The following is a 57,671-nucleotide window of genomic DNA, read 5'->3' as shown; positions in this document are numbered from 1 at the left end:
AAATTGCCTGCACTTCGGTTGAAGCTAAAGCAGCATAAGACAACCAGATTATCCAAGAAAAAAGAAAGCTCACAATTGTACCGTGTGTATAATGTGGAATGCGAATGCTAGCACCAGTGATTGGTAATGTTGCACAAAGCTCAGCAAAAACAAAGGCGATGATAATAGAAGCTGCCCCCCCAATTATCCAGGAGAAGATTGCTGATGGACCTGCCAGTTTTGATGTATAATACGCAACAAACAACCATCCAGAGCCTAAAATCGCGCTAACAGATGCAAATAACAACGAGAGAGGCGATATAGATCTTTTTAGCATAACCTAAACAAGTCAAATATAAACACGAATATCTTAACGTTAGCGAACTATTCTATCAGTTTTGTATGTTTTTGAATAGTTACAGTGTTTTATTTTTCGGTCTCTAAAATCTAAATCTTTGAAGTACCTAGTAAAATTCTTATTTTCTTTAAATACAATAATTGTATTAGGCAACAATAATTACAGATTGATGTTTTATCACTTATGACTGGACATTTTATAATAGCAAATTATTATATAATCTATGGGAAATGCCATTAAGTTACTTATTCTGGTGGATGGTTCATCCTACCTCTTCCGGGCTTATTATGCACTACCTTCCTTATTCACTATAAAAAAGCAGCCAACAGGGGCGATCTATGGAGTGATCAATATGCTAAAGAAATTAGTAGTGCATTATAAATCAGAGTATGTCGCGGTAATATTTGATCCAAAGGGGAAAACATTTCGTCATAATCTTTATAACGATTATAAAATAAATCGACAAAAAATGCCTAGTGAATTATCTCAGCAAATAGAACCATTATTTGAAATTATTAAAGCATTAGGATTTCCTTTAATTGTGAAAGACGGCTATGAGGCTGATGATGTGATTGCCACTTTAGCTAAAAAAGCTGAAGCAGAAGGATTTACTGTTTTGGTTTCCACTGGCGACAAAGATTTAGCACAAATTGTTAATAATCATATTACTTTAGTTAATACAATGACAGGTTGCCTACTAAATCCCGCAAGAGTTGTAGAAAAATTTGGCGTACCTCCCGAAAAAATTGTTGATTACTTATGTTTAGCTGGTGATAATGTTGATAATATTCCTCATATTCCTAAAATAGGTCCAAAAACTGCCATTAAATGGTTAAATGAATATGGTTCCCTTGAAAATATTCAAAATCAAGCCAAAACAATAAAAGGAAAAGTAGGTGAAAGCCTTCGTGCTCATTTGCACAAGTTACCTTTAATACGCAAGTTGGTTACAGTAATCTCTGATGTATCTTTAGAAACAACCCCAATAGAACTAAAACTACAACCTAAAAAAAATAAAAAATTAATCGAACTCTTCACTAAATACGAATTTAGATCTTGGCTCTCAGAAACTATAACAGAAGTAACCACAAAATTTTCTACCACTTCTAATACTATTTCTACTACTAATTACATAAATATCTTTGAGGAAAAAATTTTTAAAACATGGAAAATAAAACTAAGAGACGCTAAAGAATTTGCCCTCAATATTAAAACTACTACTAAGTCTAATATAAAAACAAGTTCAATAATCGGAATTGCTTTTGCGATTCAACCTAATGAAGCGGCTTACATTCCCATAGGTCACGATTATATTGATGTTCCTACGCAACTGGAAAAGGGCTGGGTGCTACAACAATTAAGACCAATCATTGGTGATTCCAAAAAGAAAATTATAGGACAAAATTTGAAATACATCAGCCACATTCTGATGGAAAAAGGAGTGACCGTTAAAGCTAAAATGTATGATATTCAATTAGAATCTTATATTTTAAATAACAGCAATAACCAATATGATTTAAATACGTTAGCTTTACATTATTTAGGATATTCAACTAAAACTATCGATGTTTCTTTAAAAAATACTTCTAATACAATTTTTAGTGATAAAGTGGCATATAATGCTACTAAAGATGTAGATTTGACCTTACAGTTACATCATGTGTTAGTGCCATTGATTAAAAAGGAAAAACATTTAAAGAAGATTTTTTTTTCAATTGAGACACCGCTTTTACCTATTCTAATGCATATGGAGGTACACGGTGTGTTAATTGATACTCAAGTTCTGTATACACAAAATGATAAACTAAGGCAAGGCATTGATCAACTCAAACATAAATCTTATAAGACATTAGGAAAAACATGCAATATTAATTCACTAAAACAATTACGCAACATTTTATATAATGAATTAAGACTACCAATACTTAAAAAAACTTCTAAAGGGCAACCATCAACAGAAAATAATATATTGAAAAAATTAGCACTTTATCATTCTTTTCCAAAAATTATTTTGGAATATCGTAAACTAAACAAGTTGACATCAACTTATATTGATCATCTACTTAAACAGATCAATCCGTTAACAGGTCGAATTCACACATCTTATAACCAAACTGTCACTTTAACTGGACGTTTATCTTCAAGCAATCCCAATTTACAAAACATTCCTATACACACAAAAGAAGGTCGAAAAATTCGAAATGCTTTTATTGCGCCACAGGGTTCCTGTATAGTTGCAGCAGATTACTCACAAATGGAATTGCGTATTATAGCCCATATGTCAAAAGATCCAAACTTGATTATAGCATTCAAAAAAGAATTAGATATTCATAATATGACCGCTTCTGAAATTTTTGGAGTATCATTGACACAAGTAACAGCAGAACAACGTCATCTTGCTAAATCAATTAATTTTGGATTGTTATACGGCATGTCAAGTCTTGGCTTAAAACGTCAACTGGATATTAAGCATGGATTTGCTAAAAAATATATTAATACCTATTTTAAACATTATTCTACAGTCTACGAATATAGACAAGAAATACGCAACATTGCCTTTTCTCAAGGTTATGTGAAAACTCTCTTTGGCCGACGTATTTATTTTCCTAACATTAATACTGCTAATCCTCAACACCGCCGCGCTACTGAGCGTATTGCAATCAATGCAACCATACAAGGTACTGCATCAGATATCATTAAAATCGCTATGATTAAAATAAATGATTGGTTAAAGAATCATAATATTGTAAATTCCTATTTAACAATGCAAGTACATGACGAACTTGTTTTCGAAGTTTCAAAAAAAGATCTTGTCTATATAGTTCCTAAAATTAAGCAAATCATGGAGGCAATTGTCTCTCTTGCAGTACCATTAGTAGTCAATATTAAAGTAGGAAATAACTGGGGAGAGACACATTAAAACTATGGCGACATTAACTGCTATTAATATGCAGCGTTATGCTCGTAGCTTATTATTGATTGGTCAAAAAGGACAAACACTCCTTTTTAAGGCTCGAGTACTCTGTGTAGGCGCTGGGGGATTAGGTGCTCCTGTGTTGCAGTATTTAGCAGCAGCAGGGGTTGGAACTTTAGGTATTGTTGATGGTGATAAAGTAGAAATATCGAATCTTCAACGCCAAGTTATTTTTACGCCTGACGATATTGGTAAAAATAAAGCAATTCAAGCAAAGTATTATCTTGAAAGATTCAATCCTGCATTGAAAATCATCGCTTATTCTTATTTTATAAGAGAGTACAATATAAAAGAAACAGTAAATAATTTTGAAGTTATTATTGATTGTACTGACGACAGTCGTACGTGTTACTTACTAAACAACGCTTGTGTTCAGTACAAAAAACCGCTAATTTTTGCAGGTATTCATCAATTTTATGGTCAATGTAGTGTTTTTAATTATCAAGGTGGTCCTTGTTACTGTTGTCTGTACGAATCTAAATTAAAAGAAGAGCGTTTTTTCAATTGCACTTCAAGCGGTGTTCTGGGTATATTACCTGGAATACTAGGTTGTATTCAGGCTACTGAGACTATAAAAATCTTGCTAAGAAAAGAAAAAATATTATCTGGAAGACTGCTAACCATTAATATTTTATCAATGAGAATAAAAAAATTTTTTATATCTAAAAATCCACAATGTTCATGCTGTACTAAAGATAGGTTATCTAGAAAATTTTCCAATAAATCTTTTGTAAAAGTAAGAGACGAGAATAATAAAGCGCCAATTCGAGAAATAAAAGCTACAACGCTCTTTCAACAGTTAAGAAAATCTAATATAAATATTTTATTGATTGATGTACGCGAATCTTATGAAAGAGATATTTGTCATATTGGTGGTTTACATATCCCACTACATACTTTACACACATTTCTAAAAACGTTACCGAAAAATAAAACTATTGTTCTTTATTGCAAGTCTGGGCAGCGTAGTTTTGATGCAGCACAAATTTTACAAGACAATGGATTTAAAAAAGTATTTAGTCTACAAGGAGGTCTTCTTTCTTGGATTAAGAGTATTGATTCAACGCTAACATGTTACTAATTTACTCTTTTATTTCTTCGTACGTTATATTAGGTGCAACCCAATTTGTAGAACAAATAATCTGGTCATGTTCCTGCAAATTATTTACAATAGATATATTTTGATAATGGAAATTAGTTGCTTTTTACAAATAAATCATTTCTTGTACTTAGTATTAACTTATTGAGGAAGATCCTCTCTAAGTGCACTACCGCAAAATTTTTAATTAAAGATTTTTCCTTGAAAGAAATAGTGTATTAACCACGCTAATACGTTTTTCTCAAGTCGTCGTAAAAAGATAGATAAAACACAATAAACACGGATTTCAAAGCAATACTCTTTATCAAAAATATTCTTATTTCTATTCCACTGTAACAGACTTTGCTAAATTGCGCGGCTGATCAACATCAGTCCCTTTTAATATAGCTACGTAATAGGCTAGCAATTGTAGAGGTATAACATAAGCAATTGGAGAAATAACATCAGCTACACTGGGCATTTGCATAACTAAACAGTTATTACCTTCACAATCATTAGCTTCTTGAAATTTCGAAGAAATTTGTTCATCCATAAAAATATATAACTCGCCTCCTCGTGCTTTTACTTCTTGTATATTTAACTCTAGCTTTTTTATTAAATAATTATTAGAAGCAACAATAATAATCGGCATACTTTTGTCAATTAGAGCTAACGGACCGTGTTTTAATTCTCCTGCAGGAAAGCCTTCTGCGTGTATATAGGAAACTTCTTTTAATTTTAAAGCACCCTCTAAAGCAATAGGGAATAATATACCACGACCGAGAAACAAAGCATGTTGTTTATTAACAAAGCGTTTCGATAGACTCTTGATTGGAGCTTCCAAATCAAGAAGCACTTTCTTCAGGAGTTTTGGTAAATTTCGTAGATGATCGATAATACTCCCTTGTTTACCATTATTTCTTCTTTGAAACAAGAAACTTAGTAATAACAAAACCACTAATTGCGCGGTAAATGTTTTTGTAGCTGCAACACCAACTTCTATTCCTGCTCTAGTAAGGAAAACTAAATCAGCTTCACGAGCTATAGAACTATTTGAGACATTACAAATTCCTAATGTCGCTATATATCCTACTTTTTTAGCTTGACGAAGTGCTGCTAATGTATCAGCTGTTTCTCCTGATTGAGATATGGCAATATATAAAGTATTGTGCTCAACTGCTGATGCACGATATCTATTTTCACTTGCAATTTCTACCTGACAAGGAATACCTGCCAAAGATTCTACCCAATAACGACCAACTAAGGCAGCATGAAAACTAGTACCACACGCAACAATTTGAAGGCGTTTTGTTTTTTTAAAGATAGACAAAGCTTTTTGATCAAAATTCTTTACATTTACTGCATTATGTACTAGATATTCAGAAATTGTGTCTAGAACAACTTTTGGTTGTTCAAAAATTTCTTTTTGCATAAAATGACGAGATTTCCCTTTTGTCATTGCATCAGAATCAACTTGCGACGATTGTACAGGCCGTTTTACAGATTTTCCAAATTGATCGTAAATAGAGACAGCGTCAATTTTAATTTTTGCAATATCTCCTTCTTCCAAATATATAAATTTCTGAGTTACTGAAAGTAATGCACTGATATCTGAAGCAATAAAATTTTCGCTAACACCTAGACCAACGACCAGAGGGCTCCTATAACGAACTGCGTATAGCACTTCTGGTGTTATAGTGGAAATAATAGCTAACGCATAAGATCCCCGTAATTCTCGAGTAACTTGTTGAATAGCTTGCAATAATTCTTTTTTCATTTTTATATGATAATTAAGCAAATGTAAAATTACCTCTGTATCAGTTTCCGTATTAAATATATAGCCTAATTTTTTTAATTTTTGTCGAAGCAATACGTGATTTTCAATGACACCATTGTGAACAATAGAAACAATATTTTCTGAACACAGCGGATGAGCATTTTTTTCTGTTGGCGCTCCATGCGTTGCCCAACGGGTATGAGCAATTCCTATATATCCTTGCAAGGACCGGCCTTCCAATTTTTTAGCAAGCATATGAACCTTTCCTTTGGTACGAACTATTTGAATTTTATATTTTGCTTTGTTGAGAACAGCTATCCCGGCAGAATCATAACCGCGATATTCTAAACAGAATAACCCTTGTAATAAAATATTTATCACTGGACGTTGAGCAATAGCTCCTATGATACCACACATATAGCTTCCTTAATGGCTAAAAAGGAACGATTATACCTTTATTTTGTTAAAGATTAATGAGAAAAAGATGTAAAGACGAGGTATATAAAGTTTATTTAAATTTTAATAAAACATTCTAAAAAATTAATCACGATATTCTATCAAAAAATTGTTTCTTTTCTAAAAGAATATCGGACTATACAGAAAAACTGGAACAACTTTATAAAATTACATTAGTATAAACTTAAAAGTTCCAAGGAAAATATTTAATTAATTGTTTGGCTTCCTGAGATACGTTATCATGCATTACATTTCAATCATAAGCTAAGCGAATAAGTGGGATTTTATGCCGTCGCGTCAAGAATGTGCCAATGCAATTCGCATATTAACAGTAGATGCTATAGAGAAGGCCGGTTCAGGTCATCCGGGAATGCCCATGGGAATGGCAGACATCGCCGAAGTATTGTGGCGTGATTTTTTAAAATTTAATCCTTCTAATCCTAATTGGATTAATCGTGATCGATTTATTTTATCTAATGGACATGGAGCTATGTTACAGTATGCACTTTTACATTTGACTGGATTCGATGTGACAATCGAAGATTTGAAAAATTTTCGTCAGTTTCGTTCACGTACTCCAGGACATCCAGAATTCAAAAATACACCAGGTGTCGAAACAACAACGGGTCCATTGGGACAGGGTTTGGCCAATGGTGTTGGAATGGCAATTGCTGAACAAATTATGGCAAGCACTTTTAATCGCAAACATTTTTCGATTATAAACCATTATACGTATGTTTTTATAAGTGATGGTGATCTCATGGAAGGTATTTCTCATGAAGCCTGCTCATTAGCAGGCACTTTAGGTTTAGGAAAATTAATTGTTTTTTATGACGATAACGGTATTTCCATCGATGGAGATGTAAACGGGTGGTTTACCGATAATACAGAAAAACGTTTTAAAGCCTATAAGTGGCAAGTAATTCCGTGTATAGATGGACATAATTCCAATACCATTTCTCAAGCTATTACTGTGGCAAAAAGTGAACTTACTAAACCAACTCTGATTTGTTGTAAAACGATTATTGGCTATGGTGCTCCTACTTTATCGGGGAAAGCGATAATACACGGCACTCCTTTAGGGACAGAAGAAGTGTATGGTGTTCGCAAAATCTTACGTTGGCCCTATCCACCATTTAAAATTCCTAAAGAAATTTACGCTGCATGGGACGCAAAAAAAAGAGGAAAAGAACACGAAGTACAGTGGAATCAATTGTTTGCGCATTATAAAAAAAACTACCCAGAATTAGGGAAAGAATTATTACGGCGAAAAAAGAAAATGCTACCAGAAGCTTATGTTGAAGCAATGGAACAGTATATTTTAAACGAAGAGAAATTAAAGAGAAATGATGCCACACGAAAATTATCCTTAAAATGCTTAAATGCCATTTCACCTTTTTTGCCTGAACTAATTGGTGGATCGGCTGATTTATCGGAATCTAATTGCACAAAATGGTTAAATGCAACTGTCTTTAGCAAAGAAAATCGTAAAGGAAATTATATTGAATATGGTGTGCGAGAGTTTGCTATGACAGCTATAGTAAACGGTATTTCGTTATATGGGGGTTTTATTCCTTTTGCTGGCACTTTTTTAACTTTTTCTGATTATTCACGAAATGCTGTGCGTCTAGCAGCACTTAATCAAACGCATGCAATTTTTATTTATTCGCATGATTCAATCGGTGTAGGAGAAGACGGACCTACACATCAGCCGATTGAACAATTGCCCGCCTTACGCATGATTCCAAATTTGTATATATGGCGTCCTTGTGATGGAATTGAAACAGCGGTTGCTTGGAAAGAGATGATTGCACACCACAGGCCTAGCTGTCTTTTATTAACTCGTCAAAAGGTGATACATCAACATCATGACGCGAAGCAAATGAAGTTGATGGCAAAGGGTGGATATGTATTATGGGAAGCAAAAGAAGAACCAGCTCAAGTTATTCTAATAGCTACGGGTTCTGAAGTAATGCTTGCTGTAGAGGCCGCTATGACTTTAGAAAGTAATATTCCAGTACGCGTTATTTCTATGCCTTGTTGCGAAATTTTTAAAAAACAAAGTATCAAGTATCAAGAATCCGTTTTACCTGAATGTATTACTAAACGCATTGCCATTGAAGCAGCTTATCCAGATTATTGGTATCAATTTGTTGGACGTAAAGGTAAAGTAATTGGAATCGATCGATTTGGTACTTCAGCGTCGTATAAAGTATTGTATCGTGAATATGGTTTCACTCTAAAACGCGTTATTGATACAATCAAATGGGTGTTTAAAAAAAATAAACGGGAGGAAAAATAAAGTATGTCATATAAAATCGCTATTAATGGTTGCGGTCGTATCGGTCGGAATATATTACGAGCTTTTTACGAATCAAAAAAACAATATGATTTTAAAATCATTGCTATTAATGACTTAGGAGATATTAATACCAATGTTCATTTAATCAAATACGACTCAGTACATGGAAAATTTCCAGCTAACATTGGCGTTGATAGAGAAGAACTGATTGTTATCAACGGAGATAAAATTAGATTATTTTCAATAAAAAATCCTGAATTTTTACCATGGAAAGCTCTCGGCATAGATGTAGTGCTAGAATGCACAGGAGTTTTTGCGAGTAAAGAAAAATCTAAAGCACATCTAGCAGCTGGAGCAGAAAAAGTATTAATTTCTGCCCCAGCTGGGAATAATGTCAAGACTATTGTATTTGGTGTTAACGAACATCTCCTGAATCAAAAAGATAAAATTGTTTCTAACGCTTCATGTACTACAAACTGTTTAGCACCATTAATAAAAGTGTTGGATGATGCAATTGGGATTAAACGCGGATTAATGGTAACTATTCACGCTTACACTAACGATCAAAATCTTACTGATAGTTATCATAAGGACTTACATCGAGCGCGTGCGGCTACACAGTCAATGATACCTACTAGTACCGGAGCTACTGCTGCTGTTGAATTAGTATTACCACAATTAAAAGGAAAACTAGATGGATATGCTGTTCGTGTACCTACGGTTAATGTTTCTATGGTAGATTTTACTTTTGACGCCAAAAAAACAGTAAAAGTTTTAGAAATGCATTCTGTGATAAAAGAAACAGCCGACAGTAAAATGCAAGGTATTTTAGGTTATAATGAAGATCCACTGGTTTCCATTGATTTTAATCATGATCCGCGTTCATCTATTTTTGATGCAGGACAAACAAGAATAATTGACAAATTAGTAAAGATTATCGCTTGGTATGACAATGAATGGGGGTTTTCCAATCGTATGCTAGATGTGACAGATGCTCTTTTGAAATGTTAAAATTACCATGTTTATCAATGTTTGATATTAATATTAGTAATAAACGCGTTCTCATTCGAGAAGACTTTAATACGCCTGTAATAAATGGAAAAATTGTTAACGATGAAAAAGTTGTTCGAGCAATACCTACTATCGAAAAAGCACTAAAAGAAAATGCACAAGTGATAATCTTATCTCATTTCGGTAGACCAAAAGAAGGAAAGTTTGATATTACTTTTTCATTAGCACCCATAGCAAATATTTTAAGTAAGAAATTAAAGCGAAAAATACCACTTATTGTAAATTGGCTACAAGGCATTCCTTTAGCGTTAGGCACTGTGGTGTTGTGCGAAAATGTTAGATTTAATATTGGTGAAAATAGTAACGATTGTAATTTAGCTCAGAACATGGCAAAACTGTGTGATGTTTTTGTTATGGATGCCTTTGCAACAGCACATCGTGTGCAAGCTTCTACGGTAGGAATTGCAAAGTATGCTCCGATAGCTTGCGCAGGACCTCTTCTTATTTCTGAAATCGAAACATTGTCTCACGTAATGCATAATTTAAAAAAACCTTTAGTAGCCATTGTTGGGGGCGCTAAAGTTTCTTCTAAACTCCATTTACTAGAAAGTCTATTATACAAAGTTGATCAATTAATTGTTGGAGGTGGAATTGCCAATACCTTGTTAAAAGCACGAGGTTATTGCGTTGGACAATCTTTGTGTGACAACAGTTGGCTGGATTGTGCACACCAGTTTTTAGCAAAAGCAAAGAAAAAGAATGTCTCTATTCTGCTTCCAAGTGATGTTGTTGTTGCAAGGCAACTGTCTAAGAACACAAATACAAAAGCAAAAATAAAAAAAATTGACGCAATTAGAGGTAATGAATCTATTTTTGATGTAGGACCAAGAACCTTAGTGGATTATGTGCATCTAATAGCTAAAGCCGGCTCTATATTTTGGAATGGCCCTATCGGTGTTTTTGAAATTAGGGCTTTTAGTCGGGGAACCAGAGTGTTGGCACAAGCGATAGCTGACAGCAGTTCCTTTTCTATTGCTGGAGGCGGAGATACTCTGGCCGCTTTGCATCAATTACATCTTACTCATCAGATTTCTTACATCAGTACTGGCGGCGGAGCTTTTCTAAAATTTTTAGATGGAAAAGTATTGCCTATAATTGCAACGTTAACTCAACGAGCACAAATCTCATGAAGGAAAACAACAACCAACAACAACATATGTTGCGTCGTACGAAAATTATTGCGACTTTAGGTCCTACGACGGATGATAACTTAACTTTAAAAGAAATGATTCATGAAGGTGTCGATATTGTTCGTCTGAACTTCTCTCATAATTCCTATAAGTATCATGAAAGAAGAATTGCAATGGTACGCGAAGCTGCTAAACAAGAAAAACGAGTAATTGGAATCTTAGTAGATTTACAAGGACCAAAAATTCGTATATCCAGTTTTAAATCAGGAAAAATACGATTAAATGAAGGAGAGCAGTTTATTTTAGATGCAGATTTGCCTTCTGAAGAAGGAACAGAAGAAAAAGTAGGCATTGACTATAAAGACTTACCAAAAGATGTAAAAACTGGTGACATATTGTTGTTAGACGATGGACGTCTTAAATTGATAGTTCAACGCATTAAAGAAAATAGCATTATTTGTCAAGTAGCAATAGGAGGTGAGTTATCTAATTATAAAGGGATTAATCGTTTGGGTGGAGGGCTTTCTGCAAAGTCAATCACTACAAAAGATATCGACGATTTAAAATTCGCAATTAATCTTAATGTGGATTACGTAGCAGTTTCGTTTCCGCGAGATTCAGAAGATATTATGAAAGCTAAATGCTTAATTCAACGTTACAAAGGGAAAGTGGGTATTATAGCAAAAATCGAACGTGCTGAAGCTGTGAAAAATATTAAAACTATTATCGAGGCGAGTGACGGTGTCATGGTTGCTCGAGGCGATTTAGCTATCGAAATTGGTGATGCGCAAGTGCCATTAGTGCAAAAAGATATTATTCGTCGAGCTCGTTCTCTTGACAAGCCGGTCATCATTGCAACTCAAATGATGGAATCGATGATTCATACTTCAGTGCCTAATCGCGCTGAAGTATCTGATGTAGCTAATGCTGTTTTAGATAATGTTGATGCTGTTATGTTATCGGCTGAAACAGCTATAGGCGATTATCCAACATTAGCGGTGAGGGCGATGGCTAGAGTGTGCGTGGCTTCCGAATTACAACCTCGTTCACATATTTCGCGTCATCGAATAGAATGCCGATTTAAACGCACTGATGAAGCTATTGCTATGGCAACTATGTATACAGCGAACCATTTGGATATTAAGGCGATTGTAGCTTTAACAGAATCAGGAAGTACTCCTTTATGGATGTCACGGATTCGAACGGCAATTCCTGTTTACGGTTTGAGTCGTTTTGATAAATCCCTAGGGCGAATGACATTATATCGCGGAGTTTATCCTATTAAATTTGATCCTACCAAATATAATCGAGAAGAAGTTAATGTCAGAGCTATAGCAGTTATGGAGAAACAAGGTTTATTGAATCGTGGAGATTTAGTAATATTAACCAAGGGTGATTATATGGGAATAGGTGGCGGATCAAACGCCATGAAGATTTTGACCGTCGGAAAAGTCATTTAAAAGTAAAGTTGAGAAATTGCAAAGGAGATTTTATGGCACTTATTACATTACGACAATTATTAGATCATGCTGCTGAATATGGATACGGTGTTCCTGCATTTAATATCAATAACTTAGAACAAATTCGTGCAATTATGGAAACAGCTAATGAAACACGAAGTCCTGTCATTATCCAGGTTTCATTAGGTGCGCATCGATACGCCGGTCATCGATTTATTCGTGCACTTATTTTCGCTGCAACTGAAGAATGGCCACACATACCGATTTGTATGCATCAAGACCATGGTGCTTCACCGGCAGTGTGTCAACGATCTATTCAAATGGGATTCACATCAGTAATGATGGATGGTTCTCTTTTAGAAGATCAAAAAACTCCTTCAAATTATGAATACAATGTCTCAGTAACATCATTGACGGTACGTATGGCACACGCTTGTGGAGTTTCAGTAGAAGGAGAATTAGGCTGTTTAGGTTCTTTAGAAACGTTGAAATCAAGTAAAGAGGATGGATCAGGTGCTGAAGGAAGACTATCACGTGAACAGATACTTACCGATCCTAAACAAGCCGTTGACTTTGTTGAAAAAACTAAGGTAGACGCCTTAGCTATTGCTATTGGTACTAGTCATGGTGCCTATAAATTCTCCCAACCTCCTGAAGAAACAGTGTTAGTAATTGACAGAATTAAAGCTATTCACGAACGACTGCCTAATACTCATCTAGTGATGCATGGTTCTTCTTCAGTACCACAAGAATGGCTCAGGATGATTAATAAATACGGGGGGAATATCCCTGGAACCTATGGAGTACCTATTACAGAAATTCAAGAAGGAATTCGCTACGGTGTTCGGAAAATTAATATTGATACGGACTTAAGATTAGCTTCCACAGGAGCGATTCGTCGCTATCTGGCTAAAAATCCATCTCAATTCGATCCAAGAAAATACCTTGGTGAAACACTTAACGCGATGAAAACTATATGCAAAATGCGTTATGAAGCGTTCGGCACTGCAGGAAAAGCTGACAAGATAAAGGTAATACCACTTGAGCAAATGACAGAACGATATAAAAACAATGAACTTGCTATGAAAATTCAAAGTGTATAAAAACGTTTAATGCACAAGCATAATTCTTTAGTATGTTTGTTAACACGATTCGTTCATTATTCTATAGCTACCGCCTGATTTATTCTGTCTTATAATGAACAGATACAACTCTCATATTATGAAAGATTGATTACAGTTTTTGTTGTCTTTAACGTTTTGTGATTTTCTAGCAGTCATGTAAATTTTTAAGGAGAATTAGGTACAGCAGTAGAAGTTCACTTTCTGTGTCAAACGATGTTATACTTATTTTCTGAATAACTATTTAATTTTATAATCGAATTTATGCCGTCCCCTACCTATCGAGAGGCAAAATATTTAACTAGCGCAGCTAAACTTAGTGATTTACCACCGGATAAGGGTGGTGAAGTCGCTTTTATCGGAAGATCTAATGCTGGAAAATCAAGCGCTTTAAATGTAATTACTGGTATTAAGGGTTTAGCACGTATTAGCAAAACGCCTGGTCGCACTCAAATGATTAATTTTTTTTCTTTAAATGAAAAGCAATGTTTGGTAGATCTACCAGGCTATGGTTATGCTAAAGTGCCTCGTATAATACAAGAACGATGGGAAAAGTTAGTTGATAGCTATTTAAAAAATAGGTGCTGTTTAAAGGGATTGGTAGTGGTTATGGATATACGACATCCTTTAAAAGAAATGGACGAAGATGTGATTGAATGGGCCATAGGATATGATATACCATTGCATGTACTGCTTACAAAATCAGACAAACTTAGCCAAAGTACTTCAAAAAGAATTTTTAATAAAGTGCAAGCGCGATTGGTTATATACGGTGAAAAAACATCCGTACAGCTGTTTTCTTCTCATAATCGTACTGGTTTGAACGAAGTAAAATTAGTGTTAAATAACTGGTATCGATAAAAATCGACAGTTTTCCTTTGGAGTTATAAAAGCGTATCAACAATATCTGCCTAAATTTTCTATATTTTCTTTCTTTGAAGCTAGAGATTCAGTAAACATGGTGTTAGATACTAAGATGAAGATATATGAATTAATTTAGTTAATAATAGCATCAGAATTACTCTATAGAAATATGGGAGAGCCATTATGTTGTCATTTTCGAAAAGAACGTATATAAAAAGTGAAATTACTTCATGGCCAATTCCAAATTATTGGGACGTAGTCGCTCTTTTATTGGTTGCAGCTATTCTTATTTTGCTAGGATATGGTGCTAATACGATGATGGAAAAATTTGACGTGGGAAAGCAACCTTTCCATATTTCACTAGATCCAATTATGTTACCGTATTATGCATTAAGGACTGTATTACGTATGTTAATTTCGATGTTTTTCTCCCTATTATTTACATTTACTTTTGGTACCTGGGCTGCCAAAAGTCGTCATGCTGAACGTATCATTATTCCTATGATTGATATTTTACAATCCGTTCCAGTATTGGGTTTTTTGACGATTACAGTATCTGCTTTTGTTGCTGTATTTCACGGTAGTTTATTAGGCCCTGAATGTGCGGCATTATTTGCGATTTTTACAGCACAAGTATGGAATATAGCATTGAGTTTTTATCAAAGCCTTAAAACTGTGCCAAATGATTTACAAGAAGCTGCTGTAATGTTGCAATTATCCGCATGGCAAAGATTTTGGAAAGTAGAAGTTCCTTTTGCTATTCCAGGATTATTGTGGAATGTTATGATGTCCATGTCGGGAAGTTGGATTTTTTTGGTAGCTTCAGAAGTAATTACCGTAGCGGGACATAGTATTATGCTACAAGGTATTGGCTCTTACATCAACTTGGCTATTAAATGCGCGGATAAAATGGCCGTAATTTATGTGATTATTGCGATGATCATTGTAATTGCATTATATGATCAATTGATATTTCGTCCGCTTATAGCTTGGGCTGAAAAATATAATATAGAAGTCACTGTAGGAGAGAACGAAGTACAGTCATGGATACTAAATCTATTTCATCGTACAAGATTCTTACGTTTTATTGGTGAGTACTTTTCTTTACTAGGAAATACTGTGATTAACTCCCAATTCTTTCGTTATTCTTCTGTAAAAAAATCGAATGGAAGTCAGCATTTGTTACGTAGATTTTTTATTGCAAGTTGGTATATATCTTTAATTTTAGTATCAATAATCTCTTTTTATTTATTGACACGATTTATTTTATCTGAAGCACATTGGGCAGAAATATTTCATGTTTTGTGTTTAGGTTTTATCACTGGACTACGTGTTAGTATTTTGCTTATTCTTAGTTCATTTATTTGGGTACCTGTCGGTGTATGGATTGGCTTACGACCAAATGTATCTCAGGTAATTCAACCTATTGTGCAATTTTTAGCAGCGTTTCCTGCTAATTTACTTTTCCCTATTATGGTAATGCTTATTATTCGATTTACTTTAAATGTAAATATCTGGACTTCTCCGCTGATGATTTTAGGCGCACAGTGGTATATTTTATTTAACGTTATTGCTGGGACAATGGCATTGCCAAAAAATTTACACCATGTTATCGATATTTTAAATGTTAAAGGATGGCTCTGGTGGAAACGATTTATACTACCAGGAATATTTCCATATTATATCACAGGAGCTATTACAACAGCAGGTAGTGCTTGGAATACGAGCATTATTGCCGAATCAGTGAATTGGGGAAGGGAATGTTTACACGCAACTGGATTAGGTACTTACATTGTATCAATTTCTCAACAGGGCGATTTTCCTAGACTTGTTTTAGCAATTATGGTGATGTCTTTATATGTATTAATATTTAATTATGGTTTGTGGAGACCTCTATATCGACTGGCAGAAGAGCGTTTTCAAGTTAAATAAGGAAAGCAAAAGTCTATATGACAAGCAGTTGTTCTATTATTAAAGTTAAAAATGTGAGTAAATTTTTTAAGAAAAAAGGTTTACAAGATTTATTAGTATTAAATCATATAAATTTTAATTTAAATAAGGGAGAAATTATTACGATTTTAGGGAAATCTGGATCTGGAAAATCTACATTATTGCGAATTATTGCAGGCTTAATTAAACCTTCATCGGGAGTAGTTCTTTATCACGATCAGCCCATTGTTACACCTGTCCCTGGACTAAGTATGGTGTTTCAACATTTTGCACTGATGCCGTGGCTTACCGTATTAGAAAATGTCGAACTAGGTTTAGAAGCAAGGGGTGTGCCTCGTGAGGAGCGTCGAACTCGTGCTCTTAAGGCTATTGATATTGTTGGTCTTGATGGTTTTGAATCTGCTTATCCCAAGGAATTATCCGGTGGTATGGCGCAAAGAGTTGGATTGGCAAGAGCTTTAGTTGTGGATCCAGAAGTGTTATTAATGGATGAGCCTTTTTCAGCCTTAGATGTTTTAACAGCTGAAAATTTACGAAGTGATTTAATTAATATATGGCGTTCTGGAAAAACTAATATTAGTAATGTTATTATCGTGACTCATAACATCGAAGAAGCTGCGTTTTTGGCAGATCGCATTTTGGTGTTTTCGATTAATCCGGGAATCGTTCGTGCAGAAATAAAAGTAGATTTACCGCATCCACGAAATGATCAAGATCCACAATTTCATCAAATTGTGGATAATATTTATAGTTTAATGACAAAATCAACAGTAGAAACTATTCCAGAAGCAATTAAATTCAGGGCAATCGATATCGGTTATCGATTGCCGCAAGTGCCTATTTCTGAGATGATGGGTTTTATAGAAACATTAGCTTCTTATAAGCAAAAAAAAGTAGATTTACCTAAATTGACGGAAGAACTACATTATGAAATTAATGAGTTATTTCCTATTATAGAAGCACTTGAGATTTTAAATTTCGCTCAAGTCTCCGGAGGAGACATCGAATTGACAATAGCAGGACGACAGTTAGTAGAAGCAAATATTTTAGAACGTAAAAAGATATTTGCAAGACATTTAATTGAACATATTCCACTGGCAAATCGCATTCATCAAGAATTAAACGAACATCCAAATCATGAAATTTCCGAGGAGTATTTTCTAGATAATCTTGAAAACTACTTAAGTGAACAAGCAGCCGATGCAGTTTTGACTACCATTATTGACTGGGGTCGATATGCGGAAATTTTCGCCTATGACTACAATTCTGGTATTCTTAGTTTGGAAAATCCCTAATTATTCGCAATTTTATTATGACAAATCCTTAGAAAAATCATGTAACACTTCTTTCCAAAAGAAATAAAGCACATAGATTGTTTTCAAGTTCTTTAATTATATAAAGACAGACAATTCTTTAAATTTTAATTTCTTTCTTCTTTTCTCTACAAATTTTCATAATTAAAGGTAGTTTTTAAAAAATGAATAATTTCTCTAACGAGAATCATTCTCAATTATGTTGACACTGGTTTAAAGTTATGGAGATAATAAGTGTTCTTTCATTTTTTTAAAATTCTTATTTGTGAGAGAAAAGGTGTTAATTCTTTCTGATCTGCGTGCTGGTGATATTGGTAGGGTTTGTGGATATTATACAGGTAATATATTTTACCGACAAAAATTGCTTGCCATGGGCCTCGTCCCAAATACTCAATTTTTAGTAATTCGAAAAGCTCCTCTTGGAGATCCAATTCAAATACAAGTGCGTAATTTTTACCTTATTCTTCGAAAAGATGAAGCTATGCAGTTGATAATTGAACAGGTATTTGGATGAATAATCATTTCGTTGTGTCTTTGGTTGGTAATCCAAATTGTGGAAAAACCGCTGTATTTAATGCATTAACGGATAGTTATCAGCGTGTAGGCAATTGGCCAGGAGTAACAATTGACGTGAAACATGGATTTTTTCAACACCAGAATTTGTTGGTTCAGGTAGTGGATTTGCCCGGAATTTATTCAACTAATATAACATCAGATGCGATCGACGAAAAAATCACTTGTCAATATTTATTGTCTAATAGGTTTGACATCATTGTAAATGTTATCGATGGAAGCAATCTTGAACGTAATTTATATCTTACTTTGCAGTTATTAGAAATGAATGTTCCAGTAATTCTGGCCGTAAATATGATGGATGTTGTAAAAAAACGTGGTTTAAAACTAGATCTCAAACAGTTCAGTGTATTATTAGATTCTCCAGTTATCAATTTAGTTGCCCGAAAACATCAAGGGATTAATTTTTTAAAGAAAACTATTTTGAGATTAAAAAAAAATCCTTATCTTTCTAAATTTCGTTTACCACTACCAGATGCAATTCATAAATCAGTGGATTTGATTACACGAAACATATCCTTCGATAATAATAATCAAACTTTTTTAATAGAGACGATAGCGCTACGTTTATTAGAGGGTGATTGTCTAGTTAAAAAGCTATTTAGAGCATCATCTTCTGTTTTAAGATTGATTAAACACGAAATTGATCGTATTAAAACTACATTTCATGAAGAACCCGATATTCTAATTGCTGATACGCGTTATATAGTCATTAATCAAATAATAAAAGAAGTAATACAATTTACAAAAACACCGCAAAAGTCGATAACACAACGGATAGATCGTATTGTGTTAAATCGATTTTTAAGTGTTCCAATTTTTTTTGGAATCGTATACTTAATGTTTGTATTTTCCATTAATATCGGCGGTGCTTTTCAAGAATTCTTCGATATTGGTAGTAAAACTATTTTTGTCGATGGACTAGTGCATATATTAACACTTTTGAAATGTCCAATTTGGGCAATCAAATTTTTAGCTATCGGGGTTGGAAAAGGAATAAATACTACTGTTACATTTACTCCTATTGTTGGAGGAATGTTTTTATTTCTTACTTTTTTAGAAGATTGTGGCTATATGGCGCGCATCGTTTTTGTGATGGATCGTTTTATGCGAATGTTAGGGTTACCTGGAAAATCATTTATTCTAATGATTATAGGTTTTGGCTGTAATGTACCAGCAGTGATAGGATCTCGTATATTAGAAAACCGATATGATCGAATATTAACAGTTATCATGACACCGTTCATGTCTTGTGGAGCTCGAATGGCTATTTTTTCTGTTTTTGCTAGTGCTTTCTTTCCAAAGAATGGTGCCTTTATTATTTTCGTTTTATATTTAACAGGTGTTTTAATAGCTATTTTCTCTGGTTTAATTTTACGAAGTACGCTTCTTCCTGGAAAGCCTGCATCTTTAGTAATGGAACTGCCTATGTATCACATACCTCAATTAAGTTCTTTGAGTTATCACACGTGGCAACGATTAAAAAATTTTCTATTCCGAGCCGGACAATGTATTATTCCAGTTTGTGTGATTATTAGTATTCTGAATTCGTTTACCATAACAGGAACGTTAGTAAAAAATGTTACTCAAGAAGAAACGTTATTGTCGACTATCGGTCGTGTAATTACACCTGTATTTTCCCCTTTAGGAATAAAAAAAGATAATTGGCCAGCTACAGTAGGTTTAACAACAGGTATATTAGCAAAAGAAGTTGTAATAGGAACTTTAAACGCTCTGTACAGCAAACAAAATCATTTAGACACGCAACAAATACTCTTATCTGATTTTAATTTTTTAAAAGAATTACATAACGCTATTTTATCTATACCCAAAAATTTAGTTCAATTAAACAATATTTTTACAAATCCTATGTTGATACAGTCGTCACATAAAATGAACAAGATAGTGTATAATACCATGTATAAACAGTTTGGTGGGAATACTGCCGCATTTACTTATCTTTTGTTTATTTTATTATATTTTCCATGTGTCTCAACGGTAGCAGTAATGTATCGTGAAGTGGGTAAGAATTGGGCTTTATTTTCAATAATGTGGAGTACAAGTATAGCTTATATATTGTCTGTGATGTGTTATCAATTATTAACAATTTTTCAACATCCGTGGGCTACTTTATCATGGGTTTCTGGTTTAATTACCGTATTAATAATTATTATCATTGGATTAAGATATTGTGACTTTATAGACAGAAAATAAAAACGATATTAATGGATTAAGACTAAAATAACTCCCATTTTAGAAACTAAGACATTAAGAACACGAGGAAAATATAAATTGCTTCTATCTTTGAAGGATTTCTTAAAAAAACGTAAAACCATTAGCTTACAAGAATTAACCTCATATTTTTGTAAAAATCCTCAAATAATACGTTGTATGTTAGAACATTGGATACGAAAAGGAAAGGTAAGTCGACTGATAATAAAATCAGTAAGTTGTAATAATAATAAAAGATGCCAATCTTGCCTTTCTCAAATTTCTGAAACTTATCAGTGGATTGATAAGCAAACCTAACTTATTATACCTTTGGTGAATTTTGCATTACTTATTTTAATTGATTATTAGCGTTATGTATTTAACGAGCTCATAAGAGCAACAACTGCTATGCTATAGAATCTAACTTTTCTAAAATAAAATTAACTCAAAATACAGTTGATGCTTATTTTTTTAACTTCACACCATATGAATTACTACATATCTTTTTTTACAGAGATAAGTAATTGTCTTATAGGATTGTTGAGAAAATAAGATTGATATTTTTGTAGAGAGAGTAAACGCTAGTTTTAAAATTATTTATTTATATCATTTTGTTCAGATCATAAAATATGGGAAGAGGTCCATGCATAGTTGGCAATATCTGTTAAAAGGAGCTATTACTGATGTTGGCGAGTTATATCGAGAAGTGACTCTCAACGCAAACAATTTGAAATTGCTTTCACAACAAACTCAAAAAAAAATAACAGATCAATTTCCATTACTAGTTCCTAAGGCATTTGTTACCAGAATGGAAAAGGGGAATCCAAAAGATCCGCTATTGTTACAAGTATTGCCTCAAAAAAAAGAATTGGTGAATTTCCCTGATTATCAGATAGATCCTCTTAATGAGAAGCAATCCAACATAATGCCTGGTCTTTTACACAAGTATTACGGACGTGTGTTACTTACTCTCAGTGGAGCTTGTGCGATTCATTGCCGTTATTGCTTTCGTCGGTATTTTCCATATAAAGAAAATACACCAGGAAAACGCGGATGGAGTCAGGTTTTTAATTATTTAAGGTCAAACACTTCTGTCACTGAGGTTATTTTAAGTGGTGGAGATCCTTTGATGATAAAAGATGACACACTAATTGAATTTATCTCTTCTCTCGAGAAAATAACACATCTTAGACGTCTTCGTATTCATACACGTTTGCCTATCGTTATTCCTGAAAGAATTACGGACACTTTTCTTAACTTGTTAAATTGTACGCGATTATTACCTATCATTGTTGTGCATTGTAATCATCCCAATGAAATTGACAAATCGGTTATAAAATCTTTGTCTTCTTTACAGAAGACGAGGGCAACTTTACTTAATCAATCTGTTTTGTTAAAAGATATTAACAATAAATCGGAAGTTTTAATTCGTTTAAGCGAGGATTTATTTGAAATCGGAGTCTTACCTTATTATTTACACTCTCTCGATCGAGTACATGGAGCCGCACACTTTGAAGTAAGTGAAATAGAAGCAAGATGTCTGATTAAAAAAATGATGAAACGCCTTCCAGGTTATCTCGTTCCTAAATTAGTACGGGAAAGCACATCTGCTCCGGCAAAAGTACCTATCTCTATACTATAATCATCTACATTACTTTTATCTTAGTATTTTATAAAAATCACGTTAAGTAGAGAATATGGATTTATAAGAAACTAATAAGTGAAAAGAGTAGACTTACTCAGACAATTTCATGCTATAAATACTAAGAAAACGATTCTCTCACAATACAAAAAAACTACGTAAAATTAAAAACATAAAATCCCATGTGTTGAAACACGATAAAACTCGACAATATGCGAACATCTAAATTAATTGTCGAATAGCTTTTATTTCCCTTTGGTAGTTTAAAGAATGAAATAGTCCAGATCCTAACACAAAAAAATTAATTCCAGCTCGAGAAATTTCTGCAATATTATTTAATTTTATTCCACCATCAATACCAAGCATTGCTTTGCTCTTCGACTTTTTTAATAAACGTCTTGTAGATACAATTTTTCTCATACTACTGGTTATAAAAGACTGGCCGGAAAAACCAGGGTTTACAGACATTAGCAAAATCAAATCAACTTCCCTCAAGATAGACAGCTGTAATGATACTGATCGTTTTGGATTAAAAGCAAGACCTTTTTGCATTCCAGCCCGATCAATTAATGCCAGCGTTTCTTCTACATTTTTTACTGTTTCTGGATGAAAAGTAATTAAATTGGCTCCAGCACTTGCAAACGCCTTTATAAATTTATTGGGATTATCTACCATCAGATGTACATCAATAGGAATAGCAATTCCTGATTTTCTTAGTGCTTCACACACCACAGGACCAAAACTCAAGTTAGGTACAAAATGATTATCCATTACATCAAAATGAATATAGTCAACACCGGCTGCGATTACCTGTCTTACTTCTTCTCCTAAACGACTAAAATCAGCTGATAAAATTGACGTTGAAATAATTTTTTTTTCTAAAATCACTAGAGTCTCTACGCGTTAAATATGCTGAAAATTTTGCTTTTAATATACTTTAAAAAGACAAAAAGAGGGATACGATTACACTACTGGATTATTATGACATATTTAACTAAGTTATTAATAATAATAAGCAAAATAATCAGCAAGTGCTTAATCAACAACTATTGAGCAATATTATTTTGCTTATACCTTGCCAACATTAAAACTATGTGACCTCTGCCTTAAATTAAAAAATAGACACAGAATAATGAATATTAAAGATAATGTTTCATGTGAAATTAAAGAAAATCGTTCAGACAAAAATTCTAGTCTTACGCTGTTTTTTATTATAATAAATACACTAAAGCAAGCGATAAAGGCAATAAACACACAAAAATTCTTCTGTTTAATTGATAGTCAGTGACCAATAATTAATATTTTTCTATTGATTTACCAATCGATTTTCTTAAAAGAAAGTAAAAAATCCAGTTCAACAGAACTAATAACATATTAAAGCTGTTAGAAATATGTTAGTAATGCTTTTTATAGCCTGGCTACACTGGTAACTCGCGCATATCAATGTCATTTGACATGCAACAAGATAAATTATAATAAAAATTATATTATAAAATCTATGCCTAACATTTATTTCTATAGAGACACAAGATCTAATATTTTGGAATTTTGAATGCGAAACATAAATCTCATATATTTGAAGCATTCGATATTTTATAAAACGCAAAAATTAATTCTCATGCGAGTAATAATACTTCTTAACGGTTTACATTGAATAATTATATATTTGATTTTTCAGTAATTTTGATATTTTTATGAGGAAAGATCTCGTGTGCTACATGTCTTATATTTATTGAACAACCTTGTTTACTAGAACTAGCTGAAAAGAAGTATTATACGAAGCATTCTCCTTTATCAAATAAAATACGATTTGATGGTGATAAGTAAAAAATAGTTTGCCTATCTCTCACGCTATCTTTAGTATACAAGTAAAATGGCTTTCGTAATGATTCAATCAGGAGCTTATTAACAAAAGGAAAGGCGAGAGTTTAAACTAAACGTGGAAATCAAGGTCTATTAACAAAAAGCTCTTTTTTAAGTAGTAGTTTGCCTTTGGTGTATTAAACTTTCATTTAAGAAATTTTTCTAAAATGTCAAATGTCGCTATTACTTGTTTAGACAAATCACAACAACAGCGTGCAATAGAACTTGCTGAAGAATTAAAATTATCACTAGTATTACCTACCACCAAGAATTTTCCTGTTTTATTAGCTGTAACATCTACTCGTCTTGAATTACATCTAGTTACTTCTAAATTACCTACTGCTGGTCCAGTATACGTAGATTTTCTTAATAAGGTGTTAACTAATCGTAGACTATGTAATAATGGCAGTTGTTGTCGACGAAATCAATTAATTGCTCGCGCTATTGGCTTAAAAACTCATTCTAATTTATCTGTCTTAGATTTAACAGCTGGATTAAGTCAAGACGCTTTTATACTTGCCGATCTTGGATGTAAAGTGACTATGCTCGAACGTAATCCAATCATCGCCGCATTGTTAAAAGAAGGTTTACATAACGCAATAACATCAACAGAATGGTTTAAATTATTACATTTAAAACTAATTGAAACAGAGGCATACAATTATCTTTTAGCGCCAAACACTCCTTTTTATGAAGTCATTTATTTAGATCCTATGTATCCAACTAAAAAAAAATCTGCCTTTTCTAAAAAAGAAATGCGAATTTTACGTCATGTTGTTGGAGAAGATAAAGACGCACATCAACTCCTAAAAACAGCTTTAAAGAAGGCAAAAAATCGTGTCGTTGTCAAAAGACCAAGAATTTCTCCTAAATTAGGAGACATATGTCCCACCTTCTCCTATAAAGGTAGAAGCAGTCGATTCGATATTTATTTAACTTGCTAAAACTACCTTATATCTAAATAAAATTTCTATGCTGAAAAAGAAGAACCACAACCACAAGTAGTTTTAGCATTTGGATTACGAATCACAAATTGGGAACCATTGACGTCCTCACGATAATCAATTTCAGCTCCGATAAGATATTGAAGGCTTACAGGATCAACCAAAAGCCTCACCAATTCCATTTGATGACAATATCCAGTATCTTTATTTTTCTCGTTTTCTTTTTCTGCAAATTTTCTAACGGTTTTTTCAATAATAAAATCATCAGGATTTACAGTCTCATCAAAAGCAAAATTATATTGAAATCCAGAACAACCTCCACCTTTGATAAAGACACGAAAATTAAGACCAGACTTACTTTCCTCATTAATTAACTCTTTTATTTTACGAACTGCAGCGTCAGTAAAGGACAAAGAAGACTTTTCAGATAATACTTGCGACGTGTTGCTATTCATAAACCGCATTATCTAATGTATAAAGCATAAACGTCAACTAATAATGGAAATTGCATACACATTAAAATAAATTTGCTCATCTTATTTTTTAAACAGCAGTTCATCTCTCAAGAGCATGCGTAAATTAATAATATACTACGTCTCCATCATTTGAAAATCTGCTTTCATTGCACCACATTCGGGGCATACCCAATTTCCCGGCACATCGCTCCACTTTGTACCAGGAGCAATGCCATCTTCAGGCCAACCTTTTTCCTCTTCATAGACAAAACCACATAATAAGCATACATATTTTTTAAACAAGACAAAAACCTCTCAATCAGAGAACAATTGAAGTCATCAAGCACTGTAAATTTTAACATCTAAATCTAGTCTATAATTGACAAATAATTTTTAGAACCATGCTTCATCATACTCCAAGAGTTATACAGAGAATCAAACATATCCTCGCGTCAATGACGATATTTTGTAGCTACTCCAGATTTACAGTAACAGTATATCGAACTCTCAGACTATTAAAATATATTTATTTTTTATTTTTAATACATTGCTTTTCTACGTGTTTTAAAAGATTATTTAATATTTCGCGCAGTCATTGTTTAAACAAGTAAGATTTTATTTTAATACTTCTACAAAGATCTATTTTCAAAGTTATTTGAATCATTGCAGAAATACAGATGGTACAAGTACAATTATAAGATCTGAATTTTCCGAGATATTGAAAGAAAACTTGTATGCATAAATTTTATCAGTACAATACGAAATATCTGTTGTGGATAGCAGAAAAATTTAACTTGTAATTTAAGTTATTATAGCTTTTCAATTTACTTCGAATATGACACTGAAAAGTATTCGTTATACAAATTTTAATAATATTTATCTTATTGGTCCTATGGGGTCTGGGAAAACTAGTGTAGGTAAACAGCTTGCTCATTTGACTAAAAAATTTTTTTATGATGTAGATGTCGAAGTTGAAAAGCACGTTGGAATAAATATCGCGGAAATTTTTAGGAGAGATGGAGAAAAAAGTTTTCGTAAGCAAGAAGTTAAAACGATTGCCTCTTTATGTAAACTTAACAATATTGTTCTATCTACTGGAGGTGGATCCGTATTGATTAACACTAATCGTCAGCATTTATTTAACAATGGAATTGTCATTTACCTAACGATCCCAGTAGAAGTACAATTAGAACGCATTTCCAAAAGAGCCGATACCCGTCCTCTTCTCGTTAAATACAGTTCAAAAGAAAAACTGTATCAGCTTAATAAAGAACGTGAACTTTTATACAAAATTCTTGCAGATTTTGCTTATTTAACAAGTGAAGTAAAACCTCATCAACTAGCCTTGAAAATTTTGATGGACATTCAAAAAGTTTACAAATCAACTTATGCACACTGATTGTATTTTTGTTAATGCAAAGCAATCCTCATATCCTATCTATATTGGGATAGATCTTTTAAAGAAAAAATCGCTTCTTTATCAATACATCAAGAGTCGTCAAATAATGATTGTAACTAATAATACAATCGCCTCATTATATCTCACATCATTAAAAATGATTTTTCACGATTTTCAATGTGATCAATATCTTTTACCAGATGGAGAGCAATTTAAAAACATCAGATATTGGCAAAAAATTCTAAATAAATTAATCACAAACAATCATCACCGAGACACTACTTTAATCGCACTAGGAGGAGGAATCGTAGGTGATTTAACTGGTTTTGTTGCAGCTTGTTATCAACGTGGTACAAATTTTATCCAATTGCCAACAACTCTCCTTGCCCAAGTTGATGCCGCTATTGGAGGTAAAACTGCTGTAAATCATCCAGCTGGAAAAAATCTTATTGGAGCGTTTCATCAACCTGAAGCAGTAATCATTGATTTGAATACACTATACACATTGCCTATACGAGAGTTTAATTCTGGAATTTCCGAAATTATTAAGGTTGCCCTTATTTGTGATAGAGAATTTTTTTTTGACCTTGAGAAAAACATTGCCTTTCTGTTAAAACGAGACCTTAATTATTTGCAAATTGTCATTAAACGAGCTTGTAAAATTAAAAGCAATATCATAAGCATTGACGAAAAAGAGAAAATTAGTGGCTACCGTACCCTATTAAATCTTGGTCACACCTTTGGTCACGCTATTGAGTATCTTTTGGGTTATGGATACTGTCTTCATGGAGAAGCTATAGCGGTTGGCTTAGTACTGTCAGCTCAACTATCTCATAGTTTAGGAATGATTAGTGCTTGTGAAGTAAATCGTATCAAAAACCTATTGCAACGAATTCCATTACCTACTCGATTACCAAGAACAATTATCAAAAATTCTTTAAATGTTTTGTTGTCAATTATGCATAGAGATAAAAAAGTAATCAATGGACGTTTACACTTAGTTCTTTTAGATCACATTGGCCATGCCATTGTCTCAGATGAAATCAATGATAGTACTTTAAAATTATTTTTTTCTAGTTTGTATAATGATTCTACTTAATGGTGCAAAAAGATGCGCATAATATTAAAAAGGTTCTTAATAAGACCTTATTTTCTGTTTTTTACATCCGTTTTCGCTCATTTTATTTGTCACAGGTGCATAAATTTCTGTAAAATATACTACTTTCGATAAGAAACCAATATTAGATACCGAATGTAGATTTGAGAGAGAATAAAAAGATAATGTATAAACTTACTATCTTTTTCTTTAATTGTTTTCCTTAAATATTAAGGACTTTTATTATAAGAAATAGACTGTCTTTATCACTATAAAATAGAAGTTTTCCATTCTCCTAAATAACTTCTCAAAAGCACACAATGACCAACATATTATTTTTTTACAGTCGCAGTTATTTAGGAGAAAAATAAATATGGAAAAATACGCGATTATCGGTAATCCTGTTGCTCACAGCTTATCACCCATTATTTTTCAAGCTTTCGGAGCACAAGTGCATAAGATATTTTGCTATATAAAAATAGAGACATCTTTAAATGGTTTTGCTAATGCATTGAAAAAATTTCAAAAAATCGGTGGCAAAGGGGTGAATATTACTGCTCCTTTTAAACACAAAGCTTATAACATTTCAAATAAAAGTAGCCAAGAAGCAAAAGAAGCACAAGCGGCAAGTGCTCTATTATTTCTCAATAACGGAGCAACTATCTACAGTGTAAATTATGACGGTCTAGGGTTAAAAAAGGATCTTGTACGTTGTAACATCAATCTCACTAGAAAATCGATTCTAATCGTGGGGGCAGGAGGAGCAGTATCTGGTATCTTAGGATCATTAACCAATGATGCGATATCGTCAAAGATTGTTATAGTCAATCGTACAATCTCTAAAGCATATAAACTAGTTTCATATTTTCGTTCACACAACCTATTGCAGTGTGTAGGTTATAATGATTTACAACCAACACCATATGACGTCATCATTCACGCCACTAGCTTAGGGCATCAAGGTAAGCTTCCCCCGTTGCCATCCGCTGTTATTGGACCGAAAACTTGTTGTTACGATCTTTCTTATGGAAGGGCTGCTTTACCATTTTTACAATGGGCCAAATCTAAAGGTGCTAGTAAATGTTTTGACGGTTTAGGTATGTTAGTAGAACATAACGCCGCCCTCTTTTATTTATGGTTCGGAATCTATCCAAATACATCGTCTGTTCTTAAAAAGTTGAACGATTTCTGCACTTTCTCGATCTAGATCCGAAACAATTTTTAAAAATAACACTTCCAGTTTGCACTTCCGTTCTATGCTATAAAGACCAATCCTAGAAGAACAAAAGAAACCACGCCAAGTCAAAATGAAACCCCTCTACCTTGCTTTATAGAAATATGCAAAGTTGTTTTTTATACAATCATTATTCTTCCTTAATTGTTTCAGTCTTTTTTGACGACGTTGTTATCTTTTCCTCACTTTGAATACGCTGGTAAATTTCCTCTCGATGTACTGGAATATACTTTGGCGCATCGATACCAATGCGCACTTGATTACCCCTAACTTCTAAAACTGTTATAATAATCTTTTCATTAGAGAGACTACCTTTCATGACAGTTGAAGATGAATGTATTAAAGTTTTAGCTGTTTCACTCTTTTCGGTTTTTTCATCGTTACCATTGTTACCGATGATTAAACGCTGACCCAATGTTCTCGTTAGAACTAACATGATGAACTCTTCCTTTATCTCACTTTATCTCAAAAAGCCGTTCTATTAGAACGACAGCAATTTCTCATTTTACAATTTTACTAAAATTTTACTAGTAAATACAAAAACATACATCCTAAATTAATTAATCTCTAGATGAATGCTAAAACAGCGAGCCATTATACCCAGGACAACAAGAAGTGCAAGAGTTTAATTTCACGATTATTTATAATCTTTTATAAATTTTAACATAAGAAGACGTTCCTACAAGAAGGATGTCCGCGGGACGATGGGTAAAAAGTCCGTTGCTAACTATACCAGGAATGTTATTTAGAGTTTTTTCTAATTCTACTGGATTAACGATATCTAAATTATAAACATCTAAAATAATATTACCATTATCAGTAATAAACCCTGAGCGATAAACAACACTCCCTTTCAGTTTAGCAATTTCACGCGCAACAAAGCTTCTAGCAATAGGAATTACTTCAAGAGGTAAAGGAAACTTACCTCCTAAAACATTAACTTTTTTGCTTTCACTAACCATGCAGATGAATTTTTTAGCAGCAGTAGCAATTATTTTTTCTTTAGTCAGTGCACCACCTCCGCCCTTTATAAGATAGAAATGCTCATTATATTCGTCTGCTCCATCCACATATACTTCTAAATCTGAAACGGAATTGAGATCGATTAAGGGAATACCTTTTTCTTTAAGAAATTTTTCTGTAGCAACAGAACTGGCTATCGCCCCCTCAATTTTCCGTTTCATACCAGCAAGCGCATCGATAAAATAACCAACTGTAGAACCAGTTCCGATGCCGATAATATCAACATTTTTAACATATTGAACAGCTTCTAGTGCTATCATTTTTTTGAGATTTTTTCTTAACATATTTGTCTATTTTAATTAGAAGTTCTGAATCTTACATGTCAACCAGTAGAATTATTACAGTTGATGATATCAATGTAGATTCTTAAATTTACTTACTGTGCATAAAAGCTGTTTATTTTGAAAAATAAAACTCATACACAATCAGTTAGAACAATACCTTTTTGTTTCAATAAAGATGCTATTTTTGGTTCGCGTCCACGAAAAGCTCTAAATAAACGCATAGTGTCTTCAGAACCACCAGATTCTAAAATGTAAGTTAAAAACTTCTTAGCACTATGAGAATCAAATATTCCTTTCTTCTTAAAAAGAGAGAATGCATCAGCAGCCATTGTTTCCGACCATTGATAACTATAATACCCTGCTGCATAACCACCTGAAAAGATATGAGAAAAACTATTTTGAAATCGATTAAAATCTGATATAGGTATGACACAAGTTTTTTTTCGTACTGCATTAAGAATTTTTTGTACTTGATTTTTTATAGCGGGATCAAATTCTACATGCAGGTACATGTCAAATAGCGCAAGTTCTAATTGGCGCGTCATTTGCATAGCTGCGTGAAAATTCCTAGCACTATATATGCTTTGAAGCAATGCATCAGGCAAAGCTTTACCGGTTTGATAATGTTTAGTGATCATAAGCAGTGATTCTTTTTGCCAAGCCCAGTACTCCAAAAATTGGCTTGCCAATTCTACAGAATCCCAAGGTACACCATTTATTCCAGAGACTTCCAAATAATTAATTTTAGTGAGCATATGCTGAAGAGCATGGCCAAATTCGTGAAATAACGTCACAATTTCATCGTGACTCAAGAGAGCAGAACACTTATCTATAGGTGGACGGAAATTACAAGTAATAAAAGCAACAGGAATTTGAATATCTCCATTAGGTAATTGACGCCTTGAACAAGGATCATCCATCCATGCACCATTTCGCTTATTTTCACGAGCATAAAGATCAAAATAAAAATAAGCACATAATTGATCTTTTGCGTCGTATACTGAGTAACAGTGTACATCAGGATGCCAAACATCCGCATCGGATATAGACCTTATTGAAATTTGAAATAATCGATTGACAATGTTGAACAATCCTTGAATAACTTGTGCTTCTGGGAAATATGGCCTTAAATCCTCTTGGGAAAAGGTGTATTTCTTCTGATATAATTTCTCAGATACATACGCAACATCCCATGGTTCTAATTTTTTAATGTTAAATTCTTTTTTTGCAAATACACAAAGTTCTGTAAATTCTTTTTTTGATACCGGAAGAACATCTTCTATCAATTGATGTAAAAATCCAATAACTTTTTTGGGGTCTTTAATCATCTTATTGAATAGAGAATACTGAGCAAAATTTTTAAAATTAAGCGATCGTGCCAATTCCAAACGCGCGTTAAGAATATTTTCTATTATGACTGTATTATCCCATCTTCCAGCATCCGGCCCCTGATCTGATGCACGAGTAACAAATGCTGTTGACATTTCTTTCCGTAACGCTCGAGAATCAGCATATTTCATAATAGACAAATAAGAAGAGCTTTCCAAATTAAATATCCAACCACATTTTAATGCTTTTTTTTCTGCTGTTTGACGAGCTAGCATTATTGTATGAGGCGGCATACCACACAAATCATTTTCATTTGTAATGTACTTATACCATCCTTGAGTAGCATGTAGAACATTTTCTTCAAATTTATCCTGAAGTTGTAATAACATTTCAGTTAATTTCACAACGTGTTGTTTTTCTCTATACGGTAAATTAATTCCTGATAATCTAAAGCTACGCATCTTATTATCGATGACTCTACGTTGTATTTTATTCAATTTTTGATGCTCTTTATCATCTGTCAATGACTGAATAGCTTGGTAAAGACCAAAATGGTGGCTAATTTCAGTAAAATATTTTGATAATTTAGCAAGACATAAACGATAGACTTCGTGTAAGGTCTGAGAGTGAGTTACTGAATTGATATGATTAATTGGTGCCCAATAGCGATGCAATTGATCGTCAATGTCTTCTAAAGGTTGTATTAAAGTTTTCCATGTATGATTGTTCCCAAACATCACAAGATAATTAATCCTATTTCGGCTATCACTGAGTAATTGACTTAGAAATGCTTCTACATTGCTTAGTATAATGGAATTAAACTGTGGTAAATGAGTTCTAATGTTCTTTCTGCTCATGCGCGACATTATACAACGTTTTTGAAGCGAATAAAACGCACGAACAAAATCTATAAAAAAGCATTTGATTACTCTAAGAAAAAGCGGAGCTGTACTTTATGAGCAATAACTTTACTTAACAATAAAGATTTATACTTATAAATCCTAATTACATATGCTCTATCCAACGTGTAAACCAATATTAAAAATTTAAAGATTGCTTAAGTAATAACACTAAATTTGTTTAGACACGCTCTTGCTAATACCATAGAAAATTTATATAATCTTGCGTGGTTTTGATCGTTTTTTATGGTGGGGTTTTGTACAAGAGGTACTTTTAACGAAAAGACCAAGGGTTTTTGTGTGATTGTTTATCAGTTGGCAGGACTACAAACGATTGCTGCTATCATCATAGTCCTAGGATGGTGGTGGATTCGAGGATTGATGGAAGGTCTGTCTGTGTTCCTAGGGGGTATAACTTGCCTTCTACCTAATCTCTGTTTTGCCTATCGTCTATTTGATATTATCAATACTAAAGTAGGAAAAAGGATTGCGATTAATTTCTTTTATATAGAAGGGTTAATTAAATTTGCGTTAAGTGCTAGTTTGGTAATTATGGCAATTTTGTGTACCCCGATCTCTATTAAACCGTTTATTATTGGGTATATTGGTAGCCAGCTTGGACTTTGGTTTGTACCATTAATGATAAAATCCGTACAGTACAATGTAAGAGATAGCAAATAAATAGATATGCTACAAATCAATGTGACATCAGCCGAATATATTCAGCACCATATGATTCATTGGAATTTGAATCTGCGCAATTTTACGTTTACAAATGGTGGGTTTTGGACGCTTAATCTTGATACTCTTATAGTCTCTGTAGTACTTGGCTTCTTTTTTCTTACTTTTTTTTATGCGATTGCACGAAGTGCAACAGACAGCGTGCCAGGAAGATGGCAAAATTTTGTGGAAATGGCCGTAGAAACGGTTGATAATACAGTTAAAGATTCTTTTCATGGTGATCGAAAATTGATAGCGCCCTTAGCGCTGACTACCTTCATTTGGGTATTTTTAATGAATTTCATGGATCTTATCCCTGTAGATTTGATACCACGTGTAATCAATTTTTTTAATATAAGGCATTTTAGAGCAGTGCCTACAGCAGATCCCGTTTTAACTTTTGCTATGTCAGTTACCGTTTTTATTTTAATTATTTTTTATAATTTTAAAATAAAAGGCGCTATTGGTTTAATCAAGGAAATTTTAACTAGACCTTTTGGTTGGTATTTTGCGCCAATTAATGTAATTTTTCGTTTAATTGATGAAGGAGTTAAACCAATTTCTTTAGCATTGCGACTTTTCGGAAATCTGTTTTCAGGAGAATTAATTTTTATATTAATTGCATTGCTACCTTGGTGGAGTCAGTTGACATTAGGCGTAATTTGGACGGTATTTCACTTATTGGTTATTATAGTTCAGGCATTTATCTTTATGATGCTAACAATTGTGTACATTAGTCTCGCAACAGAATTTCACTAAACATATCGAGAGGAAAAATTAATGAATATTGCTCAATTAATCTCAAATATACAAGGACTTTCAGCGATCGCAGCAGGATTGTTTATTGGGCTTTCAGCGATGGGGACAGCCATAGGATTCGGTATACTAGGAGGAAAATTTTTAGAAGGTGTAGCTCGACAACCAGAACTTTCAACTATGCTGATGATTCGCATGTTTTTGATGGCAGGATTAGTAGATGCATTTGCTGCTATTGCCTTAGTAATGGGTTTAATTTTGATTTTTGCTCGTAATCCATTTTTAGATGCCGCAATAAAAGCCATCAGCAAAACTACCATAAACTAATATAGCTTAAGTAAAAATAGAAGAGATTTAAAGAATTATTACAAAATGGATATTAATGCATCGTTGATTATTCAAATGCTAGTTTTTGCGATTTTTATTGTACTGACAATGAAATTCGTGTGGCCGTCGGTGATGCAAGCCCTTGAAAAACGCCGTAAGAACATTGCGGATGGATTAGCTGCCGCAGAAAAAGGATACAAGAAACTTAAGCTTTCAGAAAAAAAGGAAAAAGAATCTTTAACAAGAACTAAAGCACAAGCAATGAAAATAATTGAACAAGCACATCAACGCGCTAATTACATTATTTTAGTTGCTAAAAGTAAAGCACGTGAAGAAAGAACACAACTCTTACAATTAGCAAAAAATGATATCGATCAAGAATACAATACAGTAAAGATTAAATTACTTAAACAAGTTTCCGATATTGTAGTAGAAAGCACTCAAAAAATCTTACAACGTGAAGTAAATAAAGCAAGTCATGATCGTTTACTTGATGAATTAATTAGTGACATTTAACGTGGTCCAATATTTCACACTTTCAAGACCGTATGCTCAGGCTCTTTTTATAGAAGCCAAGGAGAGTCGCCAATTAAATTTCTGGTTAAAAACGCTTCATGTTCTTTCGATACTAATTGAGCACAGATCAATAATTGCAATAGTTAGAAATCCAAGCATTCCGAATGAAAAGGTAAAAAATATATTGCTTAAATTACTTAGTGAAATTAAGCTAGAAGCCGATTCTCTCTTAGAAGAAAAATTAGGAAATTTTCTTCGATTATTAATAAATAAGAGAAAATTAATTCTTCTACCTAGTATTACTCTGCTCTACAAAAATCTATTAAATAGTTCTAGAAAAATACTGGAAGCCACAGTCGTGTCAGCTATTCTCTTAAATAATAATCAGAAGAATAATATTAAGAAGAAACTAGAAAAACGTTTTAATACCAGAATTAAACTAAAAACTGCAATTGACGAATCTTTAGTAGGTGGCGGTGTTATTTACGTTGGTGATTGGGTCATGGATGGTTCAATTAAAGGAAAGATAGCTCGATTATCAGAAAATTTGAAAGAGGCTTGATTTTTATGGCAAATCTATTACGAGCAAATGAAATCAGTGAAATTATTAGATCACGCATTAAATCATTCAATATTAAGCCTGAAGAGCATACAGAAGGTATCATTATTAATCTTAAAGATGGCATCGTACAAATTTACGGATTATATAATGTTATGTTTGGAGAAACGGTCGAATTTCCAGAACACACTTTAGGTGTGGCGTTTAATCTTGAACGTGACTTTGTCAGTGTAGTCATAATGGGTTCATATAGACATTTAAAGGAAGGAATGAAAGTCCGTTGCACAGGACGAATTTTAGAAGTCCCTGTAGGAGAAGCTTTATTAGGACGAGTGGTAAATGCTTTAGGTAACCCTATTGATGGTAAAGGCCCCATCAACACCTTTCTTACTTCTCCAATAGAGAAAATTGCACCCGGAGTTATTACTCGAAAGTCTGTAAATACACCTTTACAAACTGGAATTAAAGCTATCGATGCGATGATTCCTATTGGTCGTGGTCAAAGAGAATTAATCATTGGTGATCGTCAAACTGGAAAAACCGCTATCGCTATCGATACGATCATTAATCAAAAGAATACTGACGTGAAATGTATTTATGTTGCAATTGGACAAAAGCAATCTTCGGTGGTATCTGTTGTCCGAAAATTGGAAGAGCACGGAGTTATGAGAAAAACTATTGTTGTCAATGCAAGTGCTGCAGAAGCACCTGCTTTACAGTATTTGGCTCCTTATGCAGGATGTTCGATGGGAGAATACTTTAGAGACCGTGGGCAGGATGCATTGATTATTTACGATGATTTAACTAAACAGGCATGGGCATATCGTCAAATATCTCTTTTATTGCGTCGTCCGCCCGGACGTGAAGCTTATCCTGGTGATATTTTTTATTTGCATTCAAGATTATTAGAAAGATCGGCTCACGTTAACGAACTTTATGTGGAAGAATTTACAGAGGGAAAAATAAAAGGAAAAACTGGTTCTCTCACAGCGTTACCTATTATTGAAACCCAAGCAGGTGATGTTTCTGCGTTTATTCCAACAAATGTGATATCAATTACAGATGGTCAAATTTATTTAGATGTTAATTTATTTAATTCTGGTATTCGTCCTGCTATTAATGTCGGTTTATCTGTTTCTCGAGTTGGTGGTGCTGCACAAACTAAGATTATTAAAGCATTGATTAGTGGTTTACGTATTGCTTTAGCACAATATCGAGAACTAGAAGCTTTTTCTCAGTTTGCATCCGATTTGGATGAAACTACTCGTAAACAATTAGCACATGGTCAGCGTGTAATAGAAATACTAAAGCAAGTTCAGTATCAACCCTTAAGTGTCGCAGAAATGGCCATTTTATGGTATTTTGTGAATAATGGCTATTTAAACGCCATAGAATTAAAAGAGATATCAAGTTTGGAAAGATCTTTATTAAATTTTCTTCGTAGTCAACACCAAAACTTATTAGATGAAATTAACAAACATCTACATTATTCTAATCAAATAGAAAAAAAGATCCAAACTGTTTTGGAAGAATTTAAAAAGATCCAAATATAACTATTGTAGTCGGAGTATTAGGTTTTTCACAGTTATGTCTAAAGAACAAGAGATACGCAGTAAGATTGTTAGCATCAAAAATACACAAAAAATCGCAAGAGCTATGGAACTTGTGTCAGTGAGTAAAATGCGAAAAGCGCAGAATCGTATGATTACGTCTCGTCCTTATAACGATAAGATTAGAAAAGTTATTAGTCATATTACTAAAGGTCATATTGAATATACACATCCTTATATGACGTACCGTGAAATAACACAGCGCATAGGTTATGTTATAATAAGTACTGATCGCGGTCTATGCGGTGGATTAAATATTAATTTGTTTCGTATGTCTTTAACAGAAATGTATCGATGGCAAAAAAAAAATGTTGAAATAGATTTGTGTATTATTGGACGAAAAGGTGAAAATTTTTTTCAACGCCGTACTGGAAATATTATAGCTATCTCTAATCGTCTAGGAGATACACCAAGAATGCAAGATATCATTGGGATAGTCAAAGTAATATTGGATCGATTTAACGAAAAAAAAATAGACGCTGTTTATATCGCTTGCAATACATTTGTAAGTTCATTAGTTCAAAAACCGATTATATATCAATTACTTCCTGTGATAACCAATGAGAAAATAAAAGAAACAGCAGATTATTGGGATTACATTTATGAACCAGACTCTTCTAAAGATTTACTGGAAACTTTATTAGTTCGATACATTGAATCACAAGTATATCAAGCTATTATTGAGAATATTGCTTGCGAGCACAGCGCTCGCAGAATAGCTATGAAAAATGCGACTGAGAATTCCAAACGATTAATCGACGAATTACAATTTATCCGCAACAAAGCACGTCAAGCTTATATAACACAAGAAATTATAGAAATTATCTCAGGAACTGAAGCAATAGTAGAATAGAGATGATTAGAAAAAAGGACAAGAACATGATAGCGACCGGTATTATTATCGAGATTATCGGCTCTGTAGTTGATGTAGAATTTCCAAGAAAATCTGTTCCTAGGATTTATGATGCTCTTCAAGTTAGAGATAATCAATTAATATTAGAAGTACAACAACAACTTGGTGACGGTGTAGTTCGTACTGTTGCTATGGGGGTCACAGAGAGGTTAAGAAGAGGAACTACTGTAATAAACACAGAAAAACCAATTGAAGTTTTTGTGGGGAAAGAAACATTGGGTCGCATTATGAATGTTTTAGGAGAACCAATCGACCATGCTGGTCCTATCAATGCACGAAAGCGGTTACCCATCCATCGTTCTGCTCCTACTTTTACTGAACAATCGAATATCACGGAATTGTTAGAAACCGGCATTAAAGTGATTGACCTTTTATGTCCATTTACCAAAGGAGGTAAAGTGGGTCTTTTCGGTAGTGCAGGTGTGGGGAAAACTGTTAATATGATGGAATTAATTCGAAACATCGCTATTGAACATAATGGTTATTCTGTTTTTTCTGGTGTAGGAGAAAGAACTCGAGAAGGAAATGATTTCTATTATGAGATGAAGGCATCTAAAGTTTTAGACAAAGTGGCTTTAGTATATGGACAAATGAATGAACCTCCAGGTAATCGGTTACGTGTCGGGTTAACTGGGCTTACCTTAGCAGAGGCCTTTCGAGATGAGGGTCGTGATGTATTATTCTTTATAGACAATATTTTTCGTTATACATTAGCTGGTATGGAAATTTCCGCTCTTCTTGGACGTATGCCATCCGCCGTTGGCTATCAACCAACTTTGGCTGAAGAAATGGGTGTATTGCAAGAACGAATTACCTCTACTAAGACAGGATCTATCACTTCTATTCAAGCAGTATATGTACCCGCTGATGATTTAACAGATCCTTCGTCAGCAACTACTTTTGCTCACTTAGATTCCACGGTAGTGCTTTCGCGTCAGATAGCTGCACGAGGTATTTATCCAGCAATCGATCCGCTCGATTCCACTAGCAGCCAACTGGATCCAACAATTATTGGTGAAGAACATTATCGGGTCTCTCGAAACGTGCAAAAGATACTACAGAAATACGAAGAATTAAAGGATATTATAACTATTTTAGGAATGGATGAGCTTTCTGAAGAAGATAAACTTTCTGTTCACAGAGCTAGGAAAATTCAACATTTTTTATCTCAACCGTTTTTTGTTGCTGAGGTATTTACAGGAATCCAAGGCAAATATGTTGCGTTAAAAGATACAATTCGTGGATTCAGTGGTATTCTTAATGGGGAATACGATGCACTGCCAGAACAAGCCTTTCATATGGTAGGTACTATTGAAGATGCGATTGCAAAAGCTGAATATCTCAATCAATGATTATTGGATTAGTTTTTATGTTTATCCTAAAGTAGGCAAGGAGGAAATTTAGTGAGTTCTTCATCTAAAATAAGAAGTGATAGAAACACATGACTAAGACGATGCAATTGGAAATAGTTTCACCTAAAGAAGCTATATTTAGTGGAAGCATTAAGAAAATTATCGTTACAGGCAGTATGGGTGAGCTAGGCATTTATCCGGGCCATTGTCAACTCCTAACCTCTTTAAAGCCTGGACAAATTAGCATAACTATGGAAAATAATAAAGAAGAAATGTTTTATATATCTGGTGGGATCTTGGAAGTTCAGCCTAAAATGGCAACTGTTTTAGCAGATACTATTTTTCGGGCTAATGATCTTGATGAAGCCATAGCAATTGCTGTTAAAGCGAAAGCGGAACAAAAATTACGTGAAAGAAAATCAGATATTGAATATTCACTTGCAATAAAAGAATTAGTAGAAGTCTCTGCTCAATTGCGTGTTATTCAAATGATGCGTCACAAATATATGAAAAATAAAAAAATATAAGAATATTGTTCTATTATGAAATTAGATGTCGTTATTTTGGCAGCAGGGAAAGGTGATCGCATGATGTCGAGCGTTCCTAAGGTTTTACATCGTTTAGGAGGGATTGCACTGTTGGAGCGTGTAGTGAGAACTGCACGAACTTTAAATGCCGATGCAATTTATGTCGTTTACAGTGATGACATTAATGGTGCATTGGTCCGAGAACAATTAGACTATCTGTCTGTTAATTGGATTAAACAAAAAGAACAATTAGGAACAGGTCACGCTTTATTACAGGCTATCCCTTTTTGTTGTAGAGAAAATCAACTTCTTGTTCTATATGGAGATGTTCCACTCGTTGCTTCACAAACACTTATGGATTTATTGCGCAATACACCTTCCGACGGGTTAGGATTAGTCGTCGCTAAACTGCCAGACCCCCATGGTTTTGGTCGTATTATTCGTGATACAAATGGAAATATCACCAATGTTGTTGAACATAAAGACGCAAACGATCAACAACGAGAAATATGCGAAATTAATTCTGGTATTCTAACTGCTTCAACAAAGAATTTAACAAGCTGGCTATATAAGTTAACTAATGATAATTGTCAAAAAGAATACTATCTTACAGCTACAATAGCTTTAGCAGTAGCAATAGGTTGTGCTATAAAGGGTATCTATCCGTCTTCTTCTTACAAAGAAGTACAAGGAGTCAATAACCGTTGGGAACTGGTGCATTTAGAACGTTATTATCAATATTTAACAGCTAAGAAATTAGCTTTAACTGGAGTAACAATCGTTGATCCCAATCGAATTGATATTCGAGGAGAAAATGTTCATCTTAGTCAAGATGTTTTTATTGATATTAATGTTATTTTGGAAGGAGAGATTAGAGTAGGAACTAATGTCAAACTTGGTCCAAACGTTATTATAAAAAATACTACAATTGGCGATAATACAGAAATTTATGCAAATAGTGTTATAGAAGGTGCGTGTATTGCAGATCATTGTAGTATCGGTCCATTTGCTCGTATTCGGCCCTGCAGCGTTTTAAAAAGTGGATCTAGAGTGGGAAATTTTGTGGAAATGAAAAAAACAATTTTAGGCTCTAAAAGTAAAGCTAATCATTTAGCCTATCTCGGTAATGCCTTTGTCGGAAAAAATGTTAATATTGGCGCAGGAACTATTACTTGCAATTACGATGGAATAAGTAAGTGGGAAACAAAAATTGAAGATAATGCTTTTATTGGGTCAAATACTTCTCTTATCGCTCCATTAATCGTAGGAAAAGGAGCTACCATCGGAGCTGGGTCTACAATTACTAAAGATGTTCCATCTCACCAATTAATCTTAGCTCGTGAACGTCAACGCGCTATTAGAAGTTGGATTCGACCAAAAAAGAAAATTTCTATAACAAAAAAGACATAACCCAACCAACCATATGATTAAATAAAGAAATTAGGTATTTTTACAGGCTGCCTATTTTCTTTAGATAAATAAGCAATAAAGATACTGCTACTGGAGTAACACCAGGAATACGTTTTGCTTGTGCCACTGTCGAAGGCTGAACTTCTAATAGTTTTTGCCGTATCTCACTAGATAAACCAGAAATTTCATTGTAATCTACTGTGCTAGGGATTTTTGCTGCCTCGTTTTTTTTCTGACGAATAACTTCCTTGTGTTGTCGAGTTAGATACCCTGAGTATTTTGCTTGAATCTCAATTTGTTCAGCTGCCGTAATGTCTGAAACTCCTGGTCCTAGACTTTTGATATTCATCAATTGAGAATAAGTAACCTCCGATCGCTGTAAGAGATCCAATATACAACAGTCTTTTTCTATTAATGTTTTCTGAAAACGTGTATTAACAGCTTTTGCAACAACTGTATTTGGTCTAATCCAGTACTTCCTTAATCTTTCTTGTTCATTTACAATCATTGCTTTTTTAGATGCAAAAGATTGCCAACGGATGTCATCTACGCATCCCAGTGCTCTTCCTTTCTCAGTTAGTCGTAAGTCAGCATTATCTTGACGCAATAATAACCGGTATTCTGCACGGCTTGTAAACATGCGATATGGTTCTCTAGTACCTTGAGTGATAAGATCATCTATTAAAACTCCGATATACGCTTCGCTACGATCAGGTATCCAAGGCTTACGTCCTTGTATCCGTAAAGCAGCATTAATTCCGGCAACAATTCCCTGTGCTGCTGCTTCTTCATAACCTGTAGTACCATTTATTTGTCCTGCAAAATAAAGTCCAGCTAAGCATTTTGTCTCTAAAGAAGAAGTTAAATCACGTGGATCGAAATAATCATATTCTATAGCGTAACCTGGACGAGTAATATGACAGTTTTCTAATCCTCTTATACTGCGGATAAAATTCAATTGAACATCAAAATCAAGACTTGTAGAAATTCCATTAGGATAAATCTCCATGGTATTCAATCCTTCTGGCTCTAAAAAGACTTGATGTGAAAGGCGATTTTGAAAGAAAACTATTTTATCTTCAATAGAAGGACAATATCGCGGTCCTTTTCCCTGAATCGTTCCTAAAAAAACAGGCGAAGTTTTTAATCCAGAACGAATGATACTATGAGTCTTTTCATTAGTATGTGTAATGAAACAAGAAACTTGCTGTGGGTGATCATTTACTTTTCCACAATATGACATTACCGGTATAGGTCGATCACTAATTTGTTCTTCAAGTTGAGAAAAATTAATAGTTCGTCCATCTATTCTCGGAGGTGTTCCTGTTTTAAGTCGTGCCACTCGGAAGCCCATATTTCTTAATCTTTGAGCAAGAGTAATAGAAGAAAGATCACCTACACGACCTCCGCTGTAATTTTTCATGCCGATATGAATTTTCCCGCCTAAAAAAGTTCCTACAGTTAGTATAACCACCGGTGCATAAAAATGCTGACCCATTTGGGTAATAATACCGTGTATTTGATTACATTTTTCAATAAGATCAACTACTGTTTGTTGGAATAACCAAAGATTTTTTTGATTCTCTAATGTTTGGCGAATCACTGTTTTATAGAGTACTCGATCAACTTGTGCTCTCGTTGCACGAACAGCTGATCCCTTACTTGCATTAAGAGTATGAAAATGGATTCCAGATTTATCAGCTGCGTAACCCATGATCCCACCGAGGGCATCGATTTCTTTAACCAATTGTGTTTTCCCGATCCCTCCAATCGCAGGGTTACAGGACATTTGACCTAGTGTTTCGATGTTGTGAGTCAGTAAAAGAGTTTGAACGCCTATGCGGGCAGCTGCCAGAGCCGCTTCAGTGCCAGCATGCCCACCTCCAACTACGATCACGTCAAATTTTCGAATACCACTTTGCATCGGGAAATTGTAACACGGTTCGTTTAAAGCAATGAACATTTATTTTCCGATGCAAAATTCAGAAAATATTTTTCTAAGCAAATCATCAGACGAGAATTCACCAGTAATCTCTGCCAATGTTTTCTGAGCTTGTAAAAGTTCCTCTGCTATAAGTTCCACATTCTTCCGTGTCAATTGCTCATATGCATTTTTCAGATAGACAATACTTTTTCTAATAGAATCACAATGACGATTTCTAGCAATAAGACTATTTTCATTTGTCGTTTCGAATCCAGCAATTTCTTTTAAGTGTTCTTTCAAAATTTCGATACCAGAATTAGTTTTAACTGAAAGTTTAATTCGCGTATAATCGCTTTTTTCTTTAGAAGGTTGTTTTCCTATCAAATCAATTTTGTTTTCTACAATAGTAATTGGAATATGACTTTTCTCTTTTGAAAAAAGTTCAGTCATTATATCTCTAATACTTCCTTTCGTAACTTGTGTAATATCTACCATGAGCAAAATAAGATCTACTTGTTCAACGGCTTTTTTAGTTCGTCTAATACCTTCTTTTTCTACAATATTTTTAGTGATTTGTAGTCCAGCTGTATCTAGTAAGTGAATTGGCATTCCATCAATATGAATAAAAGCATGTAAGATATCTCGAGTAGTGCCTGGAATATTTGTAACAATTGCTATTTCTCTTCCACTTAGTAGATTTAAAAGACTAGATTTGCCTACGTTAGGTTTTCCAGCTATCATGACGGTAATACCTTCTTGTAAAAGTACTCCTTGTTGCACTATTTTGTGAATTTCCTGTATTTTTTTTAATAGTTTTTCTAAATTCTCTTTGAGAATACTATTTGTCAGAAAATCAATTTTTTCTTCCGGAAAGTCGATAGCTGTTTCGACATGCATGCGCATTTCAATCAAATCATTTACTACTGTTCGAATTTTCGAAGAAAATTCTCCTTGAAGAGATCGCATAGCTGAACGCGCTGCCTGCTTTGAGGTAGCATTAATTAAATCCGCAATAGCTTCAGCTTGAACTAAATCGATTTTTTTATTTAAAAATGCTCTTTCAGAAAACTCTCCAGGGTGTGCTAATCGAGCCCCTGATTTTATAATATTCTTTAATAGTTGATCCATGACTACCGATCCTCCGTGTCCATGTAATTCTAGTACATCCTCTCCAGTAAAAGAACGTGGTTTAGGAAAATATAAAGCTATCCCTTCGTCAATGATAGAGCCATTACAGTCCTTAAATGTGCTCAAAGTAGCATATCTTGGTTTTGGAATAAAACCTATTACTTTTTTAGCAATAAGAGGGGTATTCAATCCTGAAACTCGAATAATACCTATTCCACCTCGACCTACAGGAGTTGCCAATGCAACAATAGTTTCATTATGCAATACAATCATAACTAAAAGACAGTAATCCCTGTTGCACAATATTTTATTGAAATAACTCTATAGTTCTTACATTTTGAGATTAATATAGAAAAATGAGAAACCAGAATACAAAAAGTACGATTAAACTTATTACTTCTTTCGCTCACAACTAATTTTTAATTTTTCTCTGTTTTTTTGATTTAAATAAGTGCTATAAATAAACCATTGTTGTAAAGTTTGTATACAGTTGTTAACTAACCAATATAATACAAGTCCAGAAGGAAAATTTATAAAAAATAAAGTAAAAACTACAGGAAAAATCCATATTATTTTTTGTGGAGTAGGATCTGGAGAGACAAGTGAAAATCGTTGCTGTAATATCATACTTAATCCCATTAAGACAGGAAGAATGTAATAAGGATCTTTTATAGATAAATCGTGAATCCAAAAAATAAAAGGTGCTTGTCTTAACTCTATACTTTCCATAATTACATAATAAAAAGCAATGAAAACTGGAATCTGAATTAACATAGGCAGATAACCACCTAATGGATTAATTTTTTCTTTACGATACAGTTCTATAGTAGCTTGACTTAGTGATTTCCGATCATTGCCGTAACGCTCTTTTAGCGCTTGCAAACGAGGCCGAATTTCATGTATTCGGATCATTGATCGAAAACTTTTTGCAGAAAACCAATAGAAAGCAATTTTAATAAAGGTTGTCGTTAAAACGATGGTCCATCCCCAATTTTTAACTATGACATGTATAGCGTTCATAATGCGGAATAATAAGTCAGAAATTGGCCATAACCATCCATAATCGACAGTTCTGTCTAAACCTGGCGCCAATGTTTTTAGTCGTGACACCACCTCAGGACCAACATAAAACGTTATATGACTATTAACTATTTTGTTTGAAGCTATACACATTTGAGGACTGACAAAACCAATAACGTAAATATTATCAGTACCAACTAGAGGAATTACGTGACTATAATAACGATAAGCAAGACCTGAGTCATTAGGAATCCAAGCACTTAAGAAATAACGCTGTTGCATGGCAATCCAACCACCTTTTATAGCACAATTATAATCTTTTTTGTCCATCATTCTATAGGTAACTTTTTCGTAAAGCGTTTGTGGACTAGAGATGGCCGCGCCACTATAGTTCCTAACATAAAAATGATGATGTGTGATTTTTGGTTCTCGTCGAGAAATTTGAGTATATATATTTCCTTTCCAAGGCTTATTTGAGGAATTATATATTTGATAAGCAATTTGAGCTGCATAACTATTACGATAGAAAGTATAGGTTTTTATAATGTATAAGCCATCAAACGCTCGATTTGTTAATCGAATAACCAATCTATTCTGCTTATTAGTCAACTGATACAAGTTCCTTTTTACTGTATAGTGACAAGGAATCTTCCCTTTTAAATCCATTAAGTTACTTTGCGCAACATAAAGGCACCTAATATCACTGCTTAAAATTTGTATTGCCTTTTGTTTTTGCTTTTCTCTCGCTGATCCCAAATATTTAATTAGCTTAGCTGATACAATGTCTCCTCTCTGAGAATCAATCACTAGTTTTAAAACGTCTGTTTTAATAGTCACCAAGTCATCCTTTTTACTTTCCTTATAAGTTTTTCTTTTGGAAATATTACATACGTTATTCTTAATTAACTTTTTAGTACTGCTAGAAAAAGCTGATGGAATATAATCTATCGATGTTTTTTTATTCTTCAACTCTACTGCAACTTCTGATCTTAAGTTCTTTTTAAAAGTCACTGGATAATCACGCGTCCAAGAATCGAAAATTGCAATAGCCAAAAGAGCAATAATGACGTATAAAATTGCTCTCTTAATTTCCATGCATTTCGCTATTTGTAATTGTAAAATTAAACGCGGATACCCACGCTACACGAAACCAGAAAACGATGAAGATCACTTTAAAACCCTTATTTTGTCTGTATTTTTTAAAGAATTCTTTAAATTTCAGCGTATGTTTTTCGGATTTTGCATGTGATTAATCGTCGAAATAACTGACTTACACACGCGTGCAATACTTTTTTACTTGCTTTTTTTGATTGAGCCTTTGCTATAAAAACAATATCTAACGGAGGTAGGCAATACTTCAAAATACGAAAATTCTCTTTTACTATCCTTCTAACACAGCTTCGCGTTGTTGCTTTCTTTAAACTTTTTTTACCAGCCACAACTCCCAAACGTGGATAACCAAAATTGTTATTTTGATAATAAAACAAGTAATAATGTCCAGAAAAAAACTGATGTCCAGAGTACACATTCTGAAATTCAGTCGTAGTACGTATTCTATAATTTTTTGAGAAACCACTACTCAATTCTAATCAACTACTAAACGCTTTCTATTTTTTTTTCTACGCCGATTCAATATTTGTCTACCATTCTTAGTAGACATTCTTTTCCGAAACCCACTTGTCCTGCTTCGTTTCAGTTTACTAGGTTGATAAGTCCGTTTCATTGTACTCAATCAAGATAAAACCATGGAACTGCTTATTATAAATCTAGAGATAAATTTTGTCAATCATTAACCTGTTGAGTTATCAATGGTTTATAATTTTGTGTTTAAAATGAACTAAACTGTCACAACGCATTAACTAAATAAAATTTTAGGATAAATAGACAAGAAATTTTTTAAAAATTAAGACAATAAAGAAAAATCAGCTATTTTCATAAATAACTGCTTCAGAGCAATTAGTATTGCTAATCGATTATCACGTCTTTTTTTGTCGTCTATCATTATCATGACATTGTTAAAGAACGCATGGATAAGATCTTTTAGTTGTATTAATTCGAGTAGAGCTTTTTTATAGTGCGTTTCTTTATACAGATTATTCACTGATTGAATATGAATCTTTAATTCTTCGACTAATTTACGGTCTGCATCAGAGTCAAATGCAGACAAATCAATTTGATCAATTGTTATTCTAACCGATGTATTTTTTAAAATATTGCTTACTCGTTTGTGTATGGTTGTTAAGATATTTGCTCCAGGAAGGGTTTGAAAGTATTGTAAAGCCTTGATACGCAGATCAAAATCAAGTAGAGTCGTACAACGAATGGAAAGTACAGCTGACAAAATGTTTGAAGGTACATTCTTTTCAAGGTACCAAGAACGAAGGCGTTCAATAATAAAATTAAAAGACCAAATAGTTACATTCTTATTTGGTAGAAGATCATTGTAATTTTCTTCCGTTCTTCTTAATAACATTAATAAACTAAGTGGTAATCTTTTCTCAATTAAAAGACGTACAATGCCAAAAGCCACACGACGCAAGGCAAATGGATCTTTATTTCCCGCAGGACATTTATTAATACCAATTATACCAATAAGCGTGTCTAAACGATCTGCAAGAGCAATACAAGTACCTTCTAAATTTTTTGGGAGATTATCTTTAGAAGATCGGGGTAAATAATGGTCTCTAATAGCTTGAGCAACAGTTTTAGTTTCTTTATTATATAGGGCGTAGTAATACCCCATAACGCCTCGTAAATTTGGAAATTCACAGACTGTTTTGCTCACTAAATCGCATTTAGATAAAAGCGCTGCTCTTTTGGTTAGTTCTTCGTTAGCTGCAATTTTATTAGCAATAAGCACGGAAAGTTTAGATATACGGGTAGTTTTTTCTAACAGTGTTCCTAATTGTTTTTGGAAAATGATTCCCGACAGTTTAGATAAACGATCTTTAGGTAAGATTTTAAAGTCATTGTGATAAAAAAATGCAGCGTCTGATAATCTTGAATTTATAACTCGTTCATTTCCTGAAATAACGCATTTAGGATCCTTGCTTTCGATGTTACTAATGAGAACAAAATAAGGTAGTAAATTACCTTTCTCGTTCTTTATAGGAAAGCATCGTTGATAAACTTGCATTGTAGTAACTAATATCTCGGGAGGTAGTTTCAAAAATTCTATTTTAAAATGTCCTAATAACGCTGTAGGCCATTCGACCATTCCAGTTACCTCTTTTAGAAGTTTTTCATCAACTATGGCTTCTCCTTTTAAAGATGCCGATTTTTTAACTAGTTCACGGATTTTTTCACATCGCTTATTAAAATCAACGATAACCATTCTACGATTCAGTAATCTTTGATAATCACGAGGTTGAGTGATAGAAATAGCATGCGGATAATGAAAGCGATGTCCAAATGTATTACATGTTGCAACATGGCCAAAAATACTCACCGGTACGACTTCTCTACCTAAAAGCACCATTATCCAATGGACAGGACGTACAAAATATTCAGAATTTTTTCCCCAGCGCATTGTTCTAGAAATAGCAAGATTTTTTATAGTAGATTGAATAATTTTCGGTAATAATTCATAAGTAGTTTTATTTGGTTGTGCCATGTGCCAAACAACAAAAGTCCCTTGTTCTGTCTTTTTTGTTTGAAGCTGATTTATTGGAACACCACAAGAGCGCGCGAATCCTAAACAAGCTGTCGTAGGAGTACCATCTTTTTTAAAAGCTAATTTTACGTTTGGACCTATGCGTTCTACAGTGGAAGAGTTCTGTCTCGATGTTAGTTTATTTACTAAAATTGCTAGTCGTCTAGGAGTTGCATAATGATGTATAGACTCAAACGAGAGCATGAATTTTTCTATCTCTCTTTTAACATTTTGAGATAGGGAACGCGATAATACTTCCAAAATATGCGGAGGTAATTCTTCACAACCAATTTCTAATAAAAAATCTTTAGTGACCACTACGTGCTTCCACTTTTAACATCGGAAAATTCAGTCTTTTTCTTTCGGAGTAATACGCCTTAGCTACCGTATGTGATAGCTGTCTTATGCGTAAGATATAACGCCTACGTTCAACAGCTGAAATAGCTTGTCTAGCATCCAGAAGATTAAATGTATGGGAAGCTTTCAATACCATTTCATAGGCTACTAAGGGAATTTTAACATTAATTAATCGATTGGCCTCTCTTTCATAAAAATCAAAATGCTTAAAAAGCGTACCTATATCAGCATGTTCAAAATTATAAGCAGACATTTCAAATTCATTTTGATGAAAAATTTGACCATAAGTAATAGGCCCATAGGGCCCTTCCGTCCAAATCAAGTCAAACACGTTGTCTACTCCTTGAAGAAACGTAGACAATCGCTCCAATCCATAAGTTATTTCCCCAGTGACCGGATTGCATAGAAGACCGCCTACTTGTTGAAAATAAGTAAATTGGGTAATTTCCATACCATCTTGCCAAACCTCCCATCCCACTCCCCAAGAACCTAATGTTGGGGCTTCCCAATTATCTTCTATAAAACGAATGTCATGAATTAGAGGGTCGATACCTAAAGCTTTTAATGATTCAAGATAAAGTTCTTGTATATTATCTGGTGGTGGTTTTAAAATAACTTGATATTGATAGTAGTATTGGGTGCGATTAGGACTTTTTCCGTATCGACTGTCAACAGGTCTTCTAACAGGTTGCACATAAGCAGTTCTCCAGGGTTCAGGTCCGATTGCTCGCAAAAAAGTAGCGGGATGAAAGGTGCCTGCTCCTATTTCAAGATCGAAAGGTTGAAGTAAAATGCAACCTTGCCGGTCCCAATATTCATGCAAGATAAACATAGTTTTCTGGAAATTAATTCGTCGCGGTGACTTCATACAACTGAAATAAACAAAGACCAGCAACCACAGTAAACTGCCTTTTTAATTTTATGATACTGAAGAAGACAAAAAATAACACAACACTCGATTAGTTTCATCATCTGCTGCTTTTATCTTTAAATTATTACCCAGGAAGATACGGGAAAACTTGGACTCTAAATAACAAAAAACGACATAAAAAACGAAATTTTCATTAAATGTCCCCTTATTAAAAACAGTAAAAAAGAAGCTATAATTAAACAGTCATGGCTTCACGGATTTTTTGCATAGCATTTTTTTCCAGTTGACGAATACGTTCCGCCGAAATATTATATTTTTCCGCTAATACATTTAGAGTCAGTTTTTGTTCATTTAACCAACGTTGATGAAGAATATCTTGACTGCGTGCATCTAAAGTTTGTAGTGCTTTATGTAGCCGTTGTTCTTGATCTTCCGACCAATTACTTCGTTCTAATTGTAAAGCGGGATTATAGCGTTTGTCTTCTAAATAATGAGCTGGCGCTCCCCATCCTCCTGTATTTCCACTATAGCTTTCATCGTCAATACTATCAAAAGCAGTACCATCGAAAGCTTCATCATGACTATTAAGTCTTTCTTCCATTTGTCGTACATCCCTAGTATTCACATTAAGTTCTTCAGCTAAAACCGCTACTTCACGATCACTAAACCATCCGCGCTTTTTTGCGTGTTTTCTTAGATTAAAAAAGAGCTTTCTTTGCGCTTTAGTGGTAGCAATTTTAACAATACGCCAATTTTTAAGAATAAATTCATGAATTTCGGCACGAATCCAATGAATAGCAAAAGACACTAAGCGAACTCCCATTTTAGGATCAAATCGTCTTACTGCTTTCATTAATCCAATATTTCCTTCCTGGATCAAATCTGATTGAGATAGGCCATAACCTGTATATCTTCGAGCAATTCGAACTACAAATCGAAGATGAGACAGTATGAGCTCTCTGGCCGATGCCAAATCATGTTTTTTTTGGAACTGAATAGAAAGTCTACGTTCTTCTTCAACGCTTAACATTGGGATACGATTCACCCAACTAATATAACTACCTAAATTTCCAATTGCTAGTGACTGTTCTTCTACTTGTGTTAATAAATTATTCATAAAATATGACTTTTATTTAAACCGCGTGAATTCCAATTTTAACACTTTTTTTGAAAAAGTACCACATAATTCAAGTTCCTTCTATTCAAATTTTTTATTAGTTGAAAATTCTTATTGTCTAAAGCAGCATTAATTTATAAAGTTGTTTTAATATTTCTCACTGTGAATTTGATTAAAGAAACTACTAGGAAACAAACTAACTAGTTCAATTTTGTATATGTTTGTTTATTGTTTAAGAAGAATAAAGAAAAACTAAAAAAGATTTTTCTTTCATTGTACTCTCGGCAATTGATATATTTTAAGATTTTACTAATTTAATTCTAAATGATAACAATACTCTTATATCTAATTAATAATAAAAACTCCCTATTTTACGCGTTATAATCTCATTCACCTTTACCTTTTCAAAACTATTTATTGTATTATTACGTATAAAGTTACATATCAAAATTTAGATAATACGCTGTGGTTCAGTATTTACAAGGAAAAGTGAGGATTACCGGTGGAAAATGGAAAGGTAGAAAAGTTACTTTTTTTTCTCTTCCAGGACTGCGACCTACTACAAACCGTATTCGAGAAACTTTATTTAATTGGTTACTCCCTTATTTAAAAGACTCTTATTGTTTGGATTTATTTGCAGGTAGTGGAATATTAGGATTTGAAGCGCTTTCTCGAGGGTGTGCTCACAATACTTTCGTTGATCATTCAAAAATTGTCATTGATACTCTAAAGAAAAATGTTGAGGTTTTGAATACAACAAATGTTGCATTTGTTCATGGGAGATTTCCATATAATATCCAGAAAATAAGAAATTCTTATTTTAACATTGTTTTCCTTGACCCACCTTTTTACCGTGGATTTATTAATCAAGTTTTTCCATGGTTGGAAAAGAGTAATATTCTCACTTCTAGAGCTTATATTTACGTTGAAGTTGAAAAAAATATACCACTACTACTTCCAGACAATTGGGAAAGTTATCGCGAAAACAAAACCCACAATTTATTTTACGGATTGTTTTTTCGTTATAAAAAATAATTTATGATATTAAACGTCGTATTAGTTTGGTATTTTAAAATTCTTTATCGCAATCAAAAAAGTAATACTCACTAATTTTAGTGAGAGCAATTAGAAATTGATTAATATAGATGAAAAATAAAAAACGTGTAAGAAACTTTGCATAACAGCCAGATTTTTTAAAAGTTTTAGGTCTTATATATAAAACAACGTAATTGCTTTAGAATATTCTCATAAAAGGAAAGCATTAAAAATTCTTATTTAAGAAAACGCTCCTTGGTTTATATGTCTAAATTCTCGACAGACAGCGCGTGTTGCTCAATAAAAACTCGACGAGGCTCAACTTGATCTCCCATTAAAACAGTGAACATTTCATTCGCTATTACAGCATCTGTTATATTAATAGATAAAAGACGACGGGTTGCGGGATTCATAGTAGTGTCCCATAACTGTTCGGGATTCATTTCTCCTAAACCTTTATAACGCTGAATTGTTAACTCCTTTTTTCCTTCTTCAACAAGCCAATGTAATGCTTCTTTAAAAGAACCTACTTTTTGCTGTCTCTTATTGTGTTTCTTTACATAAGCTCCTGTTTTAATAAGATTAGACGTCACTTTATATAAATTTATAATATGACGATAATCAGAACATCTAAACAGACTTTGATCAAAAATATATTCTTTTGTAACGCCATGATTTGTAATAAAAAGGAGAGGAAAGTACAGCGCGTGTTTTTCATCTTTTGTTATAGAAAGATGATAGCAAACATCTGATTTCATTTTTTGTATAGAAAGTTTTTTTTCTAATTCTTCTATCCAAATATTCACTTGAGATTTATTATCAAGTTGTTCTATTGTTAGTGGAGGAATTTCTAGTAAATGCTCTAAAACAGCGGATGGATAACGTTTACTCAAACGTTGAATACCTTTCGCAGTAGTCCAATAACAAGAAGCTAATTTTTTTAATGTACGTTTCTTCATAGCAGGAGTATTAGGCCCTACATAAAGTTCAGCATCCTCTAAAGCTAATTGAAATAACAAAGCATCGAGTGTCAAACTATCTTTTACATACTGTTCTTTCGTGTTTTTCTTAACTTTGTATAAAGGGGGTTGAGCAATATAAATATGATTGCGTTCAATTAAAGCTGGCATTTGTCGATAAAAAAAAGTGAGCAAAAGAGTACGTATATGCGAACCATCAATATCTGCATCGGTCATCATGATGATGCGATGGTAACGCAATTTGTCGGGATTAAAATCTTCTTGCCCAATACCACAACCAAGTGCGGTGATTAACGCACTGATTTCAGTAGAAGACAGAATTTTATCAAATCGAGATTTTTCTACATTAAGAATTTTACCTTTCAAAGGTAAGATAGCCTGATAGCGGCGGTCTCGAGCTTGTTTAGCCGAGCCACCAGCTGAATCCCCTTCAACTAGAAATAATTCACATAGGGTTGGATCTTTTTCTTGACAATCGGCTAGCTTTCCAGGCAATCCTCCTAAATCAAGTATATTTTTTCGTCGCACTATATCACGTACTTTACGCGCCGCTTCCCTAGCCCGCGCTGCCTCGATAACTTTTAGAGAAATAGCGCGAGCTTGTTTTGGATGTTCTAATAGATAATCACGAAATTTTTTAGTCATTGCGCTTTCAACTGCGGATTTAACTTCAGAAGATACTAGTTTATCTTTTGTTTGCGATGAGAATTTTGGATCAGGCACTTTAACAGAGAGCACAGCTGTTAACCCTTCTCTAGCATCATCACCAGTTATAGACACTCTACTTTTTTTAATCATTCCCTTACTTTCAACATAATTGTTAAGTGCTCTGGTTAAAGCAGATCGAAATCCAGCTAAATGAGTCCCTCCATCGCCTTGAGGAATATTATTGGTAAAACAAAAAATATTTTCTTGAAATCCGTCATGCCATTGCATCGCTATTTCTACAGTAATATCTCTTTCTTCAGAAAGAGAATAGAAAATATCTGAGTGAATGAGGTTTTTTTTATTATTGAGATACGCAACGAAAGCCCTCAAACCTCCTTCATATTTAAATATATTTCTTTTTCCACTTCGCTCATCGAAAAGTTCGATATGTACTCCTAAATTTAAAAAAGAAAGTTCACGAAGCCGTTTTTCTAAGATTTCATAATGGAATCTGGTACTACTGAAAATAGCAGCACTTGGTTTAAAACGAATTTCTGTCCCAGTCTTATTAGTATTTCCTATTTTTTTTAATGGAGCTTGAGGATTGCCCATCTTATACAATTGATAATAAATATTACCGTTTTGACAGATGGTCATATGTAATTCTTCCGCAAGGGCATTTACTACTGAAACACCAACACCGTGAAGCCCTCCAGATACCTTATAAACATCCTTATCGAATTTTCCGCCTGCATGTAGAGTTGTCATAATAACTTCTGCAGCTGAAAGACCCTCTCCCATATGTACTCCCGTAGGAATTCCACGTCCGTTATCACGAACCGTAACAAATCCATCGGTGTGAATAATTACTAAAATACAAGTACAAAAACCGGCAAGGGCTTCATCAATAGAGTTATCAACGACTTCGAACACCATACGATGCAATCCAGAGCCATCATCTGTATCTCCAATATACATCCCTGGGCGTTTGCGAACTGCATCTAATCCCTTAAGAACTTTAATTGTTGAAGAATTATATTCTCGAAAAGTCATCGTATTCATTTTTGTTATAAACTCCAATTTAGATAGAATTAATTTCTTATTTTAAAAAGGAGCGATGATTTTATCATACAAAAATCAATAGTAGTTTTTATGTTTATTATTTTCAAGTAATGTGCCAATAAAGAAAAATATTTGTAAATCCATAAAAATAATAATATCAGATTCGGTATCGCTAAGTTGAACATACAAATTTTGCGGGATAAATAGATCCGTGTTTCACGTGAAATACTACGCTACTGTTCGGAATTATAATTTCCTGAGCGCTCGTGCCTGTAACGAACACTTGAGATTGTAATTGAGTTAATAAATCAATTACCCGACGGCGTTTCTTAATATCTAATTCAGCTACTAAGTCATCGATTAAATAGATCGGAGAAATCTTAGTTTTACCTTGAAAAAAAAGTCCTTTCGAAAGGTAAAGTGCATAAGTAACAAGTTTTTGTTGCCCTTGAGACAAAACATCTTGAGCCGGAAGTTCACGAATTAAAAGACGAAAATCAGCACGCTGTGGTCCAATCTGAGTATAACCACGTTGTAAATCCATTTTAAAATTAGACCGTAGTTGTTGTAATAAAGATTGTTTTGCTTGCCAACCTGGATAATAAGAAGGAAGAATAATTATATTAGGCAAAAAATGTTTTAGTACTCGAACAAAAATAATACTGAATTCCGAAATAATATCTTTTCGTAACATATGAATTTGTTGAGCATCTTCATATAACATTTGATCCCATTGAGTAATTTCATCAAAAGGCAGTCGTAACTTAAGAGCTGCATTGCGCTGTTTTAACAAGCGATGAAAGCGTTTCCAGATGGGAAAAAAATTAGGTTCTATGTGGAACAATAGCCAATCTAAAAATTGACGACGAATCTTTGGTCCATCCAAAAGAAAACGATGACTCGTTATTCCTAATAAACACAGCGGTAGCTGTTTTGCTAATATGGCCCAATGAAAAATTTCCTTACCATTAATTTTCAAACGACAATCTCCTGATCGATATTGTTCAATTCCAATGGAAGTGAGTTGTTTTTTTTCTTCAATAGTAGTAAATATAGTGAAAGAATCGGTAGTATGCTGAACGAGCCGTCGATTAAGATGAGTACGAAAAGACCGTTTAACTCCTAAAAAATAAATTGACTCCAGTAAACTGGTTTTTCCAGAACCATTCAAACCAAAGAAAAAATTAAACCCAGAAGAAGGTACAATGGCTATTTCCTGCAAATTTCTAAACTTATGAATTTTCAATAATGCAATTTTAGGCATACAACTAAAGTCGCATAGGCATAATGACAAAAGCGCTATCTATTTTATTTTCTGTACTATCAGTAATTAATACACCACTGTTTGAATTAGAAAAAGTTAATGTAATGTTTCCACGATTAACGACATGTAAAATATCGAGTAAATAATTCACATTAAATCCAATATCTAATGTTTCTTCTTGCATATAATTAATCTCAAGCTCCTCTTCAGACTTTTCCTGCTCAAGACTATGGGATAAAATACGCAACAATCCACGGTGAATTTCAAAACGTATACCTTTAAACTTTTCATTACATAGAATAGCCATTCGGCTAATAGCCTGCTTCAGGAGATCTCGATCAGCATCAAATTGTTTATTACCATTTTTTGGAATAACACATTCGTAATCCGGAAAACGACCTTCAATTAATTTAGAAGTAAAAGTAAAATCTGCAGTAGAAACACATATATGATTACTCCCAATCATTAATACAGCCAAATCTTTTTTATTTACAAGAAGACGCAATAACTCGACGACCCCTTTTCGAGGCAGGATAACTTGTAATCTCTGTTCAACAATGGCAGAGCCAACTTCTAAAGTGATTACTGCAAGACGATGACCATCGGTAGCTACTGCGCGTAGTTTAGTAGTATATACTTCAAGAAGCAAGCCATTTAAATAATACCGCACATCGTTATATGCTATAGCAAAGGAAGTTTTTCGTAATAAACAATACAATGCATACTGAGGTACAACTAATTGGAAACGATACTTTATCTTTTCCATAGTGGGAAAAACATCAGCCGGTAAAGTAGATAATACGAAACGACTTTGACCTGAACGCAATGTAATGCTCTCTTTATTTTGAAATAACTCAATAGATGCTCTTTCCGGGAGAGCTCGACATATATCCATTAATTTTTTCCCTGGTAACGTTAACCGACAAGATCCAAAGCTTTCACTATCTAACCTTATTTTTCCGCTTAATTCTACTTCTAGATCTGTACCTATAACAGAAAGTTGATTATTTTCAGCAGAGAGTAACACGTTAGAAAGAATAGACATTTTTTGCTGTTGTTTACGATCCACAACTCCAATGACTTGCTGTAAAAGCTTTAAAAGCGTTTCTCTTACTAAGTGTAGTTTCATAAACACCTC

Annotated in this window: 48 protein-coding genes (1 of these 48 running past the window's edge); 29 read left to right on the top strand and 19 right to left on the bottom strand. The window is 33.7% G+C overall.

Annotated features, from left to right (window positions below):
* Positions 1-316 carry the 5' portion of an APC family permease gene (locus tag Z664_RS00230; RefSeq protein ID WP_039669762.1) on the bottom strand. Its footprint begins 1,259 nt before the window's first position, so only the first 316 of its 1,575 coding nucleotides appear in the window; it begins with the start codon at positions 314-316; the stop codon falls past the left edge of the window.
* 244 nt (positions 317-560) lie between these two features.
* Here Z664_RS00230 and polA point away from each other — a divergent pair, with 244 nt between their 5' ends.
* Complete coding sequence (gene polA, locus Z664_RS00225; protein ID WP_039669761.1) at positions 561-3,257, top strand: DNA polymerase I; 2,697 nt, start codon at positions 561-563, stop codon at positions 3,255-3,257.
* A gap of 4 nt (positions 3,258-3,261) precedes the next feature.
* Complete coding sequence (locus Z664_RS00220; RefSeq protein ID WP_039669760.1) at positions 3,262-4,392, top strand: HesA/MoeB/ThiF family protein; 1,131 nt, start codon at positions 3,262-3,264, stop codon at positions 4,390-4,392.
* Between the two features lie 340 nt (positions 4,393-4,732).
* Here Z664_RS00220 and glmS read toward each other — a convergent pair whose 3' ends face one another.
* Positions 4,733-6,583, bottom strand: coding sequence for a glutamine--fructose-6-phosphate transaminase (isomerizing) (gene glmS / locus Z664_RS00215; RefSeq protein WP_039669759.1), 1,851 nt, complete (start codon positions 6,581-6,583; stop codon positions 4,733-4,735).
* A 325-nt stretch (positions 6,584-6,908) separates the two neighbouring features.
* Between glmS and tkt the strand changes: the two genes are divergently transcribed.
* The 12 genes from tkt (at position 6,909) to epmB (ending at position 22,259) form a co-directional block, all read left to right on the top strand.
* A complete protein-coding gene (tkt, locus tag Z664_RS00210) occupies positions 6,909-8,924 on the top strand; it encodes a transketolase (protein WP_039669758.1) in 2,016 nt (671 codons plus the stop codon).
* A gap of 3 nt (positions 8,925-8,927) precedes the next feature.
* Positions 8,928-9,935, top strand: coding sequence for a type I glyceraldehyde-3-phosphate dehydrogenase (gene gap / locus Z664_RS00205; RefSeq protein ID WP_039669757.1), 1,008 nt, complete (start codon positions 8,928-8,930; stop codon positions 9,933-9,935).
* Complete coding sequence (locus Z664_RS00200) at positions 9,929-11,125, top strand: phosphoglycerate kinase (protein WP_039669756.1); 1,197 nt, start codon at positions 9,929-9,931, stop codon at positions 11,123-11,125. The genes gap and Z664_RS00200 overlap by 7 nt, the downstream gene beginning before the upstream one ends.
* Positions 11,122-12,585 (top strand): pyruvate kinase, encoded by a 1,464-nt coding sequence (gene pyk / locus Z664_RS00195; RefSeq protein WP_084588720.1) that lies wholly within the window; start codon positions 11,122-11,124, stop codon positions 12,583-12,585. Before Z664_RS00200 ends, pyk begins: the two co-directional genes overlap by 4 nt.
* Positions 12,586-12,617: 32 nt before the next feature.
* Complete coding sequence (gene fba / locus Z664_RS00190) at positions 12,618-13,688, top strand: class II fructose-bisphosphate aldolase (RefSeq protein WP_039669755.1); 1,071 nt, start codon at positions 12,618-12,620, stop codon at positions 13,686-13,688.
* Positions 13,689-13,970: 282 nt separating this feature from the next.
* Positions 13,971-14,567 carry a ribosome biogenesis GTP-binding protein YihA/YsxC gene (gene yihA / locus Z664_RS00185; protein ID WP_407641455.1) on the top strand — a complete coding sequence of 199 codons (597 nt, stop codon included), beginning with the start codon at positions 13,971-13,973 and terminating at the stop codon, positions 14,565-14,567.
* Positions 14,568-14,753: 186 nt separating this feature from the next.
* The gene (locus Z664_RS00180; protein ID WP_052246298.1) at positions 14,754-16,502 is read left to right on the top strand and encodes an ABC transporter permease; all 1,749 of its coding nucleotides are present in this window, start codon (positions 14,754-14,756) and stop codon (positions 16,500-16,502) included.
* A gap of 17 nt (positions 16,503-16,519) precedes the next feature.
* The gene (locus Z664_RS00175; RefSeq protein WP_039669753.1) at positions 16,520-17,815 is read left to right on the top strand and encodes an ABC transporter ATP-binding protein; all 1,296 of its coding nucleotides are present in this window, start codon (positions 16,520-16,522) and stop codon (positions 17,813-17,815) included.
* 283 nt (positions 17,816-18,098) lie between these two features.
* Positions 18,099-18,347 carry a FeoA family protein gene (locus Z664_RS00170; RefSeq protein WP_245591076.1) on the top strand — a complete coding sequence of 83 codons (249 nt, stop codon included), beginning with the start codon at positions 18,099-18,101 and terminating at the stop codon, positions 18,345-18,347.
* Positions 18,344-20,620 carry a Fe(2+) transporter permease subunit FeoB gene (gene feoB, locus Z664_RS00165; protein ID WP_039669751.1) on the top strand — a complete coding sequence of 759 codons (2,277 nt, stop codon included), beginning with the start codon at positions 18,344-18,346 and terminating at the stop codon, positions 20,618-20,620. Before Z664_RS00170 ends, feoB begins: the two co-directional genes overlap by 4 nt.
* Positions 20,621-20,698: 78 nt before the next feature.
* A complete protein-coding gene (locus Z664_RS03055; RefSeq protein WP_084588719.1) occupies positions 20,699-20,935 on the top strand; it encodes a FeoC-like transcriptional regulator in 237 nt (78 codons plus the stop codon).
* 325 nt (positions 20,936-21,260) lie between these two features.
* A complete protein-coding gene (gene epmB / locus Z664_RS00160) occupies positions 21,261-22,259 on the top strand; it encodes an EF-P beta-lysylation protein EpmB (protein WP_039669750.1) in 999 nt (332 codons plus the stop codon).
* Between the two features lie 222 nt (positions 22,260-22,481).
* Here the strand turns inward: epmB and rpe are convergent, their stop codons facing one another.
* Positions 22,482-23,147 carry a ribulose-phosphate 3-epimerase gene (rpe, locus tag Z664_RS00155; protein WP_230206106.1) on the bottom strand — a complete coding sequence of 222 codons (666 nt, stop codon included), beginning with the start codon at positions 23,145-23,147 and terminating at the stop codon, positions 22,482-22,484.
* A gap of 1,142 nt (positions 23,148-24,289) precedes the next feature.
* Here rpe and Z664_RS00150 point away from each other — a divergent pair.
* Positions 24,290-25,066, top strand: a complete 777-nt coding sequence (locus Z664_RS00150; RefSeq protein WP_039669749.1) for a class I SAM-dependent methyltransferase — start codon at positions 24,290-24,292, stop codon at positions 25,064-25,066.
* Positions 25,067-25,092: 26 nt separating this feature from the next.
* Here Z664_RS00150 and erpA read toward each other — a convergent pair whose 3' ends face one another.
* A complete protein-coding gene (gene erpA, locus Z664_RS00145) occupies positions 25,093-25,521 on the bottom strand; it encodes an iron-sulfur cluster insertion protein ErpA (RefSeq protein WP_039669748.1) in 429 nt (142 codons plus the stop codon).
* A gap of 135 nt (positions 25,522-25,656) precedes the next feature.
* A complete protein-coding gene (locus Z664_RS00140) occupies positions 25,657-25,824 on the bottom strand; it encodes a rubredoxin (RefSeq protein ID WP_039669747.1) in 168 nt (55 codons plus the stop codon).
* Between the two features lie 532 nt (positions 25,825-26,356).
* Here Z664_RS00140 and Z664_RS00135 point away from each other — a divergent pair.
* The 3 genes from Z664_RS00135 (at position 26,357) to aroE (ending at position 29,223) form a co-directional block, all read left to right on the top strand.
* Positions 26,357-26,920, top strand: a complete 564-nt coding sequence (locus Z664_RS00135; RefSeq protein WP_052246297.1) for a shikimate kinase — start codon at positions 26,357-26,359, stop codon at positions 26,918-26,920.
* A complete protein-coding gene (gene aroB, locus Z664_RS00130; protein WP_039669746.1) occupies positions 26,910-28,019 on the top strand; it encodes a 3-dehydroquinate synthase in 1,110 nt (369 codons plus the stop codon). Before Z664_RS00135 ends, aroB begins: the two co-directional genes overlap by 11 nt.
* Before the next feature lie 370 nt (positions 28,020-28,389).
* Complete coding sequence (aroE, locus tag Z664_RS00125; protein ID WP_039669745.1) at positions 28,390-29,223, top strand: shikimate dehydrogenase; 834 nt, start codon at positions 28,390-28,392, stop codon at positions 29,221-29,223.
* Positions 29,224-29,380: 157 nt separating this feature from the next.
* On the opposite strand, the gene Z664_RS03155 is transcribed toward aroE, so the two are convergent.
* The 3 genes from Z664_RS03155 to Z664_RS00110 all read right to left on the bottom strand — a co-directional run bounded on the left by Z664_RS03155 (position 29,381) and on the right by Z664_RS00110 (position 32,623).
* A complete protein-coding gene (locus Z664_RS03155; protein ID WP_084588718.1) occupies positions 29,381-29,686 on the bottom strand; it encodes a carbon storage regulator in 306 nt (101 codons plus the stop codon).
* Between the two features lie 205 nt (positions 29,687-29,891).
* Complete coding sequence (rpiA, locus tag Z664_RS00115) at positions 29,892-30,557, bottom strand: ribose-5-phosphate isomerase RpiA (RefSeq protein WP_039669744.1); 666 nt, start codon at positions 30,555-30,557, stop codon at positions 29,892-29,894.
* Between the two features lie 131 nt (positions 30,558-30,688).
* Complete coding sequence (locus tag Z664_RS00110) at positions 30,689-32,623, bottom strand: M3 family metallopeptidase (RefSeq protein WP_245591075.1); 1,935 nt, start codon at positions 32,621-32,623, stop codon at positions 30,689-30,691.
* Between the two features lie 408 nt (positions 32,624-33,031).
* Here Z664_RS00110 and Z664_RS00105 point away from each other — a divergent pair, with 408 nt between their 5' ends.
* From Z664_RS00105 to glmU, 10 genes are all read left to right on the top strand, one after another.
* Positions 33,032-33,466 carry an ATP synthase subunit I gene (locus tag Z664_RS00105; protein ID WP_052246296.1) on the top strand — a complete coding sequence of 145 codons (435 nt, stop codon included), beginning with the start codon at positions 33,032-33,034 and terminating at the stop codon, positions 33,464-33,466.
* Between the two features lie 6 nt (positions 33,467-33,472).
* Positions 33,473-34,264 (top strand): F0F1 ATP synthase subunit A, encoded by a 792-nt coding sequence (atpB, locus tag Z664_RS00100; protein WP_039669743.1) that lies wholly within the window; start codon positions 33,473-33,475, stop codon positions 34,262-34,264.
* 21 nt (positions 34,265-34,285) lie between these two features.
* The gene (gene atpE / locus Z664_RS00095; RefSeq protein WP_039669742.1) at positions 34,286-34,588 is read left to right on the top strand and encodes a F0F1 ATP synthase subunit C; all 303 of its coding nucleotides are present in this window, start codon (positions 34,286-34,288) and stop codon (positions 34,586-34,588) included.
* Between the two features lie 45 nt (positions 34,589-34,633).
* Positions 34,634-35,104, top strand: coding sequence for a F0F1 ATP synthase subunit B (locus tag Z664_RS00090; protein ID WP_039669741.1), 471 nt, complete (start codon positions 34,634-34,636; stop codon positions 35,102-35,104).
* Positions 35,094-35,666: a F0F1 ATP synthase subunit delta gene (locus tag Z664_RS00085; RefSeq protein ID WP_052246295.1), complete on the top strand. Its 573-nt coding sequence runs from the start codon at positions 35,094-35,096 to the stop codon at positions 35,664-35,666. Before Z664_RS00090 ends, Z664_RS00085 begins: the two co-directional genes overlap by 11 nt.
* 5 nt (positions 35,667-35,671) lie before the next feature.
* The gene (atpA, locus tag Z664_RS00080; RefSeq protein ID WP_039669740.1) at positions 35,672-37,216 is read left to right on the top strand and encodes a F0F1 ATP synthase subunit alpha; all 1,545 of its coding nucleotides are present in this window, start codon (positions 35,672-35,674) and stop codon (positions 37,214-37,216) included.
* Positions 37,217-37,250: 34 nt separating this feature from the next.
* The gene (gene atpG / locus Z664_RS00075) at positions 37,251-38,126 is read left to right on the top strand and encodes a F0F1 ATP synthase subunit gamma (RefSeq protein ID WP_039669739.1); all 876 of its coding nucleotides are present in this window, start codon (positions 37,251-37,253) and stop codon (positions 38,124-38,126) included.
* A gap of 2 nt (positions 38,127-38,128) precedes the next feature.
* Positions 38,129-39,538, top strand: coding sequence for a F0F1 ATP synthase subunit beta (gene atpD, locus Z664_RS00070; protein WP_174401637.1), 1,410 nt, complete (start codon positions 38,129-38,131; stop codon positions 39,536-39,538).
* A gap of 89 nt (positions 39,539-39,627) precedes the next feature.
* Complete coding sequence (locus tag Z664_RS00065; RefSeq protein WP_039669738.1) at positions 39,628-40,065, top strand: F0F1 ATP synthase subunit epsilon; 438 nt, start codon at positions 39,628-39,630, stop codon at positions 40,063-40,065.
* A 15-nt stretch (positions 40,066-40,080) separates the two neighbouring features.
* Positions 40,081-41,475, top strand: coding sequence for a bifunctional UDP-N-acetylglucosamine diphosphorylase/glucosamine-1-phosphate N-acetyltransferase GlmU (gene glmU, locus Z664_RS00060; protein ID WP_039669737.1), 1,395 nt, complete (start codon positions 40,081-40,083; stop codon positions 41,473-41,475).
* A 40-nt stretch (positions 41,476-41,515) separates the two neighbouring features.
* On the opposite strand, the gene mnmG is transcribed toward glmU, so the two are convergent.
* The 8 genes from mnmG to rpoH form a co-directional block, all read right to left on the bottom strand.
* Positions 41,516-43,399, bottom strand: coding sequence for a tRNA uridine-5-carboxymethylaminomethyl(34) synthesis enzyme MnmG (gene mnmG / locus Z664_RS00055; RefSeq protein ID WP_039670158.1), 1,884 nt, complete (start codon positions 43,397-43,399; stop codon positions 41,516-41,518).
* A gap of 39 nt (positions 43,400-43,438) precedes the next feature.
* Positions 43,439-44,800, bottom strand: a complete 1,362-nt coding sequence (mnmE, locus tag Z664_RS00050; protein ID WP_039669736.1) for a tRNA uridine-5-carboxymethylaminomethyl(34) synthesis GTPase MnmE — start codon at positions 44,798-44,800, stop codon at positions 43,439-43,441.
* A gap of 120 nt (positions 44,801-44,920) precedes the next feature.
* Entirely contained in the window at positions 44,921-46,642 is a 1,722-nt protein-coding gene (gene yidC, locus Z664_RS00045; protein ID WP_039669735.1) for a membrane protein insertase YidC, read from the bottom strand.
* 116 nt (positions 46,643-46,758) lie between these two features.
* Positions 46,759-47,130 (bottom strand): ribonuclease P protein component, encoded by a 372-nt coding sequence (gene rnpA, locus Z664_RS00040; protein ID WP_052246294.1) that lies wholly within the window; start codon positions 47,128-47,130, stop codon positions 46,759-46,761.
* 2 nt (positions 47,131-47,132) lie between these two features.
* The gene (gene rpmH, locus Z664_RS03045) at positions 47,133-47,270 is read right to left on the bottom strand and encodes a 50S ribosomal protein L34 (protein WP_084588717.1); all 138 of its coding nucleotides are present in this window, start codon (positions 47,268-47,270) and stop codon (positions 47,133-47,135) included.
* Between the two features lie 180 nt (positions 47,271-47,450).
* Positions 47,451-49,517 (bottom strand): glycine--tRNA ligase subunit beta, encoded by a 2,067-nt coding sequence (gene glyS, locus Z664_RS00035; RefSeq protein WP_039669734.1) that lies wholly within the window; start codon positions 49,515-49,517, stop codon positions 47,451-47,453.
* A complete protein-coding gene (gene glyQ, locus Z664_RS00030) occupies positions 49,507-50,424 on the bottom strand; it encodes a glycine--tRNA ligase subunit alpha (protein WP_039669733.1) in 918 nt (305 codons plus the stop codon). Before glyQ ends, glyS begins: the two co-directional genes overlap by 11 nt.
* A 238-nt stretch (positions 50,425-50,662) precedes the next feature.
* The gene (rpoH, locus tag Z664_RS00025; RefSeq protein WP_039669732.1) at positions 50,663-51,544 is read right to left on the bottom strand and encodes an RNA polymerase sigma factor RpoH; all 882 of its coding nucleotides are present in this window, start codon (positions 51,542-51,544) and stop codon (positions 50,663-50,665) included.
* 465 nt (positions 51,545-52,009) lie between these two features.
* Here rpoH and rsmD point away from each other — a divergent pair, with 465 nt between their 5' ends.
* The gene (gene rsmD / locus Z664_RS00020; RefSeq protein ID WP_039669731.1) at positions 52,010-52,579 is read left to right on the top strand and encodes a 16S rRNA (guanine(966)-N(2))-methyltransferase RsmD; all 570 of its coding nucleotides are present in this window, start codon (positions 52,010-52,012) and stop codon (positions 52,577-52,579) included.
* Positions 52,580-52,839: 260 nt separating this feature from the next.
* Here the strand turns inward: rsmD and gyrB are convergent, their stop codons facing one another.
* The 3 genes from gyrB to dnaN form a co-directional block, all read right to left on the bottom strand.
* Positions 52,840-55,269 (bottom strand): DNA topoisomerase (ATP-hydrolyzing) subunit B, encoded by a 2,430-nt coding sequence (gene gyrB, locus Z664_RS00015; protein WP_052246293.1) that lies wholly within the window; start codon positions 55,267-55,269, stop codon positions 52,840-52,842.
* Between the two features lie 172 nt (positions 55,270-55,441).
* Complete coding sequence (recF, locus tag Z664_RS00010) at positions 55,442-56,533, bottom strand: DNA replication/repair protein RecF (RefSeq protein WP_039669729.1); 1,092 nt, start codon at positions 56,531-56,533, stop codon at positions 55,442-55,444.
* Positions 56,534-56,537: 4 nt separating this feature from the next.
* A complete protein-coding gene (gene dnaN, locus Z664_RS00005; RefSeq protein WP_039670156.1) occupies positions 56,538-57,662 on the bottom strand; it encodes a DNA polymerase III subunit beta in 1,125 nt (374 codons plus the stop codon).
* Between the last annotated feature and the right edge of the window lie 9 nt (positions 57,663-57,671).

The organism is Coxiella endosymbiont of Amblyomma americanum (genome assembly GCF_000815025.1).
GTDB lineage: Bacteria > Pseudomonadota > Gammaproteobacteria > Coxiellales > Coxiellaceae > Coxiella.
The sequence above is the reverse complement of the archived record's forward strand: the minus strand, read 5'-3'. Positions and strand labels throughout refer to the sequence as shown.

Excerpts from the sequence above, each read along its gene's own strand:
- epmB (WP_039669750.1), top strand. The coding sequence starts at position 21,261 with ATGCATAGTTGGCAATATCTGTTAAAAGGAGCTATTACTGATGTTGGC.
- gap (WP_039669757.1), top strand. The coding sequence starts at position 8,928 with ATGTCATATAAAATCGCTATTAATGGTTGCGGTCGTATCGGTCGGAAT.
- Z664_RS00220 (WP_039669760.1), top strand. The coding sequence starts at position 3,262 with ATGGCGACATTAACTGCTATTAATATGCAGCGTTATGCTCGTAGCTTA.
- Z664_RS00090 (WP_039669741.1), top strand. The coding sequence starts at position 34,634 with ATGGATATTAATGCATCGTTGATTATTCAAATGCTAGTTTTTGCGATT.
- atpG (WP_039669739.1), top strand. The coding sequence starts at position 37,251 with ATGTCTAAAGAACAAGAGATACGCAGTAAGATTGTTAGCATCAAAAAT.
- glmU (WP_039669737.1), top strand. The coding sequence starts at position 40,081 with ATGAAATTAGATGTCGTTATTTTGGCAGCAGGGAAAGGTGATCGCATG.
- Z664_RS00180 (WP_052246298.1), top strand. The coding sequence starts at position 14,754 with ATGTTGTCATTTTCGAAAAGAACGTATATAAAAAGTGAAATTACTTCA.
- Z664_RS00150 (WP_039669749.1), top strand. The coding sequence starts at position 24,290 with ATGTCAAATGTCGCTATTACTTGTTTAGACAAATCACAACAACAGCGT.
- atpA (WP_039669740.1), top strand. The coding sequence starts at position 35,672 with ATGGCAAATCTATTACGAGCAAATGAAATCAGTGAAATTATTAGATCA.
- atpD (WP_174401637.1), top strand. The coding sequence starts at position 38,129 with ATGATTAGAAAAAAGGACAAGAACATGATAGCGACCGGTATTATTATC.
- Z664_RS00105 (WP_052246296.1), top strand. The coding sequence starts at position 33,032 with ATGGTGGGGTTTTGTACAAGAGGTACTTTTAACGAAAAGACCAAGGGT.
- polA (WP_039669761.1), top strand. The coding sequence starts at position 561 with ATGGGAAATGCCATTAAGTTACTTATTCTGGTGGATGGTTCATCCTAC.
- aroB (WP_039669746.1), top strand. The coding sequence starts at position 26,910 with ATGCACACTGATTGTATTTTTGTTAATGCAAAGCAATCCTCATATCCT.
- glyQ (WP_039669733.1), bottom strand. The coding sequence starts at position 50,424 with ATGAAGTCACCGCGACGAATTAATTTCCAGAAAACTATGTTTATCTTG.
- yihA (WP_407641455.1), top strand. The coding sequence starts at position 13,971 with ATGCCGTCCCCTACCTATCGAGAGGCAAAATATTTAACTAGCGCAGCT.
- pyk (WP_084588720.1), top strand. The coding sequence starts at position 11,122 with ATGAAGGAAAACAACAACCAACAACAACATATGTTGCGTCGTACGAAA.
- atpE (WP_039669742.1), top strand. The coding sequence starts at position 34,286 with ATGAATATTGCTCAATTAATCTCAAATATACAAGGACTTTCAGCGATC.
- dnaN (WP_039670156.1), bottom strand. The coding sequence starts at position 57,662 with ATGAAACTACACTTAGTAAGAGAAACGCTTTTAAAGCTTTTACAGCAA.
- gyrB (WP_052246293.1), bottom strand. The coding sequence starts at position 55,269 with ATGAATACGATGACTTTTCGAGAATATAATTCTTCAACAATTAAAGTT.
- mnmE (WP_039669736.1), bottom strand. The coding sequence starts at position 44,800 with ATGATTGTATTGCATAATGAAACTATTGTTGCATTGGCAACTCCTGTA.
- Z664_RS00065 (WP_039669738.1), top strand. The coding sequence starts at position 39,628 with ATGACTAAGACGATGCAATTGGAAATAGTTTCACCTAAAGAAGCTATA.
- fba (WP_039669755.1), top strand. The coding sequence starts at position 12,618 with ATGGCACTTATTACATTACGACAATTATTAGATCATGCTGCTGAATAT.
- Z664_RS00200 (WP_039669756.1), top strand. The coding sequence starts at position 9,929 with ATGTTAAAATTACCATGTTTATCAATGTTTGATATTAATATTAGTAAT.
- Z664_RS03155 (WP_084588718.1), bottom strand. The coding sequence starts at position 29,686 with ATGTTAGTTCTAACGAGAACATTGGGTCAGCGTTTAATCATCGGTAAC.
- erpA (WP_039669748.1), bottom strand. The coding sequence starts at position 25,521 with ATGAATAGCAACACGTCGCAAGTATTATCTGAAAAGTCTTCTTTGTCC.
- rpiA (WP_039669744.1), bottom strand. The coding sequence starts at position 30,557 with ATGTTAAGAAAAAATCTCAAAAAAATGATAGCACTAGAAGCTGTTCAA.
- Z664_RS00110 (WP_245591075.1), bottom strand. The coding sequence starts at position 32,623 with ATGTTTGGGAACAATCATACATGGAAAACTTTAATACAACCTTTAGAA.
- rpmH (WP_084588717.1), bottom strand. The coding sequence starts at position 47,270 with ATGAAACGGACTTATCAACCTAGTAAACTGAAACGAAGCAGGACAAGT.
- yidC (WP_039669735.1), bottom strand. The coding sequence starts at position 46,642 with ATGGAAATTAAGAGAGCAATTTTATACGTCATTATTGCTCTTTTGGCT.
- Z664_RS00175 (WP_039669753.1), top strand. The coding sequence starts at position 16,520 with ATGACAAGCAGTTGTTCTATTATTAAAGTTAAAAATGTGAGTAAATTT.
- Z664_RS00135 (WP_052246297.1), top strand. The coding sequence starts at position 26,357 with ATGACACTGAAAAGTATTCGTTATACAAATTTTAATAATATTTATCTT.
- atpB (WP_039669743.1), top strand. The coding sequence starts at position 33,473 with ATGCTACAAATCAATGTGACATCAGCCGAATATATTCAGCACCATATG.
- recF (WP_039669729.1), bottom strand. The coding sequence starts at position 56,533 with ATGCCTAAAATTGCATTATTGAAAATTCATAAGTTTAGAAATTTGCAG.
- tkt (WP_039669758.1), top strand. The coding sequence starts at position 6,909 with ATGCCGTCGCGTCAAGAATGTGCCAATGCAATTCGCATATTAACAGTA.
- feoB (WP_039669751.1), top strand. The coding sequence starts at position 18,344 with ATGAATAATCATTTCGTTGTGTCTTTGGTTGGTAATCCAAATTGTGGA.
- aroE (WP_039669745.1), top strand. The coding sequence starts at position 28,390 with ATGGAAAAATACGCGATTATCGGTAATCCTGTTGCTCACAGCTTATCA.
- glmS (WP_039669759.1), bottom strand. The coding sequence starts at position 6,583 with ATGTGTGGTATCATAGGAGCTATTGCTCAACGTCCAGTGATAAATATT.
- mnmG (WP_039670158.1), bottom strand. The coding sequence starts at position 43,399 with ATGCAAAGTGGTATTCGAAAATTTGACGTGATCGTAGTTGGAGGTGGG.
- rpoH (WP_039669732.1), bottom strand. The coding sequence starts at position 51,544 with ATGAATAATTTATTAACACAAGTAGAAGAACAGTCACTAGCAATTGGA.